Source organism: Pyxidicoccus trucidator (genome assembly GCF_010894435.1).
In the GTDB taxonomy this organism is placed as follows: Bacteria; Myxococcota; Myxococcia; order Myxococcales; family Myxococcaceae; genus Myxococcus; species Myxococcus trucidator.
Genome location: NZ_JAAIXZ010000012.1, coordinates 1 through 57,671 on the forward strand (window position 1 = coordinate 1; position 57,671 = coordinate 57,671).

The following is a 57,671-nucleotide window of genomic DNA, read 5'->3' on the forward strand; positions in this document are numbered from 1 at the left end:
GCGCAGCGCAACGAGTCAGCGCGCCGAGGCCACTGGCGCGCACACGGACGGCGCGCTCCTCCCCGCCACCGCGTCCGCAACCCCATGCGATGAGGCCGCATACCCGCATCTCGCGCAGTTCAACTAGAATGCGCCACATGCGACGCGTCCTGCTGCTCCTCCCCCTCCTCGCGCTTGCTGGCTGCAAGAAAGAGACTGCCCAGGGTGCCGTGAAGGTCACGGTGACCTACGAGGGATTCAAACCCGGCTGCGTGCGGGTGCAGGCCCGGGACGCGGATGGGAAGGGTGAGCCGCTCTCCGAGGACCTGGACGGCAAGGGCGGCCCCGAGGGCGGCTCGCTCATCGTGGCCGTGTTCCCCCAGGACGGCTGGGGCAGCACGATTCAGGTGGAGGCCCAGGCCTTCGAGCGAATCTGCGCAGGGAATCCCGTGGTGAGCAGCTCACAGCGCGTCACGGTGGTAGCGGGCGAGGCGACTCCCGCGGCGCTGCAGCTGCTCGCGACGGACCACGACCAGGATGGCTACGTGTCCATCCGCACCGGTGGCTCGGACTGCAATGACGACGTGCCCGCCATCAATCCGGGCGTGACGGAAGAGCGCTGCAACGGCGTGGATGACAACTGCAATGGCCAGTCGGACCGGGAGGAGCTCCGGCTGGAGCAGACGTGCACGGAGGGCACGGGCTGCGAGGGCGTGCGCCAGTGTGGCGACAACGGCCGGGTGGTCTGCTCCGTGCCGAACGCCATCCTCGCGTACCCGGACGTGGACCGGGATGGACACGGGGACAAGAACGCCGAGGCCCAGACCTTCTGCAGCGGGCTTCCGGTTGGCTACGTCACCGGCCCGAACGATGACTGCAACGACAACAGTGTCACCGTGTACGCTGGAGCGCCGGAGCTCTGCGACGGCCTGGACAACGACTGCGACGAGGCCGAGGACGAGACCTTTCCCCAGCTCGGAACGGCGTGTACCGACCCGGCCAGCCAGTGCGCCGGGCAGTTCCAGTGCAACGGAACCAACAGCGTCACGTGTGTGGCGACCCAGCCCATTCCCACCTTGTACCCGGATGACGATGGCGACGGGTATGGGCGGAACAGTGACGCGCAGCAGACGTGTGGGCAGCCAACGGGCACCTTCGTCAGTCAGGGTGGCGACTGCGATGACGGCAATCGCTTCAGGCACCCCAACCGAGCGGAGGTGTGTGACGGGCTCGACAATGACTGCGACAACCAGCCCGAGGCTGCCGCCGTGTGTCCGGCGGGCGCACCCGCCTGGCAGCAACGTACCGTGGGCCCGAGTTCCCGGTCGTGGCAGTCCGTCTTCACCTCGGCTTCAGGTGAAGTAGGGGTCGTGGGGCACTTCGACGCCCGCGCCAGGCTCTTGCCGGGGGGAACTACCTTTCAGGAAACGACGACCGGCTGCAACCCCACCAACAGCGGCTGGAACACCTTGTGGCTCGACGAGGCCAACAATGGCCGCGGCTATTTCGGCTCCGCCGGGGGACGGCTGGTCTATCAGGACACGACGAATCAGAACTGCGCCTCGCAGCTCGACATCGACCGTCCGGTCGAGAGTCTCGTCGGCATCAGGAATGGCGGCAGCCTCGAGCTTCACGGAGTCACCTCTCCAGCCGGCCTCGAAGTGAATGGCTCCACGTTCATCTGGAACGGTGGCACCGGCCTGACCTACGGCACCACGGGAGTGTCCCCGCTGTACGACGTCCACGGCGTCTCCCGCGCCGCGCTCTTCGCCGTGGGTGGTTACGACGCGGGCGTAGGGGCAGCTGAGCCGCGCATCTACCGCTTCAACGTGACAACCGGGCAGTGGCAGACGGAGAACGTGCAATCCATCCCCGGACTGGCCCGACTCAACGGCGTCTGGGTCGTCAACGAGAGGGTCGCATTCGCCGTGGGCAACTCCAACTCCGTCCTGAGGTGGAATGGAACGAGTTGGAGCAAGATGGACTTTCCCGATGACAACGTGGAGAGCCTGACCTCCGTCATCGCCTTCGGCGCCAACCTGGCCTACGCCACCGCGTATAACGGCCGCATCTACCGCTACAACGGCCAGCGCTGGGAGGAGGTCTTCGAGGACACGAGCCTCCGCATCAACGACATCGCGGGCACCAGCCCCGCGGACCTCTGGGTGGTGGGCGAAAATGGTGCCATCCTCCACTGGCCCCAGTGACGAGACTCAGCGCCCCCGCCGCGCCACCACGAAGCGGCGGGTGAAGAGGAACGGCGTGCCCCGCTCGTGCTTCGGGTAGGACTGGCGCAGCAGCGGCCTCAGCGTGTCGAGGAAGGCCCGCCCTTCCTCCTGCCCCAGCGCCGCCAGCACCGGCCGCAGCGTGGTGCCCAGCAGCCACTCCAGCACCGCGTCCTCGCCCGGCAGCACGTGCAGGTACGCCGTCTCCCACGCGTCCACCGTCAGCCCCAGGCCGGACAGCAGCGCCTCGTACGTGGCGAGCGACTCCGCGTGTCCCCGGCGCACCGCTTCCAGCTTCGCGGCGAAGCGCGGTAACGCCCGCACCTCGTCGATGTGCCGGTGCGAGGGCGCCTCGAAGTTGGCCGGCACCTGGAAGGCCAGCACTCCTCCCGGGGCCAGCTTCGCCACCAGTCGCGCCAGCAGCGCATCATGCGCTGGCACCCAGTGCAGCGCCGCGTTGGAGACGAGCACGTCCAGCGGCGCGGGCGGCTCCCAGCCCGCGAGGTCCGCCACCTCGAAGCGCAGGGACTCGGGGGGCGGACGGCGGCGTGCCTCTTCCACCATGGCGTCGGACGAGTCCACGCCGTACACCCGCGCGTCCTTCCACCGCCCGGCCAGCACGCGCGTCAGGTCTCCCGTGCCGCAGCCCAGGTCCGCCACGTGCGCGGGCGCGTCCACGTCCACCCGCATCAGCAATTCGAAGAAGGGACGCTTCCGCTCGTCCCGGAACTGCGAGTACTGCGTCGGGTCCCACATGGCGGCCACCTCCTGGCGGTGCGGCTGACATCGCGCCAGGAGGTGTAGCGCACCGGGCTGCTCAGCGCTTCACTCGCAGCACCTGGAAGCCCCGGCCGGACGTACCGAAGCCGCGCACATTGTCCATCCGCACCACCAGGTCGCCCGAGGGCAACACGCCCCACACGTCCGCCAGGGCGAAGGCGGTGCTGCTCAGCCGCTCGTAGCGCAGCGCTTCGCGCCACGTCACCCCGTCCCCGCTCGTGAAGAGGCGGGCGTACACGTCACCGGGCGCGTGGATGTCTCCCGCGCTCGCCCAGCCCGTCCCCATGGCCCAGCCGCCCCCAGGCACCGGCAGGAGGGAGTATGCGGGGCCCGGCAATTCCAGCAGCGCGTCCACGCGGCCACTCGGGAAGAGGCGCAGCAGCTTCGGGTGCTCGGGCTCGTACAGCGTGGACTGGCCCAGCAGCAGCGAGCCGTCCGCCTGCACCCCACCCGCCACGCCGTTGGCCGCGTACCCTCCGAATATCGACGTCCAGTTGCGCCCGCCATCCGTCGAGCGGAGCACCGCCGACTGGCTCTTGCTGCTCCCCAGCGTGGCCCACAGCGCGCCCGTCGTCGGCTCCGTGAACAGCGAGTAGCCATGCCGGTGCGCCGTGAGGGTGGAGCGCACCGTCCACGTGGCCCCGCCGTCCGTGCTGGCCCACAGGCGTGTCGGCGCGTTGGCGGAAGTGAAGGTCTGGTACTCGAGGAAGAAGAACGTGCTCCCCAGCTCCGCGAAGCTTCGCGGGCCGTAGGCGCGGTAGCTCCCCAGGCTCACCGCGTTGCCCCACGTGCGTCCCCCATCCGTGGAGCGCTGGAGTTGGTAGACGCCGCTGCGGCTCGCCACCGCCAGCAACGTGCCGTTCTTCATCGCGGCCACCACCCAGAGGTTGCCGCCATTCTGCCCGCGCGCCGTGAAGGTGCGCCCACCGTCCGTGCTCGCCACCAGGTTCGAGCGGCCGCCGTCGAGCGCCAGCGCGTACACCGTACCCGCGCCGTCCACCGCGAGCACCTCGTGCGTGGTGTTGGTGTGCACCGGCTCCAGCGTGAAGCTTCCCGACGTGCCTCCGTCCGGCGGAGGCGTTCCGCCGTCCGTGTCCGTGCCTCCGTCCGTGCCTGGGGTGCCTCCGTCGGTGCCCGTGCCCCCATCCGTGCCCGGCGTGCCACCGTCGGTGCCCGTGCCGCCATCCGTGCCCGGCGTGCCGCCATCACTCCCCGAGCCACCATCCGGCGTGCCGCCATCCGAGCCGCCATCCGGTGGAGGCTGTGGCGTCACGGAGAGCGCCACTCGGGACACGGTGCCCCACGAGGCGGCATCGGGCGCGTTGCCATAGAGGCACGGCACCTCGGTGCTCTCCGCGGGCAGCACGTCCACCGCGTTGAGGTAGCCCTTGAACGTCGTGTCTCCGTCCAGCGTCACCGCGCTTCCGAGGACTCCGTCGCGCAGCACGCGGACGCGCAGCTCGTAGTGCTCGTTCAGCACGCGCATGCGGTTGTAGAAGACATACAGCGTGTCGCCGATGCGCGTGGTCGCCGCCTGCATGGCCCAGTCCGACGCGCCCTCCACCAGGAGGCGTGGCCCGAAGGACGTACCGTCGAAGTGCCGGTAGTAGAGGCGCTCCGTCTCGTCCTTGTAGACGAGGTCGATGCCGCCCTTCCCGTCCTCCACCGCGCTCAGCGCCGCGCCGTGGTAGATGCCGTCGGAGAACGCGTCGCGCACCGGCGACCACGTGTCCAGCGGGTCCGAGTCGTTGCGCACGCGCAGCCGCGTGGGCTCGAAGCCGTCGTGCATGGCGTAGAAGAAGACGAGCTTCGTCCCCACGCTCAAGAGCCGCCCACCCCCGCGGCGCTTCACCTGGCCCAGGTTCGGCTGGCGTACGAAGGTGGCGCCCCCATCCGTGGACGCCGTCACCACCGCCGTGGAGCTGCCGTCCGGCTCCAGGCGGAAGGCCTGCACCCACAGCCGCCCGTGCGAGTCCCGCGCCAGCAGCGCCCGCGAGAAGCCCGTGCTGTCGTCCGGCGTGTCCAACACGCGCACCGCCGGCTGCGGCACCCACGTGTCCGAGCCCGACTGGTAGCGCCACCACTGGAAGTACACGTCGTGCCGGCGCGACGGCGCCAGGCTGGGGCCCTCGTACGAATAGACGAGCGCCACGTCCCGCCCCACCGCGAGCAGCTCCGCCCGGTCCGTGTGCGTCGGGTCCGACTGCACGTCCGCCACGCGTCGCACGCTGCGAAGCGCGTCCTCGGAGCGGTAGAGCACCAGGCCCTTGCCGTCCCTGCCTCCGTGCTGGATGGCCACCAGCCACGTCGGCGGACGCCCGGAACCTGTCTCGATGCGAACAATGTGACGCTGGGCCGGGAGCGTGAGGGCATTGCCCCCGCTCACCGGAACCAGCGATGTGCCGCCCGCCGCCAACACCGTGGCGAGCAGGGCACCAGCCAGCCCCGTCATTCCTGTCCCCCTCCGTGTCAACTCCCCGGAGGGAAGCTAGGACGGGGGTGCAGGAACGGAAACCGGGTCAGAACAACCACACGGCCCCATACGCCGGGCCCGCCAGCCTGCCTGCCGCCCGGTACACGCCCCCTTCGAGGGGAGCGCGCCCGGGAGGAAGTGACTACTTCGTGCGACGACGCTTGGTGCCGGCGTCCGGAGCCGCGGTGCCGGCGTCGGCGCCGCCCGTGTCCCCGCCCGTCAGGCCACCGTCAGCGGCGATGCCACCGTCGCCCACGCCGGCATCCGCGCCAGCCGCACCGGCGCGCTGCACCGGGGGCGGCGGGTTGACCAGCGCCAGCGAGCCGAGGAACTCGTCCGAGCCCGGCGCGCCGATGCTCGGGTTGTAGAGGACGAGCATGGTGTAGAGGCGCGGGCCCACCAGGTAGTTGCGCGCCTTCACCTCGCCGTTGGGCGAGGACACCGTGTAGGACTTGCCGGGGTAGCCGTCGAGCGTGATTTCCTGCTCGTTGCTGACGGTGCCCTTGAGCTGGTTGTTGAGGCCGTCGCGGCCCTCGTTGAGGAAGGCCTCCGGAGGACGGGCGGCGACGACCTTCTCCGGGTAGTCCGCGATGCTGACGGAGAAGATGACGCCTTCCGGAGTCTGGAGCGAGTACGCCGCCGTGGCCACGTCGCCCGCGGGAATCGTGACCTTCTGCCGCTGGACCTGGGGCTGGCCGGGCATCTTCACCGAGAAGCCCTCTTCCGCGTTCACCGGCGTGAGCTGGGAGGCCGGGTCGGGCGTCGGGCCCCCCGTGTCACCGCCCTCGTTGGGCAGCTCCTCAATCGTGGAGGTGGCTTGCTGATTGTCGGTCTTCTGCTGACCGGCGCACGCGGCGGCAATCAGCGCGAGGGTGGCAACGGCGGCGAGGAGACGGGACAACGAGGGCATGGGCACGCTTCCTAAGTGAGGTTGAACGCGGTGCGTCGATGGACGCTAGACGAACTGCTTGCCTGCTGACTACCCGAGATTGAGGGGCTTGCCAGTTTCATTGCGACTTCTGCCGTCGGGGAGCGTCAGCGGGAGGACGTACCAGGAAGTCCCCCCGCGCCCCTATTCGCCCAGGTACGCGCGGCGGACTTCGGGGCTCTCCAGCAGCGCCTTGCCGGGCCCGGCCATCGCCACCTCGCCGGTCTCCAGCACGTAGCCATAGTGGGCGCAGTTGAGTGCCAGGTGGGCGTTCTGCTCCACCAGCAGCACGCTCACCCCCGTGGCGTTCACCTCGCGCAGGGTGCGGAAGATGGTCTCCGTCACCTGCGGCGCCAGGCCCAGCGAGGGCTCGTCCAGGAGCAGCAGCTGGGGCCGGCTCAGCAGCGCGCGGGCAATGGCCAGCATCTGCTGCTCGCCGCCGGACAGCGTGCCCGCCATCTGCTTGCGGCGCTCCTTGAGCACCGGGAAGAGCGTGAAGCCCTTCTCCATGTCCTGCTGGATGGCGGCCGTGTCCTTGCGCAGGTACGCGCCCAGCTCCAGGTTCTCCTGCACGGAGAGGTTGGGGAACACGCCCCGTCCCTCCGGCGCGTGCGCCATGCCGCGCGGCACCAGCTGGTGCGCCTTGAGGGACGTGGTGTCCTTGCCCTCCAGCGTAATCCGGCCGGCGCTGGGCTTGAGCATGCCGCTCACCGCGCGCAGGGTGCTCGTCTTGCCCGCGCCGTTGGCGCCGATGAGGGCCACCACCTCGCCCTTGCCCACCGTCAGCGACACACCCCTGAGCGCCTGGATGGCGCCGTAGTGCACCTTGATGCCGTCCACCGTCAGCAGCGGCGGGAAGGACTGACGCTCCCCGAGCTTCTTCACCTGCGCCTCGCTCACGCCGCCCCTCCGTGACTCTCCAGGTAGCTGTCACCCAGGTACGCCTCGATGACCTTCCTGTCGCTGCGAACCTGCGCCGGAGCCCCCCGGGCAATCGTCTCGCCGTGGTCCAGCACCGTAATCTGCTCGCAGATGCCCATGACCAGCTTCATGTCGTGCTCAATCACCAGCACGCCCAGCTGGAAGTCGTCCCGCAGCTTGCGGATGAGCACCATGAGGTCCGCCTTCTCGCGGGTGTTCATGCCCGCCGCCGGCTCGTCCAGCAGCAGCACCCGGGGCTTCGTGCCCAGCGCGCGGGCAATCTCCAGCCGGCGCTGCTCGCCATAGGGCAGGTTGCGCGCCTCCTCGTCGCGGCGGTGGGACAGGCCCATGACCTCGAGGAGATGCTCCGCCTGGCGCGTCAGCTCGCGCTCCTCCGCCTGGAAGTGCGGGGTGAGCAGCAGCGCCCGCCACCAGTCGCGGTAGTTGGCGACCGCGCCCTTCAGCTTCCCGCCCACGCCCAGGTCGTGCGGGTGCAGCGCGCCCTGCGCCCGGCACGCCACCTTCACGTTGTCCAGCGCGGTGAGCGCGCGGAACAGACGGATGTTCTGGAAGGTGCGCGCCAGGCCCAGGTGGTTGATTTGATGCGGCTTGCGCCCGTTCACCCGCTGCCCCGCCACGCGCACCTCGCCCTTCGTGGGCTGGTACACGCCGGTGAGCACGTTGAACGCGGTGGACTTGCCCGCGCCATTGGGGCCGATGAGGCCCAGCAAGTCCCCCTGGCGCACGGTGAGGGAGAAGTCCGTCAGCGCCTTGAGGCCGCCGAACTGGATGCTCACCCCGTCCGCCTGGAGCAGCGGGGCCCCGGCCTCTTGATTCGCCTGCACCGCCGCGCTCACGACAGCCCCCTGCGCCGGCGCGGAATCCACCGCGGCAGCACGTCCCAGAGTTCCCGGGTGCCGAACAGGCCCTGCGGCCGCGACAGCATCAGCACCACCAGCAGCAGGCCGTAGATGGGCATGCGAATCTGGTCCACCTTCTGCGCCAGGGTGCTCTCCGTGCCCAGCAGGTTGAACGCCGAGCGCAGCCCCTCCGGCAGCAGCGTGAGGAAGATGGCGGCGACGATGGCGCCCGTGGTGGAGCCCAGGCCTCCCAGCACCACCATGACGACGATTTCCATCGACTTCACGAAGGTGAAGGAGCCGGGGTTGATGATGGGCACGAAGTGGGCGAACAGCCCGCCGGCGATGCCCGCGAAGAACGAGGAGATGACGAACGAGCGGACCTTGTAGCCGGTGGTGTCCACGCCCATGGCCTCGGCGGCCACCTCGTCCTCACGGATGGCCCACAGGCTGCGGCCATGGCTGGAGCCGGCGATGCGCCGCGCCACCAGCACCACCAGGAAGACCCAGAAGTACACCATGTAGGGGGTGGAGACCTGGGGGATGCCGGACAGGCCCAGCGCGCGGCCGAACGCGTCCGTGTTCTGCACCACCACGCGGATGATTTCGCCGAAGCCCAGCGTGACAATCGCCAGGTAGTCGCCGCGCAGCCGCAGCGAGGGCAGGCCCACCAGGAAGCCACACGCCGCCGCGGCCAGGCCGCCCGCCAGCAGCGCCACGGTGAAGAACACCTGGTCGCTGACCGCCACCGGGAGGAAGGACAGCGCCACCTCCTTGAGGCTCAGCGACAGCACACCGGAGATGTACGCCCCCACCGCCATGAAGCCCGCGTGGCCGATGGAGAACTGGCCCGTCATCCCGTTCACGATGTTGAGGCTCACCGCGAGGATGATGTTCACCCCCATCACCGACAGGAGGTACACGGCGAAGGGGGACTCGTTGAGCAGCCAGTGGAACGCGGCCAGCACGGGCAGCGCCACCAGCACGGGGAAGATGCCGCGAAGCCAGGGAGGCAGGACCGAGTCGGCCTCGGGAGCGCGAAGCGCCGGGGTCTCCATCAGACCTTCTCCGCGGCGACACGGCCGAACAGGCCGCCCGGCTTCACCAGCAGCACCAGGATGAGGAAGCCGAAGGCCACCGCGTCACGCCAGGTGCTGGCCGCGTAGCCCACCACGAACTCCTCCACCAGCCCCAGCACCAGCGCGCCCACCACCGCGCCCGGCACGTGGCCGATGCCGCCAATCACCGCCGCCACGAAGGCCTTGAGGCCCACGTACAGCCCCATCAGCGGGCTCACCGACGTGTCCTTGATTGCGTAGAGCAGGCCCGCGCCGGCCGCCAGCGCGCTGCTGAGCATGAACGTCAGGGCAATCACCCGGTCCGTGGGGATGCCCATCAGCGCCGCCACGCGGTGGTCCCAGGACACCGCGCGCATCGCCCGGCCGAAGCGCGTGCGGAACACGAGGTACTGGAGCCCCACCATCAGCGCCACCGCGATGGCGAGGCTGATGACCTGCCAGTTCCACACGACGACGTCGCGGTCGCCGATGACAATCCACTCCTTCGGCTCGATGACCTCCGGGAAGGCGCGCGGGGACGCGCCCGGCAGGAAGCCGATGTCGAGCTGGAAGCCGTAGGACAGCGCGAAGGAGATGCCGATGGCGGTGATGAGCGCCGTCAGGCGGGGCTTCTCGCGCAGCGGCCGGTAGGCGAAGCGCTCGATGAGGAAGCCGAGCAGCCCGCAGCCCAGCATGGCCACCGCGAAGATGATCGCCACGCCCAGGAGCGAGCCGCGGACCTCGCGACCGAGCGCGAAGGCGGTGGCGTAGCCCATGTAGACGCCGACCATCATGACGTCGCCATGGGCGAAGTTGATGAGCTTGAGGACGCCGTACACCATCGTGTAGCCGAGCGCGACGAGCGCGTAGATGGTGCCGGCGGCCAGGCCGTTGATGAGGTGCTGGAGGAGCTGCGCCATTAGGGGTTGATGGTGGTGACGTACTGCGTCTTGCCGTCCCCGACCTTCAGGACGACCGCGGACTTCACGGCGTTGCGCTTGTTGTCCAGGGTGATGGTGCCCGCCACGCCCGGGAAGTCCTTCGTCTGGGCGATGGCGTCTCGCACGGACGGGCCGGTGAGGTCCTTCGCCCGCTTGAGGGACTCAATCGCCACGCGGGCCGCGTCAAAGCCCAGCGCCGCCAGCGCGTCCGGCACGGCGCCGTAGGCGGCCTTGTAGTCGGCGATGAACTTCTGCACGCGGGGGTCCGGGTTGTCCGGCGAGTAGTGGTTGGAGAAGTAGCTGCCCTGGATGGCGGTGCCGCCCAGCTCGAAGAGCTTCTCGGAGTCCCAGCCGTCGCCGCCCATCAGCGGAACCTTGAGCCCCACCTCGCGCGCCTGGCGGGCGATGATGCCCACCTCGCTGTAGTAGCCCGGCACGTAGATGCCGTCCGGCTGCGTCTTGCGGATGGCGGTGAGCTGCGCGCGGTAGTCCGTGTCGCCCTGGCTGTAGCTCTCCGTGGTGGCGACCTTGCCACCCATCTCCGTGAACTTGCGGTTGAAGACGTCCGTGAGGCCGATGGAGTAGGCGCTCTTGTTGTCCTGGAGCACCGCCACCTTGCTCAGCTTCAAATCTTCCCGGGCGAACTTCGCCATCACGAAGCCCTGGAACGGGTCGATGAAGCAGATGCGGAAGATGAAGTCGCCCTTCTCCGTGACGGTGGGGTTGGTGGACGAGGGCGTAATCATCGGCACGCCCGCGGCCTGCGCCTTCTCCGCCATGGCCAGCGAGTTGGACGAGGCCACGTCGCCGAGGATGAGGACCACCTTGTCCTGCGTAATCAGGCGGGTGGCGGCCTGGGCGGCCTCCTCGGGCTTGCTCTGGTTGTCGTAGACGCGAATCGCCAGCTTCTTGCCATTCACGCCGCCCGCGGCGTTGGCCTCCTTGATGGCCATCTCGATGCCGTTGCGGGTGGAGATGCCGAAGGTGGCCTGGCCGCCGGTGAGCGCGCCCACCTGGCCGAGGAGGATGACGTCGGAGCCGGCGGGGGCGTCACCGCCCGGAGCCGGGGTGGCGGGCTGGCCCTGCTGCGCGGTCTGCGCGCCCTCCGTTGGGGCGGGCTGCGTCTTCTTCTCGCAGGCGGCCGCCAGGACGGCGAGCGCGGCGAGCAGCATCGGGGCAAGGCGTCGCATGCGGGGCTTCCCTCCAAGGGGGGATGACTGCAAAGCCCCGGTTTTCTAGGGGAGCCCCTTCCATGGGTCAAGCTTGCAACCGAGGCCCCCCGCGTGCACACACCCGCCGTGCGGTGCGTCAGTCAGGAGTGGAGCCCATCCACCGGGCCTTCATGGAGCACCTCGCCCCGCTCCTCCACCTCCGCTGTCTCCCGGCGAACGGTGGTGTGCACCTGCCGCAGCTCCTCCTGGGTCGTCTTGGCGAGGGTGACCTCCTGCCAGACGTGGGCCGTCTTGGTGAACTCCACCCGCTCCTCGTACAGGGGGATGATGAAGGTGCTCTCCTCGAAGGGCACCACCCCGCCCGGCACCGGCCGGCCCTCCGCCGCCCGGGGGCGCTCGCTGCCCGGCTCCGCGGCCGGCAACCGCTCCACCACCAGCTCCTCGCGGCGCACGGGGATGGAGAAGTGCTTCACCTCCGTGCGCACCACCTTGTGGACGCGCAGCTGTCCCACCTCGTGCGGCACCGTGCGGGGGACGGCCTCCTCATGGGCCAGGGGGATGACGATGTCCTGCGACTCCCCGAAGCCGTGGGTCCGCAGCGTCTCCGGGCGCCGGGCGTCCACCTCCGCGCGGGAGCCCGGCCCGGGCGCCACCTCGTCCCGGGTGAGGCCCAGGTGCACCTCGCCGTCGCGCACCGTCACCACGTCTCCATAGCGGGCCACATAGTCCCGCGCGCGCAGCACCCCGCGCTCGACGACGAAGGTGTCCGCGCCGCAGCCCACCACGGTGCCCAGCCGTGCGCCGTCCGCCGTGAAGACCCGCATCCCTTCCTGAACGTCCCAACGCATCAGGTGCTCCTCTCGAGTCGGCACGAGGCCCGGCGGACTTTGGATGAACCCGGGGATGAACCCGGGGATGAACCCGGGCTCACCCGGGGGTGGACGCCAGCGCCTCGTGCCAGGGTTGTTCCCTGCCGCTGGGCCCCCGCCGGGGCCTCCACTCCGCCGTCCGGGGCACCTCGTGTCCGGACGCCTCCGGCTGCGTCGGCGCGCGCGGCGCCAGCACCGCCAGCCGCCGTCGCCGCCGGGCCTCCCTGCGCCGGTCCGCCATCGGCTCGTCCGCGTCCTCCTCCGTGCCTTCCAGGGAGGAGGCGTCCGGAAGCTCGGGACGGGCCGGCGCCTCCAGGAGAGGCTCGGCCGGAGCCCCGGCCTTCTGCCCGGGGGCATCCTGGAGCCTGCGGCGCGCGAGCCCTCCGGCCACCAGCGCCCCCAGCAGTCCCGCCGTCCAGCCCACGCTGGCCGGGGAGCCTCCCTGCCGCAGGTGGAGGAACCGGCGCAGGCCTCCAAGCAGGAAGGGGGCTCCCACGCCCGCCGCCGCGCCGCCCAGCAACAGCTCGCTCCAGCTTCCCCGCCGCATGCGCTGCTCATGGGTGCTCATCAAGGTCTCCCGCGTGGGCACTCGCGACCTGTCGGGACGCGCGTACCGAAGGTGGGGTGGTCCGTCACGTGGTGGAAAGCCCCGGCCCCGGACACCCGCCTGACGGCGTGTTCCCTGCCCTGAGAGGGGGCGAGGAGGCATGCGTGCGTTCGGGCGGGCAGGCGCGTTGGCGAGCCCTCTCGCGGCGATGCCCGTCCACTGTCGTTCCGCCCACCCGCTCCCACCTTCCCGGTTGAAGCCCGGGGCGCATGCCACCCCCGGCCTCGTGCAGGGGCGCGAGGCAGGCAATCACCAGGGCTTGGGGGAGGCCGCCCCGGCACACCCCACCCTGGTTACAAGGAGCCAGCCATGTTCCAGCGTACCGATGTGAGAGAAGGAATGGTCGTCCGCAGCATCGACGGCGAGAAGCTCGGCAAGGTCTTCGCCGTGGGCGACGGCGAGTTCCACATCGAGAAGGGCCTCTTCTTCCCGAAGGACTATCTGGTCCGGTACACGGAGATCAGCGACATCCGCGCCGGCGAAATCATCCTCAACCACGGCAAGGAAGCGCTGAACAGCCTGTCGCGTGACGACAACCGCTACGGCACGACGGCGGGCATGGGCGTACCGGCCACGGGGAGCACCGCCACGGGCTACGACTCCACGGGGCTGGGCACGAGCGCGGACACCCTGGGGACGCGGGACACGTCGCTGTCCGGCAGCGGCCTGGGCACCGACACCCGCATGGGGCTCGGCGGCGAGCGCACCGTGACGGGCCGCACGGAGGACATCGCCATCCCCGTACACAAGGAGGAGCTGGACGTCCTCAAGCGCGAGACGCAGGCCGGCGAGGTCCGCGTCCGCAAGGACGTCGTCGAGGAGGAGAAGGTGGTGGACGTCCCGGTACGCCGCGAGCGCGTACGCGTGGAGCGCCGCGACGTGAGCCCGGACCGCCCGGCGATGAACGCCTCCTTCCAGGAAGAGACGGTCGTCGTCCCGCTGCGCGCCGAGGAGGTGGAGGTCCAGAAGCGCGCCGTGGTGGACGAGGAGGTCATCATCCACAAGGACGCCATCGAGGAGGAGCGCCGCGTCGCGGAGAGCGTCCGCCGCGAGGACGTCAGCGTCCGCACCGACGGGGACGTGGAAGGCTCGCGCACCCTGAACGCGCCCACGGATGACCCGCTCAAGCGCGGCTACTGAGCCGTCGTACGCGGCGGCACAACCCCCGGGGCCCCCGGACCCTGGGGCGTCACGCCGTGACGCGACATGAAGCCGTGAAGCCGTGAAGCCAGCCCCCGGCCTCCCCTGTGAGGAGCGGGGGCTTTCTTCGTCCGGAGCGTCAGCGCGCGGACTTCCGGGGGGGAGGGCGCACCTGCGTCTCCTCGCCCTCGATGCCCACCGGCACGCCCGGCCTGCCGGCCGCCTCGGTGCGGTCCAGCCGGTTGAACTCGCGCAGCCGGTCCGGGAAGTGCCGCGAGGTGAGCCGCGACAGCTCCACGTCCTTCGCCGGGCGGCACACGTCCGCCAGCCGCTCCGCCATCTCCAGGGCGCTGCCGAAGCGCGCCTGCGGCTGCTTGGCCAGCGCCACCTCCAGCACGTCCCACAGGGGCAGCGGCAGGGCGTCCGGCCGGGGCAGCCGCTCGTCGCAGATGGCCTGCATGGAGGCCAGCTCGTCCCCGCGGTCGAACGCGCGGCGCCCGGTGAGCGCCTCGTAGAGGATGAGGCCCATGGCGAACAAGTCACTGCGCGCGTCCAGCCGCTGGCCCCGCGCCTGCTCCGGCGACATGTACAGCGGCTTGCCCTTGACGATTCCCGGCAGCGTCACCGTGCGCTGCGCCCGCGCCTTGGCCACGCCGAAGTCCAGCACCTTCACCCGCCCGTCGAACCCCACCATGAGGTTGTGCGGGGACAAGTCCCGGTGCACCAGCTGCAGCGGAGCGCCGTCCTCGCCCTTGAGGCCGTGCGCCGCGTGCAGCCCCTGCAGGGCCTGCACCACCACCGCCACCGCCGCCGCCGGCTCCAGCGGCCCCTTGAGGAAGCGGATGAGCCGGTCCAGGTCCACGCCGCGCACCAGCTCCATGGCGATGTAGTACGCGCCCTGCGCCTCGCCGAAGTCGTAGACGTGGACGAGGTTGGGGTGCGACAGCCGCAGGCCGATGCGCGCCTCGTCCAGGAACTGCTGGACGATGGAGGGGTCCGCCGTCAGGTGCGGGAGGATGCGCTTGAGCGCCACCAGCCGGCCCAGCCCCTCCGGCCCGCGCGCCCGCGCCACCAGCACCTGCGCCATGCCGCCGGTGCCCAGCGGCGTCACCACCTCGTACTTGCCGATGCGGCCGCGGGGCACCGGCGTGTCGTCCAGCGACAGCTCGTCCAGCCGCTCCAGCGCGCTCCGCCCGTCGGTGAGGGCCAGGAAGCTCAGCACCGCCGTGTCGAGCTGCTCGCCGATGGCCTCCACCAGCTTCATCACCAGCCCGCCGCCGTCCTCGAAGCCGCCCTCCACCGCCAGCCCCAGGCCCCCCAGCTCCAGCTTCCCCAGCTTCAGCCGGGTGCAGAAGAGCATCCGCCCGTTCTTCAGCCGGCGCGGCCCCGTCCAGTGCGCCGCCTCGAAGACGTCCACGCCCAAATCCCCCAGCACGCGCGTCAGCACCGGGCCCCGCGTGCCTCGCAGGGACACGAAGCCCGCGGGCGCGTGCACCATCCGCGCGCACTGCGTGAGGAACACGTCGAGCCCGGCGTCCAAATCAAGCCCGCGCTCCAGGCAGTCCTCCAGGATGTCGTCCGACATCCGGTGGACGGCCACCAGGCCGCGCAGGAACGCGACCTCTGTCTGCAATGAAGGGAATTCCACGGGTGCATTCAACACCCGCGGGCGCCAGTCCGGGAAGACGGGGTACGGCGGGACTACACGCGCTCCCGGTCCTTCAGGGGAACACCGGAGGGCAGGTGCTCGGACGAGCCCTGGCGCAGCATGGGATGGCGCTCGTCCAGGAGGCCGTGGGCCTCCAGCACCCGTTCCAGATGCGCCACGCGCTCACGCAGCAGCGCCGTGTCGGTGACGCCAAGCTGCGCCTCACGCAGGCGGATGAAGGCCTCCACCAGCGGCTTGAGGGAGAAACGCAGCGTGAGCCCCGCGAAGGGGATGCCAATCGTCATGGCGACGATGAGCACGGTGACGATGGCTTCGGTGGGGTCCATGGCGGTGCCTCGGGCGGACGACGGGGTCACCGCAGTCTACGCCCGGGCGTGGAAACCATTGCAGGCCCCCGGAGAGGCGGGCCCGGCCGGGGCCCGGCTCAGCTCGCCTGGCCCGTGTAGATGGCGTCGGCGATGCGGTAGGCGCTGCCCTCCAGCCGCTGGAAGGCGTCCTTCAGCGCGACCGCGTCGGCGGTGTTGAGCAGGCCCTTGAGCCGCTCCAGGTCCGCCTTGATTTCCTCGCGGTCCTTCTCCGACAGGAGGCTGGCGTACTCCTCCAGGCTCTTCTCCGTGGTGTAGATGAGCCCGTCTGCGTTGTTGCGCAGCTCGGCCAGCTCCTTCTTCTTCTTGTCGTCCGCCGCGTGCGACTGGGCGTCGGTAATCATCCCCTGGATTTCCGCCTCGGAGAGGCCGGAGTTGCTCACCACGCGCACCTGCTGCACCTTGCCGGTGCCCAGGTCCTTGGCGCTGACGTGGACGATGCCGTTGGCGTCGATGTCGAAGGACACCTCAATCTGCGGCACGCCACGCGGCGCCGGGGGAATGCCCACCAGCTCGAAGCGCGCCAGCGTCTTGTTGTCCGCCGCCATCTCGCGCTCGCCCTGGAGCACGTGCACGCTCACCAGCGGCTGGTTGTCCACCGCGGTGGAGAACACCTGGCTCTTCTTGCAGGGGATGGTGGTGTTCTTGTCGATGATTTTCGTGAAGACGCCGCCCGCCGTCTCCACGCCCAGCGACAGGGGCGTCACGTCCAGCAGGAGGACGTCCTTCACCTCGCCCTTGAGCACACCGCCCTGGATGGCCGCGCCCACGGCGACGACCTCATCCGGGTTGATGCCCTTGTGGGGCTCCTTGCCGAAGAACTCCTTCACCTTCTGCTGCACGCGCGGCATGCGCGTCATGCCGCCCACCAGGAGGACCTGGTTGATCTGCTGCGCCGGCACGCCCGCGTCCTTGAGGGCGATGCGGCAGGGCTCAATCGTGCGGTCGATGAGGTCCGCCACCAGCGCCTCGAAGGTGGTGCGGTCCACCGTCTCGGTGAGGTGCTTGGGGCCGCTGGCGTCGGCGGTGATGAACGGGAGGTTGACCTCGGTCTCCGGCGCGCTGGACAGCTCGTGCTTGGCGCGCTCGGCGGCCTCCTTGAGGCGCTGGAGGGCCATGCGGTCCCTCCGGAGGTCCAGGCCGTTGTTCTGCTCGGCGAAGCGCTTGGCGAGGTAGTCGATGAGGCGCTGGTCGAAGTCCTCGCCGCCGAGGAAGGTGTCGCCGTTGGTGCTCTTCACCTCGAACACGCCGGCGTTGAGCTCCAGGATGGAGATATCGAACGTGCCGCCGCCAAGGTCGTAGACGGCGATGCGCTCGGTGCCGCCGTCCTTCACCTTGTCCAGGCCATAGGCCAGGGCCGCCGCGGTGGGCTCGTTGATGATGCGCAGGACGCTGAGGCCGGCGATGCGGCCCGCGTCCTTGGTGGCCTGGCGCTGGCTGTCGTTGAAGTAGGCCGGGACGGTAATCACCGCCTCGGTGACGGGCTCGCCGAGGTAGTCCTCCGCCGTCTGCTTCATCTTCATCAGGACGATGGCGGAGACTTCCGGCGGGCTGTAGCCCTTGCCGCGAATCTCCACCCACGCGTCGCCGTTGGGGCTGGGCGCCACGCGGAAGGAGCTGACGCTGATGGCCTTCTTCGCCTCGGGCGAGTCGAACTTGCGGCCGATGAGCCGCTTCGCCGCGAAGACGGTGTTCTCTGGGTTGGTGATGGCCTGCCGCTTGGCAATCTGCCCCACGAGGCGCTCGCCAGAGTCGGTGAAGCCCACCATGGAAGGCGTGGTGCGGCTGCCCTCGCTGTTGGGGATGACCACCGGCTCTCCGCCCTCCATGACGGAGACGCACGAGTTGGTCGTCCCGAGATCGATTCCAATCACCTTGCCCATGATGGTTACTGACTCCCCCCGGGAGAATCCTCGGGCTTCGGGGGCACGGTGGTCCCCTCTGCGACAGACGTGGAGGCCGACGCGGCCTCCGTGGACTCGCTGGCCGCGGGCGAGACAGGCTCGGCCACGGGCGCGACAGGCTCGGCCACGGGCTCGGGCGCGCGCGCGACGACGACCATGGCCGGACGCACCAGCCGCTCATTGAGGAAGAAGCCGCGGACGACCTCGAACACCACGTGGCCGGCGGGCACCTCCGCCGTCTCCACCTGCTGAATCGCCTCGTGCATGCGCGGGTCGAACGGCTGGCCCTTCGCGCTGAAGGCCTTCACGCCATGGCGGCCGAGCGCGTCCTCGAAGGACTTGCGCGTCATGGCCACGCCCTTCTGGAAGCTGTCGATGTCCGGGGACTTCGAGGCCGCGTCGAGCGCGCGGTCCAGGTTGTCCATGACGGGGAGCAGGTCCTTGAGCAGCTTCTCCGAACCGAAGCGCTGGACCTCCTCCTTCTCCTTCTGCGCGCGCTTGCGGTAGTTCTCCAGGTCGGCCGCGGCGCGGACGGTGCGCTCCTGCGCGTCCTTGGTGCGCTCGTGCGTCTCGCGCAGGCGCTCCATCGTCTCGCGACTCTTGGCCTGGCTGAACTCGAGCTGTGCCTTGAGCGACTCCACCTCCTGCCGCAGCGCCGCCACTTCCTCGGACGGTGCCACGGCGGGAGCCGCGCCATCCTCGGCAGGAGGCGCCTCCTCGGTGGATTCCGCGGAGGCCGGGTCCGAGGCTTGCACCTCGATGACCGTCACCTCTTCCTCATCGTCCATGTGACGCTCGACGCTGGCGACCGCCGCGTCGATGACGTCCTGCCCGATGTCCGTCTGGATGCTGCCCTTCTCGTTCGAGCCGGCCACGGCGCGCACTATGTCACGCGCTCGGGGCCGTTCCAACTGGCGGAAACGACTGGCAGAACCCAGCCCCGGGGTGCGAGCGGGCTGGCTTCACACCTGACGGAACTTCACGCTCCGGCGGTGGGCTTCTTCGCCCGGCCAATCGTCTTCTTGGAACTCGAAGCACCCTTCTTCGCGGCCTTGGCCGCTGGACGGGCGACGGGGCTCTTGGCGGCGGCCTTCTTGCGGCCAATCGACTTGGGAGCGGCCTTCTTCGCGGCGCGGGTGTCTGCCTTGGGCGTCCCGGCGGCGGGCGTGGAGGCGGGGGGCTTGGTGGCGGTGGAGGCCGTGCTGGCCTTCGGGCCCGCGCCCTCCTGTCCGGCGTCCTCGGGCTTGAAGGCGCGCTCGACGGCGCCCTCGACCTGACGCACGGCGGTCTCAATCTTCTCCGTCGCCACCTTGCTGGTGGTGGCGGCCCAGGTGCGCAGCTGCTCCAGGCCCTCCTTCACCTTGGCCTGCTTCTGCGGGTCCTTCACCTCCTGGAGAAGGCGCTGGGCCTCACCGCGCAGGTCATCGGTGGTGCGCTTGAGCTCGTCACCGGTGCGCTTGAGGAAGTCCATCAGCTGCTTGTCCCACTTCTCGGCCATTGCTGTGTCCTCCGTGGGGCGACGGGGCCCCCTTCGAATCATTCCACTTCACGCCCACGGGGAGCGCAAAACCTTCCTGGGCTTTCTGGAATCACGCATGAGGGGCGTGTCGATTGCCTTTCGCCAGGAAGGGGCGTGTGGCGCATGTGTCACGAGCCCGTGCACGCGCGGGCCGGGAAGCGGTAGAGTTCGCCCGTTTCGGGTTCCCCTCCCTGGAGCCCGCGCCGGAGCCCGTCGACATGCTGTCTGCCCGAATGGCCGGGACGCTCGCCGTCCTCGTCTTGCTGAGCGCCTGTTCCGGAGGTCGCGGAGAACCGACGGATGGCCCCCTGCTGTCCGCCGTGGAGCTGTCCCCCACCTCGGTGGGTGTCCCCTACGAGGCCCGGCTGCCGGCCACCGGGGGCGCGGCGCCGCTGAGCTACTCGCTCAGGGGCACGCCCCCGCCGGGCTTCTCCTTCGACACGTCCGAGGCGAGGCTGATGGGCCCGGCCAGCGAGTCCGGCGAGTTCAACATCACCGTGAGCGTCCGGGACTCGGTGGGCAGCGAGGACACCCGCACCTATGCGTTGAAGGTGTGGCCCGCGCCCGCGCTGTCCGACGGCAACGCGCCCGTCGCCACCGCGGGCGCCAGCTACGAGCACTCCTTCGTCGCGGTGGGTGGCCAGCCGCCGCTGCGCTGGTCCGTGGCGGGGGGGACGCTGCCCACCGGCCTGTCCCTCAGCTCCGAGGGTGTGCTGAGCGGCGTTCCCCAGGGCGAGGGCGCCTACTCCTTCACCTTGCGCGTGCAGGACGCCAGCGGGGCGGCGGCCCAGGCGCATCAGGGGCTGGCGGTCCTGGCCCCGGGCGGGAATCCGGACGGTGGCCCCAAGCCGGCCACCTTCCCGGTGGCGGTGGCCAACTGGAACATCGAGTGGTTCGGGGACCCGGTGCAGGACCCGGCCGACGATGCGCTGCAGCTCACCAATGCCCAGGCGGTCATCGCCGACGCGGGCGCGGACATCTGGGGTCTGGCCGAAATCGTCAGCACCGCGCAGTTCAACGAGCTGAAGGCGCGGCTGCCCGGCTACGACGGCTTCCTGGCGGACGACTCCAGCCAGGTGTCCTCCGGCTCGAGCTACTACAGCTCCGGCGAGCAGAAGCTGGGCGTGCTCTTCAAGTCGGACGTGGTGCGGGTGCTGCGGGCCGAGGTGGTCCTGACGGATTACAACTTCGACTTCGCCGGGAGGCCCCCGCTGCGGGTGGACCTGCGCGTCACCCGGAACGGCTCCAGCGTGGACATGAGCGTGATGGTGGTGCACCTGAAGGCCACCACGAGCAGCCCTGCCTCGGACGACCACGCCCGGCGACTGGCCGCGGCCGGGCGGCTGAAGAGCTACCTGGACGACCAGCTGCCCACGCAGCGGGTCATGGTGGTGGGCGACTGGAATGACGACGTGGACACGTCCACGGTGTCGGGGCTGGACACGCCCTTCCGCAACTTCGTCAACGACACGTCCCGCTATACGTTCACCACGCAGGCCCTGTCCCTGGCGAACGAGGGCAGCACGGCACGGCGCTCCACCTTCATCGACCACCAGCTCGCCACCAACGAGATGATGGCAAACTACGTCCCCAGCTCCACCCGGGTGATTCGGCCGACATTCACCGGCTACTCTTCCAACACGTCGGACCACTACCCCATCTTCAGCCGCTTCGACTTCGGCCAGGGCAAGGCCCTCCGGCTCACCGCACCCAATGGCGGCGAGACGCTCACCTCGGGCACGACGTACGACATCACCTGGACGTCGAACGGCATCGACACGGTGCGGCTGCGGTACTCGCTCGACAACGGCCAGACGTGGAATGACCTCGTCGCGTCCACGCCCGCCGCCTCCGGGAGCTACCGGTGGACGGTGCCCACGGCGCAGTCCGGCGGCGCGCGCGTGCAGGTGAGCGACACGGGTGACGCCAGCTTCTCCGATGCCAGCGACAGCACCTTCCTGCTGAACCGCACCGCGCCCCGGGTCTTCATCAACGAGTACCTGCCTCAGCCCAACTTCAAGCCGGGGACCAGCACCCTGGACTTCGACCAGACGTTCGTGGAGCTGCTCAACACGGGGACCACCGCCGTGGACATCAGCGGCTGGAAGCTTCACGACGACAAGTCCTACGTCGGTGCGACCCCCGCGACGGACCCCGCGCGACACATCTTCCCCGCCGGCACCGTGCTCCAACCGGGGCGGGTGTACACCGTCTACTCGGGGGCCACCGCCGTGCCCACGGGCGCCACCAATGCCACCTTCGCCAACGGCGTGAACAGCACCAATGGGCAATACACCGGACTGCGCTTCGACCGGGGCCGCAACGTGGGCGGCATCGGCGACTCCGTATACCTCGTCCTGCCGGACGGCACCGTGGAGGACAGCACCAGCTACGCGGACACCATCCAGGGCACGTCCTACAACCGGAGCCCGGACGCCAGCTCCACCGACTCCTGGGTACTGCACACCACCCTGTCCACCAGCCTCACCGCCTCGCCCGGTCGGCGCGCCAACGGCTCGGCGTTCTAGGCGGGAGGGCGCTCCCGAGGGAAGGTTCCACTCCCCGGGAGCACGGTGTTCCGGCGCGCGCAGCGGTCAGGCGCGGCGGTCCGCCCACGTCGGCCCGGACGGGCCCGTGCCCCGGCGGAGCAGGCGCTCCCTCCGGTGGTCGGGCCCTGCCTCTATATAAGGAGGGGCCCGCCATGGTGGAGACGCTCACGCTGTACCGCCCGGTGGGGTTGAAGGAGACGGAGCTCGTGCTGGCCAGGGGCTGCACGGGCTTCCCGCCCCGGCTGCCGGACCAACCCCTCTTCTACCCCGTCATGAACGCGGCCTACGCGCGGCAGATTGCGCGTGACTGGAACGCGCCGGACGCGGGCTCGGGGCACGTGGGCTTCGTCACCGCCTTCGACGTGGACGCGGCGTACCTCGCCCGCTTCCCCGTGCGGACGGTGGGCGCCCGGGGGCACCAGGAGCTGTGGGTGCCGGCGGAGGAGCTGGAGGACTTCAACGCCCACCTGGTTGGCCCGGTGCGCTTCACCGAAGTCTGGTACGGCCCGGCCTACCGGGGACCGGACTCGCCACTGGGGCCGCTGGAGTCGCAGCTGGGCGGCCTGGGTGAGCGGGCCGGGGTGTCCGACGCGCGGCTGGGGGAGGTGCTCCACGCCTGTCAGGCCGCTGTCCTCTGCAACGCGGGCTGGTGGGAGTCCACCCCGGCGCAGGCGCAGGGGATGGAGGAGCGCGTCCGGGCGGAGCTGCTCACCCGGATCCACGCGGCCTGGGCGACCGGGTTCCCGGCGTGGCCCCTGCCCGAGCGGGGTCCACGAGCCGAAAGGGCCTCACCTCTGCACGTGCAGAGGTAGAGGCCCCCTCCCGGCCTCAAGGGCTTCACCTCTGCACGTGCAGAGGTAGGGGCCCCCTCCCGGCCTCATGGGCTTCACCTCTGCACGTGCAGAGGTAGGGCCCCCTCCCGGCCTCAAGGGCTTCACCTCTGCACGTGCAGAGGTAGGGCCCCCCTCCTGGCCTCATGGGCTTCACCTCTGCACGTGCAGAGGTAAGGGCCCCCTCCCGGCCTCAAGGGCTTCACCTCTGCACGTGCAGAGGTGAGGGGTCCCCACCCCAGGTCGTTTGCGGCCGTATGACCGCCTCCGCGCAACGAATTCTGGCCTCCGTTTCAAGAAATCGACGGCTCTTCGTTCCAGCCGGCGACCCAGATGTGGAGCACAGTCCGTATCCCTTTTTGTGAGGGAGACGGACAGCCGGGCACGGGGCCCGAGCCGGCTCGGCTGGGACGGAGACTCCGTGCTGCCAGGAAACGACAGGTCCGTCTTGGAGGCGTTCCGCCGGGGGGACGCCGCCGTGCTCACCCAGGTCTATCGGGCCTACTCGCCGGAGGTGCTTCGGTACCTCTCGCGGCGGTTCGCGGTAGGGGGCGACGGAGGGACGCGGACGGTGGCCCTCTCCGCGTTGGACCTGGATGCCGCGCACCAGGAGACCTTCGTCCGGGCCTTCCGCCCCAACATGCGGCAGGCCTACGACGGGGTACGCCCCTACCTGGGCTTCCTGCTGACGGTGGCCCGCTCGACGGCCATCGACCTGATGCGGGCGTCGGGGCGCGTGGCGCGCGAGGCCGTCGCCATGGACGACGCTCCCGAGCTGACGCACCTGCCCACCGAGAGCCGGAGCCCGGAAGAGGAGGCGCTGGGCACGGAGGTGCGCACGCTGGTGCGCCGCTTCCTGGACGCCCTGCCGGAAGAGGGGCGCGCACTGGCGCAGCTGCGCTTCGTGGAGGGGCTGTCGCAGGAATCCGCCGCCGAGCAGCTCCAGCTCACCCGGGGAGAGGTCCGGGTGCGTGAGAAGCGGCTGCGGACGCAGTTCACGGAGCATCTGAAGGCCTCGGGCTGGCTGGAAGCCTCGGCCGAGCCCGGGCGGATGGAGCTGGGAGTCCTCCTGGCCTCGCTCGCCCTGTGCGCGATAGGGAGCATGCCATCATGAGGTGGTACGAGAGACACATCGACGCCAGCCTGCCGCGCTGGTCTCAGGGAGCGCTGTCCTCCCGCGAGTCCGCCCGCCTGCTGCGCCATGCTCATGCGTGCACGCGCTGCGGGTTCCGGTACGAGCGCTGGGCCCAGGCGCACCGCGGCCTCGAGGGCGGCGACCTGGACCAGCCCTCGTCCGCGGAGCGCATGGCGCTGACCGAGGGCGGCCTGGCGGCGGCCCTGGCCGCGGCGGCTCCCGAGGAGTCCTCGGCGCGCTGGCCCTCGCTGGCCCTGCTCGGCGGCGCGCTGGCCGCCGCCTTCCTGGCGGTGGTGCTGGTGCCCACCATCACCCCCAACGAGTTCGGCGTCCGCGGCGCGGGCACGCCCCCGCCCGCCGTGGCGCTGCGCATCTTCTGCGCCACCGCCGGCCAGCCCCTGCGCGAGCTGCACGCGGGGGACAGCTGCCAGGCAGGCGCCATGCTGGCCTTCGCCGCGGGTGGCAACTCGCCCTACACCCACGTCGCTGTCCAGGTCCGCGGCGCGAAGAAGGCGGAGGTCATGGCCGGCCCCTTCGTCCTGACCGGCCCTGTAGGCAAGGAAGGCCCCGTGGAGCTGACCGTCCCCATGCCCCAGGCGGCCGGGGTGGTGGAAGTCACCGCGGCCTTCGCGGACCGCCCGGCCGCGGCCCTGGCGGCCCTCCGCGGTGAGCAGCACGAAGGGTCTGTGGTGCTGAAGCAGGAGGTAAAGGTAGAGGACGGCCCATGAGAAAGTTGGGACTGCTCCTGGGAGCCGTCGCGCTGCTCTCCGCCGAGGGCGCCTCGGCGCAGGGAGCGGTGGTACGCCGCGCGCTCGTCATCGCCCACAACGGGAGCGATGACCCGTCGCTGCCGGACCTGCGCTTCGCGGATGACGACGGCGTGCTGTGGGCGGAGACGCTCCAGCGGCTGGGCGTGGAGACGACGCTGCTGGTGGACCCGGACGACGTGACGCGCGCCGGGGCCCGGCCCGTGCTGGCCGGCGCCCGCCCGCCCACGCCAGACGAGGTGAAGCGCGAGGTGGCGCGGCTGCGCGCGGCCAGCCTGGCCGATGACGAGCTGGGAAGGCAGACGGACGTGCTCGTCGTCTACGTGGGCCATGGCAACACGGACGAGGCCGGACGCGCCTACTTCACCCTCGCCGGAGGCCGCCTGGACAAGGCGAGCCTCTATGCCGACGTGGTGGACCCGCTCGCCGCGGACTACACGCACGTCATCGTCGACGCATGCCGCGCCTCGGGCGTGGTGGGCAGCCGCGGTGGCGGGACGGACGCGGCGGTGCTGGCGGAGCTGCGCGGCATGCTCGCGCGCGAGCAACTGGCCACCCGGCCCACCGTGGGCGCCGTCTTCGCCGAGAGCGACGACGGCGAGACGCACGAGTGGTCCCGCATCCGCGCCGGCGTCTTCAGCCACGTGGCGCGCTCGGGCCTCATGGGCGCCGCGGACATCAACGGCGACGGCCGCGTGGAGTACAGCGAGCTGGGCGCCTTCGTCTCCGCGTCGCTGCAGGGCGTGAAGGGCCTGCCCGCGCGGCTCACCATCCACGCCTTCGCGCCCACCGGCGAGCCCCGGCGCCCGCTGGTGGGCCCCGCGCCGAGGGGCCCCAGCCTCACCCTGCCCTCCGGCTTCGAGCACTCGCGCATCTCCGTGGAGGATTCGGACGGGCGGCGGCTCGCGGACGTGCGGCGCTCGGAGGACCAGTACGTGCTGCTGCGCCTGCCCGAACGCGAGGTGTACTGGATTCGCACCCCGGACTCCGAGGCGCGCATCACCCTGGCGGAGCTGTCCACCGGCGTGCCGGCCATGGCCGCGCGCGAGCTGCAGGAGCGCGGCCCCGCCGAGGAGGCGCTGCGCCGCGGCCTGTTCGCGGTGCCCCTGGACAAGCACTTCTACGAGCAATACGTCGCCGCCGCCGGGCTGGTGCCGGTGGACCTGGCCCGGGCCTTTCCCCCCGCCGAGGGCGGCACGCTGCCGCACGCGCTGCTCCGCCAGCCGGCGAGGGGGTGGGATTTGGGCCTGACGGCACTGCGGGCCCCGCTGGGGTTGAACACCCTGTCCACCGGGCCCAGCGTGGCGCTGCGCCTGGAGCTGGCGCCCTTCCTCTATTACGGCGTGCGGGGCACCTACGCGCTGACGCCGGTGGCCCGCGACGGCTTCCGCCTGCACCGCGCCACGGTGCAGGGCCTGGTGGGCACGGAGGGGCTGTACCGCACGCCGCTGTTCCTGGAGGCAGGCGCGGGCTGGGGCGTGCTGGGAGTGACGAAGGGCGCGCTGCGGATGGGCGACCCGCTGGTGCTCACCACGCACGCGGCGGCGGGGGTGATGGCGAAGGTGTCGGGGCTGAGGCTGCGGCTGGCGGCGACGCTGTCCGCGGACCGCGTCACCCTCAATGGCAAGGACTACTGGGACCCGTCCTACGGCGTGGAGCTGGCGCTGCGGCGCTAAACGGGGCGGGCCGGTTGCCCCTCGAAAGAGACTGAGTCATGGGACGTAGCTGGATGGCGGTGCTCCTGGTCGCCGTGGGGTGTGACGGCATCGACCTGGAGCAGCTCGTCAAGCAACACCCGCCCCTCACCCGGTTCGCCGAGGAGCCCGCGGGGGCGAACTGCCCCCACGGCGGGCACTCCGTGCGCACGGGCCTGGACGTGGACGAAGACGGCACGCTCGCGGACACCGAGGTGACGACCACCGAGTACGTCTGCGCCTCGGCCCTCCCGGGCGTACTGGTGCGGCGGCAGTCGATTCCTCCAGGAGCGCAGTGCCCGCACGGCGGCCAGCTCTTCCGCGCCGGGCATGACCTGAACGGCAACGACGAGCTGGAGGACTCTGAAGTCACCCGCGAGGTCATCGGCTGCACGGAGCCGGAGGCCGTCATCACCCGCGTGCGCGCCCTGCCTCCGGAGCAGGACTTCTGCGAGGTCGCCGGCCACGCGGTAGAGGCCGGACCGGACCTGGACCGGGATGGCGTGCTGGACGACAGCGAGCGCCGGGCCCAGGTCTTCTCCTGCGAGGACGCGTCCGCGATTCGCCTCCACCAAATCGAGGAGCCCACCACCACGGCGTGCCCTGCCGGGAGCACCCGCGTGGACGTGGGCACGGACCGCGACGGAGACGGCACCTTCGAGAGCGACGAGGTGGCCATGAGCATGTTCGTGTGCCGGCCGCTCCAGACGTTCGACGGGACGTACACCGTGCGGAACGCGGCGGACCTCGCGGCGCTCCAAGGCATCTCCCGCATCCGGGGCATGCTCGAGGTCATCGCCACGTCCCTCACCGAGGTGGACCTCCCCCACCTGATGGTGGTGGAGGCCACCATCGTCATCCGCGGCAACCCGGCCCTGAAGAGCGTCCAGCTGCGGGGGCTGCGCTTCGTGGACCGGGACCTGCTCGTCCATGGGAACCCGCTCCTGGAGACGCTCGTGGCGGGCTCGCACGAGGAGGCGCTGTGGCTGGGAAGCCACCTGACGGTGGAGGACAACGCCCGGCTCTCCACCCTTGCCGGCCTGAGCACCATCATCCCGGACCGCGGCGTCACTGTGGGTGACAACCCCCTGCTCGAGGTCGCGGGCTCCTTTGACCGCGTCTACGAGCTCCGGGGCAATGTCACCCTGCGGAACAACCCGCGGCTGCTGGCCCTGCCCTTCACGAGCCTGGAGCAGGTGGGCGGCACCCTGGAAATCCTCAACAACGACGCCCTGACCTCCATTGCAGGCATGCCCCTGAAGACTGTCGGTGGAGACCTCCGCATCGAGGGCAACGACGTGCTGGGCGACCTGTTCGGCCTGTCGGAGCTCACGTCCATCAACGGCAGGCTCGACGTCCGGGAGAACGCGGCGCTGCACTCCATGAACGGCCTGCAAGAGCTCACGCGCGCCGGGGCCATCTCCATCGTCGGGAACCCGAACCTGGGAGCCGCGGGCGACTTCCTCTCGCTCCAGACGCTGGAGCAGGAGCTCTACATCGGCGGCAACGACAAGCTGGCCTTCCTGGGCACGCTGGGCACGTTCCGACACACGGGCAGCCTCATCATCATGGCCAACCCCCTGCTCAAAAGCCTGAGCGGGCTCGAGCACGTCCGGAGCCTGGGCCTCCTGCACATCCACAACAGCAACGGGCTGACGAGCCTGGCCGCCCTGAGCGGGCTCCAGGACCTGGAGGAGCTGCGGGTGACCTTCAACGGATACCTGGCGAAGCTGGACCTGGACGGCCTCACGCGGGTGACTCGCGCCTTCAAGGTCGTGGAGAACCCGCGCCTGCCCACGTGCTGGGCCACGACACTCGCGGCGCGGACCTTCCCGGGCCAACCCGACATCACCCGGAACGACAGCACCGCGACCTGTGACTGAGCGCGGCTGGCCGGGCCACGTCCTCCGGGACGAAGAAGAGAGGCAGTGATGCGTTGGACCTGGATGGTGGTACTCGCGCTGGCCACGGGCTGCGAAGGCATCGACCTGGAGCAGTTGGTGAAGCAGCACGATTCGCTCACGCGCGTCACGCCGGAGCCGCCCGGCGTCCACTGCCCGCACGGGGGCACGGTGCTGCAAGGCGGCCCGGACCTGGATGACGATGGCGTGCTCGACGACGCCGAAGTCACCAGCACCACGTACTCCTGCACCACCGTGCTGACTCGCAGGCGCGAGGAGCAGGCCGGCGCCCACTGCGAGCACGGCGGCCAGGCGGTGCAGAGCGGCGTGGACCTGGACTCCAGTGGCGTGCTCGAGGACATCGAGGTGACGACCACCGAGTACGTCTGCGCCACGCCCATCCCCGGCCTGCTGGTGCGCTCCCGGCCTGTGCCTCCGGGTGAGCGATGTCCCCTTGGAGGCCAGGTCACCCATGCCGGGCACGACACCAACGGCGACGAAGTCCTGGACGACGGAGAGGTGACCCGTGAGGTGTACGGCTGCACCGAGACGGCCCCGGTGCTCGCGCGGCTGAGCGTGCGGCCCTTCCGTGCCTTCGACGGGTGCGGCATGGACGGCACCACCGTGATGGCGGGCGAGGACTTCAATGGGAACGACGCGCTGGAGGACAGCGAGGTGCGAGGTGAGCGCGGGGCCTGCATCAACCTCAACCAGGCGCGGCTGCTCCAGCGTCCGGAGCCGGCCGGCGCCGCGTGCGTGCGCGGTGGCACCCTGGTGGGCCTGGGCGAGGACCTCGACGGGAACGAGACGCTCGACGAGCGGGAGGTGGTGACCCGCCTGTATGTCTGCCATCCCACCCTGACGTACGAAGGCGACTACCGGGTGGACGACCCGGCGGACCTCGAGGCGCTGCGGGGCGTCTCCCACGTGCGCGGCCATCTCACCGTCGAGGGCGAGTCCGTCACGGAGCTGGTGCTCCCGGGACTCGTCGCGGTGGAGGGCTCGCTGCGCATCTGGATGACCCAGGCCCTGACGCGCGTGGAGCTGAGGGGCCTGCGCTTCGTGGGCGGGGAGCTGAGCATCAACGACAACGGCCAGCTCGAGACGCTGGTGGTGGGCTCGGACGCGGAGGACCCCCTGCTGTATCCGGTCTGGGTGGGCTTCCGCCTGAACATCTCCTCCAACCCGCGACTCCAGACGCTGGCGGGACTGGCCCCCGTGGCGCCCCGCTGGTCCTTCTCCCTGGGCTCCAACGACATGCTCCAGGACCCAGGGGAGCTGCCGAACATCATGAACCTCGAGGGCGTGTCCATCTTCAAGAACCCCGCCCTGCGGACGCTCCCGCTGCCGAACCTGCAAACGCTGAGCGGGTCGCTGTACATCCTCGACAACCCGTCGCTCACCTCGCTGGGCTCCATCTTCCGCCTGCAAAGTGTCGGAGGAGACGTCAACATCGAGAACAACGCCTCGCTGCGCAACCTCACGGGGCTCCGGGTCCAGAGCGTGGGCGGCAGCTTCTCCGTCCTGTCCAACCCGCTGTTGGCGGAGCTGGGCGACGTCCGGCTGAAGCAGGCGGGCTCCCTCCGCATCAGCACCAACCCCGTCCTCCTGCGAGTGGGCCCCATACCCTCGTTGGAGCTCGTGAGGGACGAGTTCCTCATCCAGAACAACCCGAAGCTGACCAGCGTGGAGGGCCTGCCCCTGCTCCGGCACGTGAAGCGGCTCTTCATCGGCGACAACCCGCTGCTGACGGGTCTGACGGGCTTCGCGCGGCTCTTGTCGCTGAAGGAGTTGGACCTGCGGCAGAACGATGCGCTGGTGAGTCTGGCCGACCTGAAGGTCCTGCGTGAGCTGGAGTCGCTGTTCATCCTGAGGAGTCCGGAGCTGACCCGCCTGGGCATGGACGAGCTGGCCCGGGTGACTTCGCTCTTCCATGTCATGGACAACCCGAAGCTGCCTACCTGCCTGGCCTCGACGCTCGCGAGCGCCGTGTATCACGGCCTCCCCGCTGGGCGGGTCATCACGGGCAATGACGATGGCGCGACCTGTGAGCGCTAGCCGTGCCACCGCGACGAAGGCCTCGGCCGTATGGCCCGCCTGGAGGGACGTAGCGATGCGTTGGACCTGGATGGCGGTGCTCGTGCTGGCGGCGGGGTGCGGCGGCATCGAGCTGGAGCAACTCCTGAAGCAGCATGCGGCGCGCACGCGGGTCATGCCGGAGCAGCCCGGCGTCCACTGCCCGCACGGGGGCCAGGCGGTGCAGAGCGGCCTGGACCTGGATGACGATGGCGTGCTCGACGACGCCGAAGTCACCAGCACCGAGTACGTCTGCGCCACCGTGCTGACCCTCGTGCACGAGGAGCAGGCCGGCGTCCACTGCGAGCACGGCGGCCAGGCGGTGCGGAGCGGCGTGGACCTGGACGCCAGTGGCGTACTCGACGACGTCGAGGTGACGAGCACCGAGTACGTCTGCGCCACGCCCGTCCCCGGCCTGCTGGTGCGCACCCGTCAGGTGCCTCCCGGGGAGCGGTGCCCCAACGGCGGCCAGGTCTCCCACGCGGGGAACGACACCAACGGCGACGGTGTCCTCGACGACGGCGAGATTACCCGCGAGGTGTACGGCTGCACCGAGACGGCCCCGGTGCTCGTGCGCCTCTCCACCCTTCCCCCGCTCGCCGGCTTCTGCAACTCGGAGGGCACCGAGGTGGAGGCGGGCCCGGACGTGGACCGGGACGGCGTGCTCGATGCCTCCGAGGTCCAGGCCTATACGCGGTTGTGCCTGAACACGCTCGCGGTCTGGGCGCGGCAGCGCCCGGAGCCGGCCGGCAGCCAGTGCACGGTGACGGGCACGTCGGTGCTGGTGGGCGTGGACAGCAACGGAGACGGGACGCTCGGCGAAGACGAGGCCCATGAGAAGCTCTACGTCTGCGAGCCGGCTCACACCTTCGATGGGACGTACGAGGTGGCGGGCGCCGAGGACCTCGCCGTGCTCCAGGGCATCACCCGCATCCGCGGGGGCCTCTTCATCCGGGGCACGGCGCTCCAGGAGGTGGTCCTCCCGGGCCTCGTGTCCGTGGAGGGCCGGCTCTCCATCACGTCCAACCCGGACCTGCTGCGCGCGTCCCTCACCTCGCTGCGCTACGTGGGTGAGCAGCTGGACGTCAGCGGCAACCCCGTCCTGGAGACGCTGGAGCTTGGCGGTGCCCGCGAGCGGCGACTGTCGGTGGAGACCGACCTGGAGGTGTCGTCCAACCCCCGGCTGCTCAACCTGAGCGGGCTGCGGTTCGTGGCCCCGGCGCGCAACCTCACCGTGAGCGGCAACACCTCCCTCGAGTCGCTCGAAGGGCTCGACCAGGTCACCGTGCTCACGGGCAGCTTCACCATCAGCGGGAATGTCTCGCTCCCGCGCATCGTCCTGCCGAAGCTGGAGGCCATCGGCGCGGTCCTGCACATCTCCGACAACGACTCGCTCACCGCCCTGGGCGACCTCAGCGGACTGAGGACCGTCGGAGAGGACGTGGTCATCACCAACAATGATGCGCTGGTGGACCTGTCGGGGATGCCCATCCTGCACGTCGTCGGTGAGAGCCTCCGCGTGCACGGCAACGACGGACTCCTGAGCACCGAAGGGCTCGGCCACCTGCGCCGGCTGCGCCACCTCGCCTTCTTCGACAACGCGCAGCTGGAGACGGCGGGACACCTGCCCATGCTGGAGTCCATCGACTACGGGCTCGCCATCCAGGGCAACCCGAAGCTGGTGAGCGTGAGCAACCTTCCCATGCTCACCCACGTGGGCAATCTCGTGTCCATCTCCGAGAACCCGCTGCTCACCCAGGTGCAGGGCCTGGAGCGGCTGCTGCGCCTGAAGCAGCTCACCGTGGCGAACAACGCCGCCCTCACGAGCCTGAGCGGGCTGGCCGGCCTGCGCGAACTGGAGGACCTGACGGTGCGGGACAACGCGGAGCTGCTCCGCCTGGACCTGGACGGACTGGCCACCGTGTCGACGCGCTTCACCGTCGCCTACAACCCGAAGCTGCCCCGGTGCCTGGCCGCGTCGCTGGCGGAGTCCGCCTACAAGGGCTCGCCGGACGACCAGGTCATCGAGGGCAACGACGACGTCGCCACCTGCGGCCCGTAGGCGCGGCGGCGGCTGGAAGTCCTGAGGACGGGCACCGCTTCCGCGCGGTGCTTGCCCGTGCCGGAAGCGCGGCCCTACAGTGCCACCCGTGCCCAGGTCGCCATGTCGAACCCGAGTCCGCCGGCGCTGATGGAGCCCACCCCTCCCGCGCTCGCGCCGCCTCCCTCCCCCGCTCCGGTGCCCTCTCGCGCGAGCCGGCTGGCCCCCTGGCTGGCCGCCCTTGGGGGGCTGGGCTGGTTCCTGTGGCTGGGCGGGGGCAACGTGCTGCCGCCCACGCGCATCGCCTGGATGATGCGCGAGGACTGGGCGGGCCACATCTTCGGCTGGCTCTTCTACCGCAACGCCCCCTGGGGCCTGCCGCTGTCGTCCTCGCCCAACCAGCTCTACCCCTACGGCACCTCCGTGGCGCTCACGGACGGCAACCCGCTGGTGGCGGTGCTGCTCAAGCCCTTCAGCCCGCTGCTGCCCGCGGACTTCCAGTACACGGGCCTGTGGCTGGGGCTGTGCTTCGCGCTGATGGGGTACTTCGGCGCGCGGCTGGTGGCGCTGGTGTCACCGCGCCCGGTGCCCCAGGTGCTGGGGGGCCTGCTGCTGGCCCTCGCGCCTCCCATGGCGGCGCGCTTCGGCCACCCGACGCTGTGCGCGCACTGGCTGCTGGTGGCCATGCTGTGGCTGCACCTGCGCGACGTGCCGGATGCCCGCGCCGCGAGGCGGACGCTGGCCCTGGCCGCCCTCTTCAACGCGGTGGGCGCGGGCACCCACCCGTACCTCGTGGCCATGCTCGCGCCGCTCGCGGTGGCGCTGGCCGTGCGGCTGGCGCTCGGCCGGGTGCTCGGGTGGGGCGCGGCGCTGGCGGCGGCGGTGGGCGTGCTGGTGCTGGACGTGCTCGTCTTCGCCCTCTTCGGCTACTTCGGCGGCAGCGGGCTGGGGGCAGAAGGCTTCGGCGACTTCTCCGCGGACCTGGCCGCGCTGTTCAACCCCATGGGCTGGTCTCGGCTGCTGCCCACGCTGCGGGCGGCGCCGAGGCAGGGCGAGGGCTATGGCTACCTCGGAGCCGGCGCGCTGCTGCTGCTGACCCTGTCCCTGGTCGCCACCGTGTTCCGCTTCCGCGAATTGCGCGCCGTGCCCTGGCGCAGGGGCGTGCCGCTGGCGGTGGTGGTGCTGCTGATGGCCGTCTACGCGCTGTCCTGGCGCGTGACGTGGACGGGACAGCAGGTGGCGGACCTGGGCGCGCTGTATGGGCCCCTCTCCCGGCTGACGTCGGCCTTCCGCTCGTCGGGGCGCTTCGTGTGGCCGCTGTGCTACCTGTTGGTGACGGGGGCCATGCTGCTGTGGCTGCGGCTGTGGCGCGAGCGTCCCTGGGTGGGCACCGTGGCGCTGGGGCTGGCCGTCGCGGTGCAGGCGTATGACTGGCGCGCGGAGCGGAGCCCGCTGCAGCGGACCGGAGACTTCCGCCGGCTCCAGGCGCCCGAGTGGCAGGAGCTGCGGGGCGCCTACCGCCACCTCGCCCTCTTCCCGCCGCACGTCCAGTGGGTGTGCCGCTATGACGAGCCGGTGGTGAACGCGCTGGGCTACACGGCCTACCGGCTGGGGCTCACCTTCAACAGCGGCTATGCCTCGCGCACCCCGCCGGAGCTGGCGCGGGAGTGCCAGGCGCCGCTCCGCCCCGGGGGCGTGGACGCGGACACAGCGTATGTGGTGGCGCCCGAGGCGCTCGCATCCTTCCTTCAGCAGGGCGCGCGCTGTGGCGTGATAGAGGGGTTATCGGTGTGCGTGGCCGGGCACCGGACGGACGCCTTCGCCCGGGCGCTGGAACGCCAGCCGCTGCGGTAGCGGGCGGGCAGCCGGTCGGTCCTCCTTCCGGGCGGACATGCCCGGCGAGGTCAGGAGATGGACACCCTCCTGGGGAAAGGCAGCATCGGAGACGTATGGGAAGCGAGGACGTCGTCACAGCGCTGCGCCGGGTACCGCTGTTCTCCCGGCTCACCGACGAGCAGCTCGGGTGGATTGCCGACCATGGCCGGCAGCTCCACTTCACGGCGGGCATGCGCATCGCCGCGCAGGGAGACCCGGCGGACGGCCTGTCCGTCATCCTGGAAGGCAGCACCGAGTGGACGCGCCGCGTGGGCGCGCAGGAGGTCCCCACCGCGATGCTGAAGGCGGGCGACCTCTTCGGCGAGCTCATCCTCTTCCTGAACTCGCCCCACCCCACCACCGGCCGCGCGGTGACGGACGTGCGGCTGTTCCGCCTGGAGCCGGCCACCTTCTGGGAGCTGCTGCGCGTGGCGCCGGTGCTCATGCGGGGGCTGATGGAGCTGGCCTCGCAGCGCTCGCAGCCCCACGAGACGAGCTCCCGGCAGCAGGCGGAGCTGCTGTCCGCCGGGCAGCTGGCGGCGGGCGTGGCGGGAGAGCTGGACAACCCCTCCTCGTCCGCCCGCCGGAGCGCGGCGCGGCTGCGCGAGACGCTGCACACGCTGTCGGCGCGGGCCATGGCGCTCGGCGAGCAGAACCTGTCCTCGGCGCAGCGCGGAGCCCTGCTCGCCCTGCCCCGCGAGGCCGCCGAGCGCGGCAGGACGTCCCCGCTGCTGGAGCCCGTGGCGAGGGCGGTGCGCGAGGAGTCGCTGGGAAGCTGGCTGGAGTCGCACGGGGTGGCGGAGGCGTGGGAGGCGGCGCCCGTGCTGGTGGCCTCGGGGCTGGACGTGGCGTGGCTGGAGTCGGTGTCCACGCGGGTGGGCGAGGCGCTGCTGGGCGACGTGCTCGCGTGGCTGGTGGCGGCGGTGACGGGCGACGTGCTGCTGGCCGAGGTGGAGCGCGGCACGGCGCGAGTCTCCACCCTGGTGGAGGCGATGAAGGCCTACAGCTTCCTGGACCCGATGCCGGCCCAGGAGGCGGACCTGCACGACGGCCTGGAGCGCGCGCTGGCGGTGCTGGACCACCGGCTGTCGGGCGGCACCATCACCGTGGAGCGCCAGTACGAGCGGAGCCTGCCGCGGCTGAAGGTGGAGGACGGCGCGCTGGAAGAGGTGTGGACGCAGCTGGTGCTCAACGCGGTGCAGGCGCTGGGTGAGGGCGGCGGGCGCGTGCGCCTGCGCACCTGGGCCGAGCCGACGCGCGTGGTGGTGGAAATCTCGGACGACGGGCCGGGCATTCCGAAGGACCTCATGCCGCGCGTCTTCGAGCCCTTCTTCAGCACGAAGCCCGAGGCCGCGGGCCTGGGGCTGGACGTCAGCCGCCGCATCATCGAGCGGCACGGCGGAGACCTGCGCGTGCTCTCCGAGCCCGGTGGCACGCGCGTCCAGGTGCGCCTTCCCGTGTAGTGGGGAAGTCGGGACAGGTGCCCGGATGTCCGGCGCCGCACGGGCGCGGCATCCACCGGGTGACGGAAGCGGCGTGTCGAGGGGCCGAGAGCGTCGCCCGCTGCACGTGTGGCCGGCGGGCGGATGGGCAGCGGCGGCCCGGAGGCGTGGACTGCCGGTCCCCCCGTGTCACGCCGACCCGCGTGTACACTGAAGCCCTCGCGGCGTCCGCTTCATCGCGGACAGGAGGCTCGCATGTCCGGTGAGATTCAGGGCGCCTGGTTCAAGGCCATTCTCGGCTCGATGACCGCGGCCTCCTCGCGATTCCCCGAGCACCAGGTCCGCATCAACAGCATGCGAGATGACACCTGGTACGCGTGGGAGGACTACGTCCGCATGGCGGGCGAGCTCCAGGCGGCGCTGGGAGACCGGGCGGTGGAGGCGATTGCCCAGCGCTCGGCGATGCGCATGCTGCCGCTGGCGCGCTCGGTGGGCTTCGACTCGGTGGAGAAGGTGTTCGGCGACTTCGACGCGCTCGTGCGCGGCATGGTGAGAGGCCTGCCGGCGACGGACTCCACGCGCACCGTGTCCTTCATGCCCCTGACGGCGGAGCTGGAGACCACGACGCGCCTGCCCAACTCGCTGCTGCTGGGCACCTTCCGGGGGCTGCTCATGGGCTTCGGGAAGATTGTCACCGAGGCGAAGGTGACGACGCGCGGAGGGCTGCGGCGGTTCTCGCTCCGGTGGATGTGACGCGCACGGGCCGGCGGGCTCTGGCAGGCTCGCGTCCATGGTGCGCATCGGCGTCATCGGGACGAAGTGGGGCCTCATGCACGTGGGGGCCTTCCGCGCGGCGGGCGCGGAGGTGGCGGCCCTCTGCGGACAGCGCCTGGACAACACGCGCGCGGTGGCGGCACGCGAGGGCATCCCCCTGGCCACCACGGACCTGGGCGAGCTGTGCGCCGCCGTGGACGCGGTGGTGGTGGCCTCGCCCGACGGCGTCCACCGGACCCACGTGGAGGCGGCGCTGAACGCGGGCCTTCCTGTCCTCTGTGAGAAGCCGCTGACGCGCACCGTCGAGGAGGCTCGCGCGCTGCTGGCCCGCGCCCGCTCCGCCACGAGCCCGAGCGCGGTGAACTTCCCCTACCGCATGCTGCCCCCGGTGCGCGCGCTGAAGGCGTGGCTCGCGGAGCGGCCGGTGCGCCACCTCGCCCTCACCCTGCGCAATGGCTTCGCGTCGGATGAGGGGGACACCGCCGGGCCCCTGCTCGGCGCCTCGGGCGACTGGGGCGGCATGTCCCACATCATCGACGCGGCGCTGTGGCTCGCGGGGGCCGCTCCCGTCTGGGTGCAGGCGTCACTGTCCGGCCGGCCCGTCCACACCGCCGCGCTGCACGTGGGGCTGTCCTCGGGCGCGGTGCTGGTGCTCACCCACGCGGCCTGCCCGGAGCCGGGCATCCACGGAGGCTGGACGTTGCTGGGGGGCGGGTGGGAGGCGGGCTTCTCCGGTGGCTACGTGCCGTCACGCGGAGGCTGGTGCGTGTCCCCGGTGCGCGGCTTCGAGCACGGCACGTGGACGGACATCGCCCCGGGCCTGGAGCCACACCCCGGCGAGCGCGAGCCCTGGGCGCAGGCCCACGTCGAGGGCGCGCGTCGGTTCCTCGACGTGCTGCGAGGCGGGCCGCGTGACGGGCTGGCCACGCTGGAGGAAGGCGCCACGGTGCAGGAGGTGCTGGCCGCGGCCATGCTGTCCGAGGAGCAGGGCCGGCGAATCCCCCTGGAATCGCGCCCGGGGGCATGAAGGCCGTCCGGCGCAGCGAAGTCCCCTGCACTCACGCCCCAGACAGGTCTCGCCCTACCTGAAAAGAGGGGTGGTAGCTTCCGCACGCCCGAAGTCACCCGGGCACCTCCCCCTTTTTCCGAGGAGCGCACGATGCCCGCGGTGGACAAGCACGCGGTGGGAACCCCCACCTGGATCGACCTGATGACGCCGGACCTGGAGAAGGCCCGCGCCTTCTACGGCGGTCTGTTCGGCTGGAAGTTCCTCGTCGGTCCGAAGGAGACGGGCCACTACACGATGTGCCAGCTCGACGGCCGCAACGTCGCCGGCATGGGACAGCGTCCGCCCGACGCGGAGTACCCTTCCATGTGGAGCCTCTACTTCCAGGTGGATGACATCGACGCGTTCGCCGCGCGCATCCGGCAGCACGGCGGCCACGTGGGAATGGGCCCCATGGACGTCATGGAGGAAGGGCGGATGGCCATCTGCTCGGACCCCACGGGCGCGCACTTCGGGATGTGGCAGTCGAAGAAGCACAAGGGCGCGCAGTGGGTGGACGAGCCCGGCGCCATGTCGTGGCACGAGGTGAACACGCGCGATGGAGCCCGCGCGCGCGACTTCTACGCCGCCGTCTTCGGGCTGGAGCCGAAGAAGGTGGAGGGCATGGAGTACTGGTCGATGCACAAGGGCCCGAAGGCCGTGGCCGGCGTCAGCCAGATGGGCAAGGCGTGGCCCGCCGACCTGCCCCCGCACTGGATGAACTACTTCGCGGTGGCGGACACGGACGCGGCGGTGAAGAAGGCGAAGGAGCTGGGCGGCACGGTCCATGTCGGGCCGATGGATACGCCCTACGGCCGCATGGCGGTGGTCACCGACCCGGCCGGAGCGGCCTTCACCGTGATGAAGCTGTCCCCGCTCGCCCAGGGCATGTAGCTCCCTCGGCGCCGTGACGGGCCACCTTGCCCGCCACGGCGCACCTGCATCAGAGTTGCCGCATGCCCACCGCATGCGCCCTGGTGCTCGCGTCCGTGCTCACGGCCGCCGCGCCGTCCGCCCCCGCTCTCGAAGCCGACCTGGACAAAGCGCCTCCCGCCGCGCCGTCAGCGGCGGCGCCCACCGCGACGAAGGTCCTGCCCGAGCTGTATGCCCTGGGCCTGAAGCCACGCGTGGCCACCTCCTTCCCACTACTGCGCACCCGCCGCGACGACGCGGAGACGGTGGCGAAGCTGCGCGCGGGGAGCACCATCACCCTGCTGGCCACGGACGGTGGGTGGTACCTCGTCCAGTCGGAGACGCGGCTGCTCGGCTGGGCACGCGCGGGCACGCTCGCAAAGAGCCTGGAGGTGATGAAGAAGGCCGGCGTTCCCGACAAGCGCGGCCAGCTCCTGGTCCTGCAGCTCCGTCTGCGAGCGGTGATGGGGGCGACTCCAGACGAGAGTCATGCGCCCTGGCTGCCGTCCGACTCCGGCCTCATCCTCCAGAACGAGTCCGCCGGCACCCACGAGACCTACCACCTGTGTCCGGACGGCCGTGGGGCGCTCGCCTTCCTCGTCGATGACCACACGAAGTACGGCACCTGGACGCTCGACGGGGACACGCTGAAGCTGGAGCTCACCCGGGAAACAAGACGGGAAGGCGTGGGCGAGCCCGTGCCCATGCCGGAGGGACAGGAAGGACTGCCGACGTACAGCGAGTACAAAGACTCCGAAGAAGCGATTGAGGAGTCCGCCTCGCTCTTGTGGGCCGAGGTCCTGGAGGACCTGAAGAACCCCTCTCCCAGCTTCTTCACCCCGATTCGCGGCACGCCCACGTGCCGTTGAGCGCCCGACAGCCCCCGGCCGCCGCCCCGCTCCCCCGCCTGCTCAGCACCCCTCCGCTTTCGCCCGGCCACCAACCCGCTTATCCCGAGAGCACCCACCTTGCGTCGCGCGCCCATTCGTTGCGTGATGGCCCCCTGACGTAGCGCCCCGCGAGCCGACATGTCGTCCATTCCCGCCGACCCCGCCCGAGCCTCCCGTCTCGCCGAGCCGTGGCTCGAGGAGCTCGACATCCTCGTCCGGGCCCGCTACCCGCTCCTCTACCTCGTGTCCTGGGAAGAGCACCGGGTGGACGCCATCCTCGCCGAGCTGGCCCGTGCGCACGGCAAGGCGCTCTTCCACTGGTCCATCACCAAGGGCCTGCGCAACGTGGGCTCATCCCGCGCCGCGCCGCTTCCCGAGGACACGCGCTCCCCCGTGGACGCGCTGGCCGCCATCGAGAAGCTGGGCGAGCCCGCGCTGGTGGTGCTCAAGGACTTCCATCCCTACCTGGAGGAGAAGGGCGTGGTGCGGGCGCTGCGGGAGCTGGCCCACTTCCTCAAGAGCACCTTCACCACCGTCATCCTCCTGTCCCCCTCGCTCAGCATCCCCATCGAGTTGGAGAAGGAGGTCTCCGTCATCGACGTACCCATGCCCGGGTACAACGACTTGATGCGGCTGCTGCGGGAAATCGTCTCGCTGGTGCGCAGGAACAACAAGGCCACCATCGAGCTGTCGCGCGAACACGCGGACCAGCTCATCAAGGCGGCGCTCGGGCTGACGCTGTCCGAGGCGGAGAACGCCTTCGCCAAGGCCATCGCCGCCGACGGCAAGCTGGGCCCCGAGGACATCAAGCGCATCCAGGACGAGAAGCGGCAGGTGATTCGCAAGAGCGGCCTGCTCGAGTACTACCCGCCCGAGGAGAGCCTGGGCAACGTGGGAGGGCTGACCAACCTGAAGGCGTGGCTGAGCCAGCGCACCGCCGCCTTCGGAGAGCGCGCCCGCCAGTTCGGCCTGCCCGAGCCCCGGGGCCTGCTGCTGCTGGGCGTGCAGGGCTGCGGCAAGAGCCTCACCGCGAAGGCTGTCTCCGCGCACTGGAACCTGCCGCTCTTGCGGCTGGACATGGGGCGCATCTTCAGCGGGCTGATTGGCTCGTCCGAGGAGAACCTGCGCAAGGCCATCCGCGTGGCGGAGGGCGTGGCGCCGGTGGTGCTGTGGGTGGACGAAATCGAGAAGGGCCTGTCGGGCGTGGCCTCCTCCAGCTCGGGGGACAGCGGCGTGTCGGCGCGCGTGTTCGGCACGCTGCTCACCTGGCTCCAGGAGAAGACGGCGCCCGTCTTCGTGGTGGCCACCGCCAACCGCATCGACGGCCTGCCGCCCGAGGTGCTCCGCAAGGGGCGCTTCGACGAAATCTTCTTCATCGACCTGCCCGAGCAGACCGAGCGTCAGGACATCTTCCGCATCCACCTGCAGCGCCGGAAGCGGGAGCCCTCCGCCTTCGGCCTGGAGGAACTGGCCACGCTCACCCAGGGCTTCAGCGGCGCGGAGATAGAGCAGGCGGTCATCGCCGGGCTGTACGAGGCCTTCGCCGAGGGAAAGGAACTGGGCCAGCAGCACCTGGTGCGCGTCGTCCAGGACACCTTCCCCCTGTCGGTGACGATGAGGGACGAGATTGGCCGGCAGCGCGAGTGGGCCCGGGGCCGTGCCCGCCCGGCCTCGACCGGCACTCTCGGGAGTCCGCGATGACGTCCAAGCTCTCGCGCTTCCTCCACCTGGAGCGCGCGCGCACCGGGCGCCCGGAGTCGGAGACGTCCTCCCCGGTGCAGAGCGGGGGCCGCTTCGAGGACCCGCAGGAGCGACGAGAGACGCAGGAAGCCGACGTTCCCGAGGCCCACCTGGAGCGCTTCAAGGGCCAGCCGCCCGTGGGGCTCGCGGACGTCCCCGAGGACGACGTGCGGCGCTTCCCCCGCTGCATGCTGTGCGAGTCGGAGAACGGCCGCTTCGCGCAGGCGTGCGGCGTCTGCGGCGCGGACCTGGGGACGCCCGAGCAGCTCGAGTTCAACGAGCGCCTCTGGCAGGAGCGGAAGAAGGGGCTGAGCCGGACGATTGAGGACGAAGCCGAGGCGCTGCGTCAGCTCGAAGCGCGGCGGCGAGAGGATGCGGAGCACTTCAATCGCCAGCTGGAGAAGCTGCGCGCGGAGGAAGGCTCGTATCGCTGGATGCGCGTCTTCGCCCGGCACTCGACGGTGGGCACGGCGCTGCTGGCGCTCCTCCCCCATCCGCTCCTGAAGGGGTTGATGCTGGCAACGCTCATCGCCCTGCCGGTGGGCCTCTGGCGCTATGGCCACGGCCTGACGAAGCTCGGGGGCCTCGTGCTGGGCCTCTTCTTCCTCTCTCTGTTCTTCCCCGGCAGGTCCTACGGGCGGCACTGAGCTCCGGACGAAGCGCCCGGAGCCCCTCCAACGCCTCAGCCCGCCCGGCCGAGCGCCGCCACCGCCGCAGCCATCACCTGCTTCACCGGGACACCGGCGGCCTCCGCCACCTGCCGGCAGTCCTCGAACTCCGGGTGCGCATTCAGCACGGCGCCCCCGCGCAGGCCGCGCTTGACGCGGACCTTCCCCCACGGCGTCTCCACCTCCACCCAGTCGCGCTCCAGCGCCTGCCGCTCCACGCGGTGGTAGCGCACGCCCAGCGTGGTGGACTCGCGCAGCACCGCGTCCACCACGGCCTCGCGCTTCCCACCCTCCACCAGCGCGCCCAGCAGGTGCCCGGGCCGGCTCTTCTTCATCACCACCGGCGCCACCCACGTGTCCAGCGCGCCCACCGCGAGCAGCCGCTCCACCAGGTGTCCCAGGAGCTGCGGCGTGGCGTCGTCCAGGTTGGCCTCCACCACCCACAGCCCCTCGGTGCGGGCCTCCTCCATGCGCCCCAGCGACGCGCGCAGCACGTTGGGCCTGTCCTTGAAGTCCTTCGTCCCCACGCCGTAGCCCACCTTCTCCACGATGAAGTCCGGAGGGTGGCCGATGTGCGCGAGCACCTTGAGCAGCGCCGCGCCGGTGGGCGTCGTCAGCTCGCCCACGCCCTCGAAGCGCACGGGGACGTCGCGGAGCAGCTCCAGCGTGGCGGGCACGGGAATGGGCATGTTGCCGTGGGCCACGCGGATGGTGCCGCTGCCCAGCGGAGGCGGGGCCGCGTACACCTCCGGGTTGCCCAGCAGCTCCAGCACCACCGCCGCGCCGCAGATGTCGACGATGGAGTCCACCGCCCCCACCTCGTGGAAGTGGATGTCGTCGATGGACACGCCGTGCACCTTCGCCTCGGCCTCGCCGATGGCGCGGAACACCGCCAGCGCGCGCTCCTTCGCGCGGGCCGGCAGCGTGGGCGCCGCTTCAATCAGCTTCCGGATGTCCGAGTAGGCCCGGTGCGGGTGCGCCTCGCGCGCGTCCAGCACCACGTCCAGGTGCGTGCCGCTGATGGCGTGGCGCACCGCGCGCTGCACCGCCAGCTTCCACCCCGGCACGCTCAGCCCGCTCAGCGCGTGCTCAAGCTCCGAGGGCAAGAGCCCCAGGTCCACGCCCGCCGCCAGGAACATGTCCCCGGCGATGCCGCCCACCGGCTCCAGGTAGAGGATGCGTCGCATGTCACCGCCGTCCCTTCGTGCGGGAGATGAGCGCCGCGTAGAAGCCGCCGCCGAAGCCGTTGTCGATATTCACCGTGGCCACGTTGGAGGCGCACGAGTTCACCATGGCCAGCAGCGCGGACACGCCCCCGAAGTTGGCGCCGTAGCCCACGGACGTCGGCACCGCCACCACGGGGATGCCCACCAGCCCGCCCAGCGCGCTCGCCAGCGCGCCCTCCATGCCCGCCACCACCACGGCGACGTGGCACGCCTGGATTTCCTCCCGGCGCCGCAGCAGCCGGTGGATGCCGGCCACGCCCACGTCATAGACGCGCACCACCTCCGCGCCCATGGCCTGGGCGGTGAGCGCCGCCTCCTCCGCCACGGGAATGTCGCTGGTGCCGGCCGTCACCACCGCCACCTTCCCCGCGCGCACCTTGCCCTGCTTCAAGTGGAAGATGCGGGCCACGGAGTGGTACTCGCCCTTGGGGAAGCGGGCCACCAGCGCCTCGGCCTTGTCCGGCTGCAGCCGCGTCACCAGCACCGTCTGCTTGCGCTCCACCAGCGCGCCGACGATGCCCAGCAACTGCTCCACCGTCTTCGGCTCGCCCAGCACCACCTCGGGGAAGCCGAAGCGCAGGTTGCGGTGGGTGTCGAGCGTCGCGTAGCCCAGCTCGGCGAAGGGCAAATCCTTCAGCTTCCCCACTGCGTCGTCCACCGACACGCGGCCCGACTTCACGCTCCCGAGGAGCTGCTTCAGCGCCTTCTCGTCCATGGGCGCCCGTCTACCGCGAAACGGGCTACACGCCCAGCCGCGCCAGCAGGGTCCGTGCGCTGTCCCGCTCCAGCAGCAGCAGCAACTGTCCACCCACGGGCGGCACCGTGGCCGCCTGGAAGCGGGCCTCCAGCACCACGCCGTGGGCCATGTCGGCCGTCGCCAGGGCCAGCGCGCCCCCGGTGCCACCGCGCCGCAGGGTGGGCACCGTGGGCATCAGCTTCCAGCCCGTCAGCCGTCCCAGCGCGGACAGGCAGGCGCTCGCCGCGATGTTGGCGACCTCCGCCACCACGCTGTCGCGCTCGGCCTGGTCCACCGACTGGCTTCCCAGCAGCAGCGACTCCAGCGCGCCGGCATCCGCCCGGGGCAGCACCAGCAGCAGGGTGCCGTGCAGCTCGCCGCGGATGCCCAGCGACGCCGACACCACCTGCGCGTCCGGGCCCAGCAGCGCGCCGACGTCCGCGCCACCGAGCTGCACCCGGGGGATGGAGAGGTCCACCTGCCGCCCGCCCATCAGCCGGGAGAGCGCATTGGCGGCGTGGCCGCAGCCGATGTTGGCCACCTCGCGCAGGGCATCCACTTGCGCGTCGTTGGGGAGGGGCAGGCTCACGCGGACAGTAACCTCGGCACGTCCAGGATGAACACCGGGCGGCCACTTCCGAGGATGGTGACGCCCGACAGTCCGGGCAGCAAGTCGAGCGGCCGGGACAGCGGCTTGAGCACCACCTCTTCCTGGCCCAGCAGCCGGTCCACCGCCAGGGCGACCCGCCCGGAGTCCGCGTCCATCACCACGAAGGGCCGCGCGCCCTGACGCACGGGGGCGGGCACGCCCACCAGCGTGTCCAGCGAATGCACGGGCAGCAGCGAGTTGCCATGGGGCAGCAGCGCCGTCTCACGGCTGCGGCTGAGCAGGTCGCCGTCCGCCTCCGTCGCGCCCACCACCTTGGCGATGGGCAGGCCGAACACCTCCTCGCCCACCTCCACCAGCAGCAGGTGCACCACGGCCACCGTCAGCGGCAGCCGCAACGTGAAGCGCGTGCCCCGGCCCTTCTCGCTGTCGATTTCGAGCGTGCCGCCGACGTTCTCCACCACCCGCTTCACCGCGTCCATGCCCACGCCGCGGCCGGAGATGTCGGTGATGTCCTTGGCGGTGGACACGCCCGGCAGGCACGACAGCAGGAAGGCCTCGCGGTCTGTCAGCCGCGCCGCGGTGTCCACGGAGAGCAGCCCCTTGGCCACCGCCGAGGTCTTCAGCTTCGCGGGGTCCATGCCCCGGCCGTCGTCCTCGATTTCGACGATGACGCGGTCCCTGGCGCGCTTCACCGCCACCAGCACGCGCCCGCGCGGGCCCTTCTTCGCGGCGACGCGCTCCTCGGGGGACTCCAGCCCGTGGTCGATGCAGTTGCGCAGCAGGTGCATCAGCGGGTCCGCGAGCTCGTCGAGGATGGCCCGGTCCAGCTCGATTTCCGCGCCGGTGATGACCAGGTCGACCTCGCGCTCCTTGCGGCGGGCGATGTCTCGCGCCGCGCGGGGCAGCCGGTCGGTGATGAGCGACAGCGGCGTCATGCGCGCCGTCATCACCTTGTCGTGCAGGTCCTTCACCAGCGTGTGCAGCCGGTAGACGCCCTCCTCCAGCGCGGGGCGGGTGTTCTCCGGCAGCACCTTGCCCACCTCGCGCAGGCGGGCCGTGGCGAGCATCAGCTCGCCCACCGTGTCCAGGAAGTAGTCGAGCAGCTCCGTGCGCACGCGCACCGTGCGCGCCGAGGCGTCCGGGTTGGCGCGAGCGCTCTCGGCCACCGGGGAGGGCGCGACCACCGGGGCGGGCGCGGCCACCGCGGGCTTCACCGAGACGACGTCCACCTCGGCCACGTTCTTCAGCGAGGCGTGGATGCCGGCGTCGCCCGCCGTCGTCTCCAGCTCCAACTGGATGTAGCCGTCGGGGATGCGGCCGGCCTTCAGCTCCTCCAGCGCGGGCCGCAGGTCCACCAGCGTGCCCAGGTTGGTGAGCCGCTTGTGCACCAGGAACGCGCGCACGCCGGGCACCTGGCAGGTGGGGGAGATGCGCAGCCGTACCGACCAGCGCTGCAGCGCGCCACGCGTGTCCGGCGCGGGGGTGGCCACCGCGGTCGGCGCGCTCGCGGACGCCTTCAGTCCATCGCCAAGGTCCGTCGACGCCGGAGCCACCAGCCCCAGCGCCACCGCGACGGCGGCCACCGCGCCTGGAGCGGCCCCCACCGAGAGCTCCCCGGACGAGGCCGGCGCCTCGGAGGAGACACTGGCCGGAGCGAGCAGGTCCGGCGGCAGGCCCAGGCCCGGCACATCCACCGGGGCCCCTGCCAGCCCGACGACGGCCGGCGGGCGCGATGCGGGCGAGGACGCGGAGGCGCCCTCATCCCCACCGGAAACCCGGACCCCACCCGACTGCGCGGTGGAACCCGTCGCACTGGAGGCCGCATCACCGCCCGTGCCGCCTGAGCCCGTGCCGCCAGCCGCCGCGGTGCCACCGGAGGAGCCCGTGCCCGCCGACGCGCCGGCCCCCTCCTCCCCGTCGGAGCCACCGGCCGGCTTCAGCGCGGTGACCTTGGCGACGCGGGTGGCGGCCAGGGCCTGGCCCGTCATGGCGGTGACGCGAGCGCCGAGCTGGGCGAGCAGCGCCGAGGCATCCTCGGGCGGCTTGTTCTCCGCCACGGCCCGCACCTGCGCGAGCATGGTGTCCGCGGCGGTGAGGAGCAGGTCCACCACGTCGCGGTCCAGCCGCCCGCGGTCCTGCCGGACGGCGTCGACCAGGTCCTCCACGCGGTGGGCGAGGATGGCAATGGACTCGAAGCCCATGGACGACGCCATGCCCTTGACCGAGTGGGCATGGCGGAACATGGAGTCCACCACGCTGGCGGTACCCTCGCGCTCCAGTTGCACGAGGTCCCTGCCGAGCGCCTCGAGGTGGTCGCTGGCCTCCGAGATGAAGAGGCCAAGGTAGCGGGACATGTCCATCGTCATGACCCGGCCTCGTCACCACCAGAGGAGCAGCCGCCGTGGGGCGACACCGCTCAAGTCTCTCCCAGGACCTTCTTCACCACCGCCAGCACGTCCTCGGCTCGGAACGGCTTGACGATGAAGTCCGAGGCGCCCGCCTCGATGGCCTCCATCACCAGGCTCTCCTGCCCGAGCGCCGAGCACATGATGACGACGGCGCTGCTGTCCGCCTTGATGATTTCCCGGGTCGCCTCGATGCCGCTCTTGAACGGCATGACGATGTCCATCGTCGTGAGGTCGGGCTTGAGTTCCTTGTACTTCTCGACAGCTTCCAGCCCGTTGGCGGCCTCGCCGACGACCTCGAAACCTCCAGACGCAAAGATGTCCTTGATCATGTTGCGCATGAAGATGGCGTCGTCGACGACCAGGACCCGCTTAGCCATGTGAAGAACTCCGCCTCCGAATCACCTAGAGGAGCGCGGACACTAGCATCCGCGCTTTCCAGGGGGCTACTCACTTGGAATGGGTGAACAAGGCAACCACCGCGGCGTCCAGCCCCTCGGGGTCCAGGACGGTTACTCCCAGACCACCCAACCGGGCGACTCCCCGGATGGCGGGTGTCAGCTTCCCGGGCGCCGCGCTGACCCTCTCCACCGCCTCGATACCGTCTACATCCGTCACCAGCAGCCCCAAGTCACGCCGGCCCCGGTCCAATAGCACCACCCGTGCCGACGGCGTGGGGCCCTCCGGGAGGCTCAGGAGCTGCCGCAATTCCACCACCGTCACGACCCGGCCGCGAAGATTCATCACCCCGGTAATCGCCGAGGGGGCGCGGGGCACCCGGGTGAAGCGCTCCGGAGGCACGACGACCTCCCGCACCGCCGATAGCGGCAGCCCGTAGCGCTCTTTCTCCACCCGGAAGATGACGTGCCGCACAGGAGTAACGTTCTATCAGCTTTGAAATGGCTGGAACGCGGAGCCCTCTCGCTATCGCTTGGACCGGGACGCAGCCGCCGTGCCACGCCGCGTCGCGGCAGCCGGGACCTTCTTCGCCGCCGCCTTCTTCGTGGCAGCCGACTTCGCCACCACGTTCTTCTTCGCCGGAGTCTTCTTCACCGCAGCCGACTTCGCCACCACGTTCTTCGCCGGAGTCTTCTTCACGGGGGCCGGCTTCGACAGGGCCTTCTTCGCGGCGGCCGGTTTCGACACCACGTTGGCCGCGCCGCCCATCGCCTTGAGCACCCGCTGGGGGGCCACGGCGCGGAAGCTCTCGTGCACCCACTGGCCGAGCAGCTCCACGGGGACGTCGTCGCCGACCTTGAAGGTGGACGTCACCCAGCCGCTCTTGCCCATGCCGTACCCGGTGGGCGCGGTGAAGGGGAGCGTCAGCGCCGCCTCGTTGGAGTCCGGCAGCTTGGTGGTGACGGTGAGCCCCGCGTCCTCCAGCACCAGGATGGCGAACATCTTCCCCTTCACCTTGGCGGCGCGGTGGCCCCAGGGGAAGTCCTCGGTGGCCTCGGGCAGCGCGAGCATCACCTCGCGCAGGCGGTCCTCGGCGGCCTTCAGCTTCGGGTCCGGATTCGTGAGGGGAATCGTGCTCATGGGCTCAGGCGGAAGCTGCGCACGACGCTCTGCAGCTCGACGGAGAGGTTGGTCAGCTCGCTGGCCAGCGACGTCATGCGCGACACGGCGGCCGTCTGCTCCTGGATGACTTCCTGGATGGCCTCGGTGGAGGACGCGTTGTTGCGCGCCACCAGCTTGATTTCCTCGATGGCCTTCACCATCTCCTCGCTGCCCTTGAGCTGCTCGCGGGTGCTGTCGGAGATGAGGTGCACCTTCTCCGCGCCCTTGCGGATGGTGTCGGTGATGGCGCCCATGGAGCGGACGATGTTGCCCAGGTCCTCGCGGCCCTCGGCCAGCTCGGCGATTCCTTCCTTCATGGCGCTGACCACGGAGGAGGACTGCCCGGAGATGTCGCGCGCCAGCTTGGAGATCTGCTCGGCGGACCGGCCGGCGCTCTCCGCCAGCTTGCGGACCTCATCGGCGACCACCGCGAAGCCGCGGCCGTACTCACCGGCGCGGGCCGCTTCGATGGTGGCGTTGAGCGCGAGCAGGTTGGTCTGCTGCGCCACCTGGGTAATCGCGTCGACAATCTTGGAGATTTCCTGCGTCTTCTCGCCGAAGGCGAACACCTGCTGGCTGGCGGACTCGATGCGGTTGAAGACCTTCTTCACCTTGTCGCCGGCCAGCCGCGCGGCCTTGGAGCCATCCTCGGCCGCGCCGCTCGTCTCGGCCGTCGTCTTCGCGGCGTCCTCGGCGCTGGCGGTGGTGCGCTGGATGCTGCCGGCCATCTCGGTGATGACCTTCGAGGCCTTGGACACGAGCTGCGACTGCGACTCGGCGCCGGAGGCAATCTTGTTCATCGACGAGCCCACCTCCTCGGTGGACCCGTTGACGTTCTCCGCCGAGCGCTGCAGGTCGATGGCGGTATCGGCCACGCTCTTGGCCGTCTCCTGAATCTTGCCCACCAGCTCGCGCAGGTTCTCCTGCATGCGGGTGATGGCGCCGGTCAGCTCGTCGATTTCGTCGCGGGTGCTGCCACCCTCGGCGGCCACCGGCTTGGACAGGTCGCCCTGGGAGATTTCGTAGGCGGAGCGGCTGAGGACCTTCACGCGGGTGACGCGCGCGAGCAGCGAGGGCAGCAGCGCCGCCGCGGCGCCGGTGATGAAGATGGCGACACCGCCACGGACGAGGTCCTTCCAGATGCCGGGCCCGGGGGCCAGCTCCCGGAAGAGGATGTCCGAGGTGAACATCCACACGGTGAGGAGCATCCCAAGGACGACGTAGCCGTTGAGAATCTTCCGGTGGAGGGAGACCTCACGCGTGGAACGGGGGCTGTCCACGGCCCGCAGCAGTCGCTGGACGGGCTCGCGGCGGGGAGTGAGTCCGGGGGAGGTGTCGTCACGAAGGGGACGGCGCACGGGTTGCTTTCAGGGGGAAAGAAGCGTCACGGGTTTAGCCTTGCTGTTCGGCAGGGTCAATCCGGCGACAGGCTGGCGGAAGTGGTCGAACCCCTGCGGTGGTGGGAGAACGCGGCCTGTCGCATCCTGGCAAACCCACCCTTTCCCCTCGGAGAAGTGGCCAATCCGGGTGACGGGCTGGTCCGCCCGGGCGCACGCGCGCTCGAATGCCCGGCTGCGTCCCGAGGGAACGGCCAGCAGCAGCTCATAGTCCTCGCCTCCGGCCAGTGCGCCCTGGGGCCCGAGCGCCTTGCGCACCGCGGCCGTCATGGGCAGCCGCTCCAGCTCCACCGTGGCTCGCACCCGTGACGCCGCGCACAGGTGGCCCAGGTCCTGCGCCAGGCCATCGGACACGTCGAGCGCCGCGGAGGCGAAGCGGGAGGCCAGCCGTCCCAGCGCCACGCGAGGCTCGGGACGGCGCTGGCGGCGCACGGCGGGGCCGCGCTTCAGGCCCGCGCGCAGGTGCACCAGACCCAGGCGCGCGTCGCCGAGGGTGCCGGACACATAGAGGAGGTCTCCAGGCCGGGCCCCCGCGCGGGTGAGGGGTGGGCGGGACAGCTCGCCCGCGGCGGTGAGGGTGATGGACAGCTCGCGCGCGGAGGTGAAGTTGCCGCCAACCAGGAAGATTCTGTGCGCGCGGGCCAGCGCCGCCATGCCGCGCGCGAGGCCCGCCAGGTCGCGGAGGGGGAAGTCCTTCGGCAGCGCGAGCGCGCAGACGAACCAGCGCGGGGTGGCGCCCATGGACGCGAGGTCGGAGAGGTTCACCGCCAGGGCCTTGTGGCCGATGTCCCCGGGCGAGAAGGCCGCGCGGGTGAAGTGGACGTCCTCCACCACGGCGTCGGTGGTGACGCACAGCGCGCCGCGCGAAGGGGCGAGCACGGCGCAGTCGTCCCCGGGCCCCACGGGCACGCGGGCCCGTGGAAAGTGGCTCAGGAAGCGGCGGATGAAGTCGAACTCACCGGGCATCCGAATCCCCTACTTGCTGTCGAGCACGAAGACGCCATCCCAGTCCTCGGGCGGCGGCGAGAGGAGCATGGACTCGCAGCGCGCGGCGAAGCGGGCCGAGGCCTTGTCCTCCGGAGACGCGAGGAAGGCGAGGCGCGCGGCGGCGAAGTCGCGCTCCCGGTAGAGGGCGAGCCCCTCGGCGAAGCGCGCGAGGTGGGGCGGGGGCGGAGTGTCCGCCCGGCCGACGAGCTCGAACACGCGGACCGGCTGCTGCTTGCCCTTGACGCGCACAAGGTCCAGCTCGCGTGCCCGCACCACGCCGCGCGCGGCGGTGAGGGTGTCCTCGGCCACCAGGGTGCGGGTGCCGTAGAACTTGGCGGCGCCCTCCAGCCGCGAGGCGAGGTTCACCGCGTCGCCGATGACGGTGTAGTCCTGGGCCACGCTGGAGCCGATGTTGCCGGCGATGGCCTGCCCGGTGTTGATGCCGATGCGGCAGTCGAGCCGGGGCAGCCCCCGCGCCTCGAACATGGGCGCGAGCCGCTCCACCACCGCCACCAGGTCCAGCGCGGTGAGGCACGCGCGCGCCGCGTGGTCTTCTTGCGGAAGCGGCGCGTTCCAGAAGCACATGATGGCGTCGCCGATGAACTTGTCGAGCGTCGCACCGTGCTGGGTCAGCACCCCCGTCGCCTGCTCGAAGTAGGTGTTGAGGAGGGCGACGAGCTCTTCCGGGCTCATCTGCTCGCTCATGGAGGTGAAGCCCACCAGGTCGCTGAAGAGCACGGTGAGCATCTTCCGCTCGCCGCCGGGAGCGGCCTTCTCAGGGTGCTTGAGGAGCTCGTCCACCACCTGGGGTGAGAGGTAGCGCTTGAAGAGGCCCTTGATCTGGTCCCTCTGCCGCAGGCCGCCGACCATCTCATTGAAGGACTGCGCCACCCGGCCCACCTCGTCCGTGCCCCGCACGGGCACCTCGACGGAGAGGTCCCCCAGGCGCACCCGGTCCACCGCCGCCTCCAATTGCACGAGCGGCGCCGCCATGCTCCGCGCCATGAACACCGCCGCCGCCAGCGCGAAGAGCGCCATGCCCACGGCGGTGGGGATGAACCAGCGATGAAAGCGCTGGAGGATGGGGTTGATCTCCGCGTCGAAGTCGCGCAGCACGAACACCTGGCCGATGCTGGCGCCGTCCACGCCGCGCAGCACGTCCTCTCGCACGAGGTAGTGCGTGTCCCCGAGGTACAAGTCGCGGGCCTGACCCGGCTGCCAGCCGTCGCTCTCGAACCGGGTGCCGACAGGGACCTGTGAGGCCAGCGCTCCGTCCGTGGCGCGCACGGCGAAGCGGGCGCGGGTGTCCGCCACCTGGGGGCTGGAGGCGCGCGGTTCCGTCAGGTCCTCCAGCAGCACGTCCCCCACCCACTGGCCGGACAGCACCACGCCCACCACGACCACCTTGTCCTTGTCCCGCCGCGCACCAGTGGCCGGCTGGGCGTGGACGAGCATCAGGTCGCCCTCGCGGAGCTGCTCCGGGGGGACGAAGGTGAAGGGCAGCGCGCGGAGCTGGGCGGGAGACCAGAGCGCGGAGGCCGGGCCGCCGCGCAGCGCCGTGTCGAGCAGGGGGATGGACAGCGGCCCGTCGCCCAGCTGCTCCGAGTCCGCGCGGGTGTAGACGAGGCGGCCGCTGGCATTGAAGAAGGCCCAGGGCAGCAGGGCGCCGCGGCTCCAGCCGAAGGCCTCGGTGTCCGCGGAGTCGATGACCTCGCGGGCGCTGACGATGCCCTCCGTCTCCGAGCTCGCGTCGCCGAGCCCGGCCTCGGCGTCCAAGGAGTTCACCGACAGGGACATCTCCTTGAAGGAGCGGTCCCGCGTCCGCGTCTCGGCCACGTCGCGGGTGCGCTTCTGGCTGGCCCGGGCGCGCTGCTGAAAGTCCTCCAGCGTGCGCTCCAGGTAGCTGGCGATCTTCTCCTCCGCCGCCGCCCGCACCACGAAGGTGGTGAGCAGCAGCGCCGAGGCGAGCGCCGTCCCCGCGAGCGCCATGAAGGCGAGGCTGAGCTTCCGGGAGAGCGTCACGGCGCTTAGGGAGCCTTGCCCGAGTAGTCCGGCCGGGGGCCGTACTTCTTGCCGCGCTTGTCCAGGTGGCTGTCGTCGACGCGCGTCTCCACGAGCCGCAGCGTGGCCGTGCTGGCGCGGCCCGCCTCCACGACGACCTCCGCGCGGGAGATGTCGCTCTTCTCGTCCCGCCGATGCACGGCGAAGATGGGATGGCGCCCGGGAGGCACGCCGCGCAGCACGAAGCGCCCGTCCTTGTCCGTCACCGCGAAGGCGCGGTTGGGCACCACCACCAGCGTCGCCACCATCTGCTCGTGGATGTCGCAGTAGACGTCGATGATGCCCGTCTTCTTGAACGTCTCCACGTACTTCTCGCCCGGCCGGTTCTTGCCCGCGTCGAACTTGCGAGCCACCGAGCGCGAGAAGACGTTGTGCAGCACCACGTCCTTGTTCTCGAACTCCACCTTCTGCCCCGCGACGATGGGCAGCACGCTGGGGAAGAACGTCTTGTCGCGCTGGCTCATCCGCGCCACCTCGGCCGGAGGCTCTTCCGTGTAGCCGGTGAGGTAGACCACCACGCCGGAGCGGTCCGCCTTCGGCTGCGGCTTCCCATCCGGTCCAATGACCGAGATTTCCACCACGCCCTCGACGCGGCCCGGCTCGGCGGCCCCGGCGAGCGGCGCGGCCAGCAGGAGCACCAGGAGGAGGGGTTTCAGAGCGCGACTGCCCATATGAGCCTCGGCATGAAGCGGGGGGTTTCGGAGGACACGGCCGTCAGGCCGAACATTGTGCCAGCGGTCAGCCAGGTCCGGCCGAAGGACCACGCCACGCTCGGGCCGACGAAGAGGTGCGGGTCCTGGTCCAGCTCCCGCAGGCCGAACTCGCCGAAGGACTCGAGCGACAGCCGCAGCTCGTCCGGGATGAGGGGATAGGACACCCCGGCGGAGTACGTCCCGAGGACGCGGGCCGGCCCCCCGTCGCCGCGCAGCGCGGGGATGCCCACCTGCAAGCCGAGGTCGAGCACCAGCCGCAGCCCGCTCTCCAGTTGGTACGAGCCGACGACGTCCACGTCCACGCGCGACGGGCCCGCCGTGTCGATGGCCTGGTGCCACACCGCGCGCACCAGCGGCTGGAAGGCGCGGTCATCGCCCCGGGGGAAGAGCCGGTAGCGGAAGTCGGCCTCGAAGGACTCGAGCTCGGTGACGTCGCGGTTGGCGCGCACCTGGAAGGGGATGGCCAGCTCCAGGTGCTGGCTCAGCCCGAGGACGGGGCCCCACCATATCCAGTACGCCGAGGGCCGCTCGGGAAACGCGGGAGCGCGGCTCCGGGCCCACAGCCACTGCTCCAGCTCGACATCGCCCTTGGGCGTGATTTCGGTGTCGAACGTCCAGATGAAGGGGCGACGGCCGGCCTCCGCGGGTGCGGCCCACGCCAGCCCCACGAGACATGCCATCACTGCCGCCAGGCGGGCTGCGCGCATTGAATCTCCCCGCCCCCGGACCTCGGGGACGCCTGCGCGAGTGACTATCACAGGCCGTCCGCCGTCGAACCTACTCGCTGCGCCGGTCTTCCTCTCCGAAGAGCTGGCTGAGGCTCACGTCGAGCTGGCTGTCCAGCACGGACAGGAAGCTCTGGAAGCCTCCGGCGGAGAGGTTCAGCCGGGCCTGCAGGTGGCGCCGGGTCTCCTCGTAGATGTGCTGCCGCGCGCTCTTCACCCAGCGCGACACGGTGGACTGGTTCACCCGCAGCAGCGCGCCCAACTCCGTGGTGGACAGCCGGTCGACGAAGTAGAGGCGGAGCAGGTGCCGCTCGTCGGAGGACAGCGTGGCGAAGGCCTCGCGCAGGGCCTGGCGGAACTCCACCTGGTGGCGCTGCTTGATGAGGTCCAGCTCCGCGTCGATGCCCGGCGAGGGGAGCGCCTCGAGCACCTCGGCCACGTGCTCGTCGGAGGCGGGCCTGTCGGCGGCGCGGAGCTTGAGGGCAATGCGCACGGCGGTGACCCGCACCCAGCTCATCAGCGCGCCCCGGCCGCTGTAGTCCAGGATTCGCGGCGCGTTGTCGGGCGTGCGGAGCAGGAGCTTCACGCGCGTCAATTGACAGACGTCATCGAGCTCCGCCGAGGACTGTTTCAGATAGGCGAGCAGTCCCGGCAGCTTCGCCAGGTAATGCTGCTCGAAGACCTCCGTCGCGGTGGGAAGGCCCTGCACGCACGCGCACGCGAGATAGAGCTCCTCCAGCGAGAGCAGCTCGAGGAGCGCGGTGATGGAAGTGTCGGGGCCCGCCTCGGGCAGCCGCTCGGCGAGGTGCTTCACGAACAGCGCGGGAGGAAGCGACACGGTATTCCACCGCGCGCGTGAGGAATTCCACGCACGGTTGAGAAGACTTTCGAGCGCGGGGATGTCCCCTGGAGCCACCTGCCGTCCCCTGGCATGTGCCAGAAGTGTTGCCACCAGCTCCGGCGCGTCTCCCATGGTGTGCCCCATCCCCTCGCACCCCGTCGGCGGGCGAGGGGGGTGTTGAAAAGCTGTCAGTCTGTTTGCGAGACTCTCGCACCACTCACCATGACTTCGTCAAACCCGGCCCACGCGGGGGCGGCCGGCCCCCCTTGTCTGTCCGATGAGCTCCTGGTGGCATTGATTGAAGGCCGGCTGTCTTCCACCACGCTGGCCGACGTCCACCTCCACGCCGCCGGGTGTGAGGCCTGCCGGACCCTGATGGCCACCGTCGCCCGGGGTGGCCTGGCCGGAGTGGCGGAAGTGCAGGCAGTCCGTCCGGAGGACCATACCCAGACACTGCCCGGAGCCGTTCCGGCGGCGTTGCCCCCGGCCGAAGCGAAGCCGCCTCCCGCCGAAGCGGTGCCACCTCCCGGGGCGCCATGGACACCTCCCGCCGAGTTCGACGAGTTCCAGCTCGGGCCGCAGCTGGGCCGGGGCGGCATGGGCGTCGTGTACCTGGCGCGTGACAAGTCCCTGGGCCGGCGCGTCGCGGTGAAGTTCATTGCCTCCTCCCACCAGCCCCGAGCCTCGGTCCGCGCGCGCTTCGAGACGGAGGCGAGGGCCATCGCCCGCCTGCAGCACCCCAACGTCGTCACGGTGTTCCGCATCGGCACGGCGGGGGGCCAGCCGTACATCGTCTCCGAGTACATCCTCGGGCGAAGCCTCTCGCAGCTGCCGTTGCCCCTGCCCTGGCGACGGGTGCTCACGTTGGGGTTGGGCCTTGCTCGCGGGCTCGCGGCGGCGCACCGCCAGGGCGTGCTGCACCGGGACCTCAAGCCGTCGAACGCACTCGTCACCGATGACGGCGTGGTGAAGCTGCTCGACTTCGGGCTGGCCGAGTACTTCGACCTGAACGCCTCCGCGCTGCCCGCCCGAGCGCGCGCCCACGCGGGTACGCCGCGCTACATGGCGCCCGAGCTGCTCCGCGGCGAGCCCTCGTCCCCCCAGAGCGACCTCTACGCGCTCGGCGTCACCCTCTACGAGCTGTGCACGGGCAGCGTGCCGCCGGGTGCTCCGGCCAGGATGCTGTCCAGCGGCGCCGGGGGCACGGTGGTGACAGGCCCGGAGAGCGAACCGCCGCCGCTCCCGCCGGACGTCGATGCGGAGCTTGCCACGCTCATCCGCCACTGCCTCGCGCCCGACCCGGCCGAGCGCCCCGCGTCGGCCGACCTCCTCCGCGAGGCCCTGGAGCGCCTGGAGCAGATGTACTCGGCGGCGCCGCTCGCGGCCGGCAATCCCTACCGGGGGCTCGCGCCCTTCGAGGCGGAGCACCGTTCGCTGTTCTTCGGCCGCGACGCCGACATCCGCGCGGTCATCGAGCGGCTGCGCCTGCAGCCCATGGTGCTCGTTGCGGGCGACTCAGGCGTGGGCAAGTCCTCGCTGTGCCGGGCCGGCGTGCTGCCCCGGGTGGCCGCAGGCGAGCTGGATGCGAACCGGGACATGGCCACGGTGACGCTCTGGCCGGGGCCCCGGCCGCTCCAGGCGCTCGCAGCGGCACTGGCGCCCAGGCTGGACATGAAGGAGGCGGACATCGTCCTCGCGTTGACGGGGATGGATGGCTGGCTGGGGCCGGCGTTGCGCACGGCGCACCAGGGAAGGCGCGGACTGCTCATCTTCATCGACCAGATGGAGGAGCTGCTCACGCAGTCCGAGCCCCTGCAGGCCGCGCGCTTCGCGCACGTGCTGGGCGAGCTGGCCCTGCCCTGCCCCGGGGTGCGGGTGCTCCTGTCGGTGCGCGGCGACTTCCTGACGAGCATCTGCTCACTGCCCGGCCTGGGAGAGGACGCCGAGCGCGGGCTCTACGTCCTCCGCCCGCTGGCACCCGCGGGCGTGCGCGAGGCCATCGTCGGTCCGGCGCGAAGTCGGGGTGTGGCCTTCGAATCCGAGGAGCTCATCCAGACGCTGGTCAAATCCATGGCGCACGGAGAGGGCAGCCTGCCCCTCCTCCAGTTCGCACTTGCGGAGCTGTGGGAACGGCGCAACCCGGCGCACAGCCGCATCACCCGGGTGGCGCTGGAGGAGATGGGCGGCGTGGCCGGAGCGCTGTCCCGGCACGCGGACGGGGTGCTCGCGAGGCTGACGTTGGTGGAGAAGCAGGCGGCGCGAAGTCTGCTGCTGCACCTGGTGACGGAGGACGGCACTCGGGTGGAGGTGGGTGAGGAGGAGCTGATGCCGACGCGGGACGCAGCGCCCCGCACGGCGCTGCGCGCGCTCACCGAGGGGCGGCTGCTCCACGCGCACACGGTGAATGGCGAAGCCCGGTACGTGATTGCGCACGACTCGCTCATCGGAAGCTGGGGCACGCTGCGCAACTGGAGGGACCGCGACATCGGCCAGCGCGCGGTGCGCGAGCGCGTGGAGACGGCCAGCGCCGAGTGGGAGCGCCTGTCACGAGCCCGCGAGACGCTGTGGGGACAGCGGCACATCGACGAGGCCCGCGCGCTGGACCCCGTCACGCTGGGCCCCCGGGAGCGAGCGTTCCTCACAGCGTCGAGGCGAGCACTG

At 71.0% G+C, this 57,671-nt stretch carries 47 protein-coding genes (1 of these 47 running past the window's edge); 19 read left to right on the forward strand and 28 right to left on the reverse strand.

Features of this window, described 5'->3' with window-relative positions; genetic code table 11:
* Positions 1-137: 137 nt before the first annotated feature.
* Entirely contained in the window at positions 138-2,186 is a 2,049-nt protein-coding gene (locus tag G4D85_RS29690; protein WP_164017410.1) for a putative metal-binding motif-containing protein, read from the forward strand.
* A gap of 6 nt (positions 2,187-2,192) precedes the next feature.
* On the opposite strand, the gene G4D85_RS29695 is transcribed toward G4D85_RS29690, so the two are convergent.
* The 10 genes from G4D85_RS29695 to G4D85_RS29740 form a co-directional block, all read right to left on the reverse strand.
* A complete protein-coding gene (locus G4D85_RS29695; protein ID WP_164017411.1) occupies positions 2,193-2,960 on the reverse strand; it encodes a methyltransferase domain-containing protein in 768 nt (255 codons plus the stop codon).
* 61 nt (positions 2,961-3,021) lie between these two features.
* Positions 3,022-5,436, reverse strand: coding sequence for a sialidase family protein (locus G4D85_RS29700; protein WP_164017412.1), 2,415 nt, complete (start codon positions 5,434-5,436; stop codon positions 3,022-3,024).
* 163 nt (positions 5,437-5,599) lie between these two features.
* The gene (locus G4D85_RS29705) at positions 5,600-6,367 is read right to left on the reverse strand and encodes a hypothetical protein (protein WP_240359570.1); all 768 of its coding nucleotides are present in this window, start codon (positions 6,365-6,367) and stop codon (positions 5,600-5,602) included.
* Between the two features lie 162 nt (positions 6,368-6,529).
* On the reverse strand, positions 6,530-7,285 hold the full coding sequence (locus G4D85_RS29710; protein WP_164017414.1) for an ABC transporter ATP-binding protein: 756 nt from the start codon (positions 7,283-7,285) through the stop codon (positions 6,530-6,532).
* Positions 7,282-8,163: an ABC transporter ATP-binding protein gene (locus G4D85_RS29715; protein WP_164017415.1), complete on the reverse strand. Its 882-nt coding sequence runs from the start codon at positions 8,161-8,163 to the stop codon at positions 7,282-7,284. The genes G4D85_RS29710 and G4D85_RS29715 overlap by 4 nt, the downstream gene beginning before the upstream one ends.
* On the reverse strand, positions 8,160-9,224 hold the full coding sequence (locus G4D85_RS29720; protein ID WP_164017416.1) for a branched-chain amino acid ABC transporter permease: 1,065 nt from the start codon (positions 9,222-9,224) through the stop codon (positions 8,160-8,162). Before G4D85_RS29720 ends, G4D85_RS29715 begins: the two co-directional genes overlap by 4 nt.
* Positions 9,224-10,144, reverse strand: a complete 921-nt coding sequence (locus G4D85_RS29725) for a branched-chain amino acid ABC transporter permease (protein ID WP_164017417.1) — start codon at positions 10,142-10,144, stop codon at positions 9,224-9,226. The genes G4D85_RS29720 and G4D85_RS29725 overlap by 1 nt, the downstream gene beginning before the upstream one ends.
* Positions 10,144-11,355, reverse strand: a complete 1,212-nt coding sequence (locus G4D85_RS29730) for an ABC transporter substrate-binding protein (protein ID WP_164017418.1) — start codon at positions 11,353-11,355, stop codon at positions 10,144-10,146. Before G4D85_RS29730 ends, G4D85_RS29725 begins: the two co-directional genes overlap by 1 nt.
* A 122-nt stretch (positions 11,356-11,477) precedes the next feature.
* Positions 11,478-12,185, reverse strand: coding sequence for a YsnF/AvaK domain-containing protein (locus G4D85_RS29735; protein ID WP_164017419.1), 708 nt, complete (start codon positions 12,183-12,185; stop codon positions 11,478-11,480).
* A 79-nt stretch (positions 12,186-12,264) separates the two neighbouring features.
* On the reverse strand, positions 12,265-12,774 hold the full coding sequence (locus G4D85_RS29740; protein ID WP_164017420.1) for a hypothetical protein: 510 nt from the start codon (positions 12,772-12,774) through the stop codon (positions 12,265-12,267).
* Between the two features lie 348 nt (positions 12,775-13,122).
* Between G4D85_RS29740 and G4D85_RS29745 the strand changes: the two genes are divergently transcribed.
* On the forward strand, positions 13,123-13,953 hold the full coding sequence (locus G4D85_RS29745; RefSeq protein WP_164017421.1) for a YsnF/AvaK domain-containing protein: 831 nt from the start codon (positions 13,123-13,125) through the stop codon (positions 13,951-13,953).
* A 139-nt stretch (positions 13,954-14,092) separates the two neighbouring features.
* On the opposite strand, the gene G4D85_RS29750 is transcribed toward G4D85_RS29745, so the two are convergent.
* The 5 genes from G4D85_RS29750 to G4D85_RS29770 all read right to left on the reverse strand — a co-directional run bounded on the left by G4D85_RS29750 (position 14,093) and on the right by G4D85_RS29770 (position 19,389).
* Positions 14,093-15,538, reverse strand: a complete 1,446-nt coding sequence (locus G4D85_RS29750) for a serine/threonine-protein kinase (protein ID WP_164017685.1) — start codon at positions 15,536-15,538, stop codon at positions 14,093-14,095.
* Between the two features lie 116 nt (positions 15,539-15,654).
* Complete coding sequence (locus G4D85_RS29755; RefSeq protein ID WP_164017422.1) at positions 15,655-15,948, reverse strand: hypothetical protein; 294 nt, start codon at positions 15,946-15,948, stop codon at positions 15,655-15,657.
* 98 nt (positions 15,949-16,046) lie between these two features.
* Positions 16,047-17,870 carry a molecular chaperone DnaK gene (dnaK, locus tag G4D85_RS29760; protein ID WP_164017423.1) on the reverse strand — a complete coding sequence of 608 codons (1,824 nt, stop codon included), beginning with the start codon at positions 17,868-17,870 and terminating at the stop codon, positions 16,047-16,049.
* A 5-nt stretch (positions 17,871-17,875) separates the two neighbouring features.
* Positions 17,876-18,775, reverse strand: a complete 900-nt coding sequence (grpE, locus tag G4D85_RS29765; protein WP_164017424.1) for a nucleotide exchange factor GrpE — start codon at positions 18,773-18,775, stop codon at positions 17,876-17,878.
* A 95-nt stretch (positions 18,776-18,870) separates the two neighbouring features.
* The gene (locus tag G4D85_RS29770; RefSeq protein ID WP_164017425.1) at positions 18,871-19,389 is read right to left on the reverse strand and encodes a transcriptional regulator; all 519 of its coding nucleotides are present in this window, start codon (positions 19,387-19,389) and stop codon (positions 18,871-18,873) included.
* Positions 19,390-19,628: 239 nt separating this feature from the next.
* Here G4D85_RS29770 and G4D85_RS49750 point away from each other — a divergent pair, with 239 nt between their 5' ends.
* The 16 genes from G4D85_RS49750 (at position 19,629) to G4D85_RS29850 (ending at position 41,728) form a co-directional block, all read left to right on the forward strand.
* Positions 19,629-21,938, forward strand: coding sequence for a lamin tail domain-containing protein (locus G4D85_RS49750; protein ID WP_240359571.1), 2,310 nt, complete (start codon positions 19,629-19,631; stop codon positions 21,936-21,938).
* A 173-nt stretch (positions 21,939-22,111) separates the two neighbouring features.
* Positions 22,112-22,771: a hypothetical protein gene (locus tag G4D85_RS50385; protein WP_205525775.1), complete on the forward strand. Its 660-nt coding sequence runs from the start codon at positions 22,112-22,114 to the stop codon at positions 22,769-22,771.
* Between the two features lie 439 nt (positions 22,772-23,210).
* The gene (locus G4D85_RS29785; RefSeq protein ID WP_205525776.1) at positions 23,211-23,903 is read left to right on the forward strand and encodes an RNA polymerase sigma factor; all 693 of its coding nucleotides are present in this window, start codon (positions 23,211-23,213) and stop codon (positions 23,901-23,903) included.
* Positions 23,900-24,652: a hypothetical protein gene (locus tag G4D85_RS29790; protein WP_205525777.1), complete on the forward strand. Its 753-nt coding sequence runs from the start codon at positions 23,900-23,902 to the stop codon at positions 24,650-24,652. Before G4D85_RS29785 ends, G4D85_RS29790 begins: the two co-directional genes overlap by 4 nt.
* On the forward strand, positions 24,649-26,367 hold the full coding sequence (locus G4D85_RS29795; RefSeq protein WP_164017428.1) for a caspase family protein: 1,719 nt from the start codon (positions 24,649-24,651) through the stop codon (positions 26,365-26,367). Before G4D85_RS29790 ends, G4D85_RS29795 begins: the two co-directional genes overlap by 4 nt.
* Before the next feature lie 38 nt (positions 26,368-26,405).
* Positions 26,406-28,268 (forward strand): DUF7151 family protein, encoded by a 1,863-nt coding sequence (locus tag G4D85_RS29800; RefSeq protein ID WP_164017429.1) that lies wholly within the window; start codon positions 26,406-26,408, stop codon positions 28,266-28,268.
* 48 nt (positions 28,269-28,316) lie between these two features.
* Positions 28,317-30,344, forward strand: coding sequence for a DUF7151 family protein (locus tag G4D85_RS29805; protein ID WP_164017430.1), 2,028 nt, complete (start codon positions 28,317-28,319; stop codon positions 30,342-30,344).
* Between the two features lie 55 nt (positions 30,345-30,399).
* On the forward strand, positions 30,400-32,424 hold the full coding sequence (locus tag G4D85_RS29810) for a DUF7151 family protein (protein WP_164017431.1): 2,025 nt from the start codon (positions 30,400-30,402) through the stop codon (positions 32,422-32,424).
* A gap of 102 nt (positions 32,425-32,526) precedes the next feature.
* Positions 32,527-34,257: a DUF6311 domain-containing protein gene (locus tag G4D85_RS29815; protein WP_205525778.1), complete on the forward strand. Its 1,731-nt coding sequence runs from the start codon at positions 32,527-32,529 to the stop codon at positions 34,255-34,257.
* A gap of 95 nt (positions 34,258-34,352) precedes the next feature.
* Entirely contained in the window at positions 34,353-35,741 is a 1,389-nt protein-coding gene (locus G4D85_RS29820) for an ATP-binding protein (RefSeq protein WP_164017432.1), read from the forward strand.
* Between the two features lie 234 nt (positions 35,742-35,975).
* Complete coding sequence (locus G4D85_RS29825) at positions 35,976-36,473, forward strand: hypothetical protein (RefSeq protein WP_164017433.1); 498 nt, start codon at positions 35,976-35,978, stop codon at positions 36,471-36,473.
* Between the two features lie 37 nt (positions 36,474-36,510).
* Positions 36,511-37,521 carry a Gfo/Idh/MocA family protein gene (locus tag G4D85_RS29830; protein WP_240359572.1) on the forward strand — a complete coding sequence of 337 codons (1,011 nt, stop codon included), beginning with the start codon at positions 36,511-36,513 and terminating at the stop codon, positions 37,519-37,521.
* 132 nt (positions 37,522-37,653) lie between these two features.
* Positions 37,654-38,433: a VOC family protein gene (locus G4D85_RS29835; protein WP_240359573.1), complete on the forward strand. Its 780-nt coding sequence runs from the start codon at positions 37,654-37,656 to the stop codon at positions 38,431-38,433.
* Between the two features lie 62 nt (positions 38,434-38,495).
* On the forward strand, positions 38,496-39,320 hold the full coding sequence (locus tag G4D85_RS29840; protein ID WP_164017434.1) for an SH3 domain-containing protein: 825 nt from the start codon (positions 38,496-38,498) through the stop codon (positions 39,318-39,320).
* Positions 39,321-39,479: 159 nt separating this feature from the next.
* Positions 39,480-41,042: an AAA family ATPase gene (locus tag G4D85_RS29845; protein WP_164017435.1), complete on the forward strand. Its 1,563-nt coding sequence runs from the start codon at positions 39,480-39,482 to the stop codon at positions 41,040-41,042.
* Positions 41,039-41,728, forward strand: coding sequence for a hypothetical protein (locus G4D85_RS29850; RefSeq protein WP_164017436.1), 690 nt, complete (start codon positions 41,039-41,041; stop codon positions 41,726-41,728). The genes G4D85_RS29845 and G4D85_RS29850 overlap by 4 nt, the downstream gene beginning before the upstream one ends.
* Before the next feature lie 35 nt (positions 41,729-41,763).
* Here the strand turns inward: G4D85_RS29850 and larC are convergent, their stop codons facing one another.
* From larC to G4D85_RS29915, 13 genes are all read right to left on the reverse strand, one after another.
* Positions 41,764-42,936 (reverse strand): nickel pincer cofactor biosynthesis protein LarC, encoded by a 1,173-nt coding sequence (gene larC, locus G4D85_RS29855; protein ID WP_164017437.1) that lies wholly within the window; start codon positions 42,934-42,936, stop codon positions 41,764-41,766.
* Between the two features lies 1 nt (position 42,937).
* Complete coding sequence (gene larB, locus G4D85_RS29860) at positions 42,938-43,690, reverse strand: nickel pincer cofactor biosynthesis protein LarB (protein WP_164017438.1); 753 nt, start codon at positions 43,688-43,690, stop codon at positions 42,938-42,940.
* A gap of 25 nt (positions 43,691-43,715) precedes the next feature.
* Positions 43,716-44,300 carry a chemotaxis protein CheC gene (locus G4D85_RS29865; RefSeq protein WP_164017439.1) on the reverse strand — a complete coding sequence of 195 codons (585 nt, stop codon included), beginning with the start codon at positions 44,298-44,300 and terminating at the stop codon, positions 43,716-43,718.
* Positions 44,297-46,687 carry a chemotaxis protein CheA gene (locus G4D85_RS29870; RefSeq protein ID WP_164017440.1) on the reverse strand — a complete coding sequence of 797 codons (2,391 nt, stop codon included), beginning with the start codon at positions 46,685-46,687 and terminating at the stop codon, positions 44,297-44,299. Before G4D85_RS29870 ends, G4D85_RS29865 begins: the two co-directional genes overlap by 4 nt.
* A gap of 50 nt (positions 46,688-46,737) precedes the next feature.
* Entirely contained in the window at positions 46,738-47,106 is a 369-nt protein-coding gene (locus tag G4D85_RS29875) for a response regulator (protein ID WP_011556618.1), read from the reverse strand.
* A 70-nt stretch (positions 47,107-47,176) separates the two neighbouring features.
* Positions 47,177-47,599, reverse strand: coding sequence for a chemotaxis protein CheW (locus tag G4D85_RS29880; RefSeq protein WP_164017441.1), 423 nt, complete (start codon positions 47,597-47,599; stop codon positions 47,177-47,179).
* Between the two features lie 51 nt (positions 47,600-47,650).
* Positions 47,651-48,265: an MmcQ/YjbR family DNA-binding protein gene (locus G4D85_RS29885; protein WP_164017442.1), complete on the reverse strand. Its 615-nt coding sequence runs from the start codon at positions 48,263-48,265 to the stop codon at positions 47,651-47,653.
* Positions 48,262-49,644, reverse strand: a complete 1,383-nt coding sequence (locus G4D85_RS29890; RefSeq protein WP_205525779.1) for a methyl-accepting chemotaxis protein — start codon at positions 49,642-49,644, stop codon at positions 48,262-48,264. Before G4D85_RS29890 ends, G4D85_RS29885 begins: the two co-directional genes overlap by 4 nt.
* Positions 49,645-49,653: 9 nt before the next feature.
* Positions 49,654-50,649 (reverse strand): thiamine-phosphate kinase, encoded by a 996-nt coding sequence (thiL, locus tag G4D85_RS29895; RefSeq protein ID WP_164017443.1) that lies wholly within the window; start codon positions 50,647-50,649, stop codon positions 49,654-49,656.
* Between the two features lie 9 nt (positions 50,650-50,658).
* Positions 50,659-52,692 (reverse strand): adenylate/guanylate cyclase domain-containing protein, encoded by a 2,034-nt coding sequence (locus tag G4D85_RS29900; RefSeq protein ID WP_164017444.1) that lies wholly within the window; start codon positions 52,690-52,692, stop codon positions 50,659-50,661.
* A gap of 5 nt (positions 52,693-52,697) precedes the next feature.
* On the reverse strand, positions 52,698-53,402 hold the full coding sequence (locus G4D85_RS29905) for a carboxypeptidase regulatory-like domain-containing protein (protein WP_164017445.1): 705 nt from the start codon (positions 53,400-53,402) through the stop codon (positions 52,698-52,700).
* Positions 53,384-54,151: a hypothetical protein gene (locus G4D85_RS29910; protein ID WP_164017446.1), complete on the reverse strand. Its 768-nt coding sequence runs from the start codon at positions 54,149-54,151 to the stop codon at positions 53,384-53,386. The genes G4D85_RS29905 and G4D85_RS29910 overlap by 19 nt, the downstream gene beginning before the upstream one ends.
* 70 nt (positions 54,152-54,221) lie before the next feature.
* Complete coding sequence (locus G4D85_RS29915) at positions 54,222-55,007, reverse strand: sigma-70 family RNA polymerase sigma factor (RefSeq protein WP_240359574.1); 786 nt, start codon at positions 55,005-55,007, stop codon at positions 54,222-54,224.
* A gap of 291 nt (positions 55,008-55,298) precedes the next feature.
* Between G4D85_RS29915 and G4D85_RS29920 the strand changes: the two genes are divergently transcribed.
* Positions 55,299-57,671, forward strand: partial view of a bifunctional serine/threonine-protein kinase/formylglycine-generating enzyme family protein gene (locus tag G4D85_RS29920; RefSeq protein ID WP_240359575.1) — the 5' portion only. Its footprint extends 1,611 nt past the window's final position; the window shows 2,373 of its 3,984 coding nt (coding positions 1-2,373); it begins with the start codon at positions 55,299-55,301; its stop codon lies off the right edge, out of view.

What these genes read in the sequence shown, in the direction of transcription:
- G4D85_RS29690 (WP_164017410.1), top strand. Translation starts at nt 138, where the DNA reads ATGCGACGCGTCCTGCTGCTCCTCCCCCTCCTCGCGCTTGCTGGCTGC.
- G4D85_RS29695 (WP_164017411.1), bottom strand. Translation starts at nt 2,960, where the DNA reads ATGTGGGACCCGACGCAGTACTCGCAGTTCCGGGACGAGCGGAAGCGT.
- G4D85_RS29700 (WP_164017412.1), bottom strand. Translation starts at nt 5,436, where the DNA reads ATGACGGGGCTGGCTGGTGCCCTGCTCGCCACGGTGTTGGCGGCGGGC.
- G4D85_RS29705 (WP_240359570.1), bottom strand. Translation starts at nt 6,367, where the DNA reads ATGCCCTCGTTGTCCCGTCTCCTCGCCGCCGTTGCCACCCTCGCGCTG.
- G4D85_RS29720 (WP_164017416.1), bottom strand. Translation starts at nt 9,224, where the DNA reads ATGGAGACCCCGGCGCTTCGCGCTCCCGAGGCCGACTCGGTCCTGCCT.
- G4D85_RS29725 (WP_164017417.1), bottom strand. Translation starts at nt 10,144, where the DNA reads ATGGCGCAGCTCCTCCAGCACCTCATCAACGGCCTGGCCGCCGGCACC.
- G4D85_RS29730 (WP_164017418.1), bottom strand. Translation starts at nt 11,355, where the DNA reads ATGCGACGCCTTGCCCCGATGCTGCTCGCCGCGCTCGCCGTCCTGGCG.
- G4D85_RS29735 (WP_164017419.1), bottom strand. Translation starts at nt 12,185, where the DNA reads ATGCGTTGGGACGTTCAGGAAGGGATGCGGGTCTTCACGGCGGACGGC.
- G4D85_RS29740 (WP_164017420.1), bottom strand. Translation starts at nt 12,774, where the DNA reads ATGAGCACCCATGAGCAGCGCATGCGGCGGGGAAGCTGGAGCGAGCTG.
- G4D85_RS29745 (WP_164017421.1), top strand. Translation starts at nt 13,123, where the DNA reads ATGTTCCAGCGTACCGATGTGAGAGAAGGAATGGTCGTCCGCAGCATC.
- G4D85_RS29750 (WP_164017685.1), bottom strand. Translation starts at nt 15,538, where the DNA reads ATGTCGGACGACATCCTGGAGGACTGCCTGGAGCGCGGGCTTGATTTG.
- G4D85_RS29755 (WP_164017422.1), bottom strand. Translation starts at nt 15,948, where the DNA reads ATGGACCCCACCGAAGCCATCGTCACCGTGCTCATCGTCGCCATGACG.
- dnaK (WP_164017423.1), bottom strand. Translation starts at nt 17,870, where the DNA reads ATGGGCAAGGTGATTGGAATCGATCTCGGGACGACCAACTCGTGCGTC.
- G4D85_RS29770 (WP_164017425.1), bottom strand. Translation starts at nt 19,389, where the DNA reads ATGGCCGAGAAGTGGGACAAGCAGCTGATGGACTTCCTCAAGCGCACC.
- G4D85_RS49750 (WP_240359571.1), top strand. Translation starts at nt 19,629, where the DNA reads ATGCTGTCTGCCCGAATGGCCGGGACGCTCGCCGTCCTCGTCTTGCTG.
- G4D85_RS50385 (WP_205525775.1), top strand. Translation starts at nt 22,112, where the DNA reads ATGGTGGAGACGCTCACGCTGTACCGCCCGGTGGGGTTGAAGGAGACG.
- G4D85_RS29790 (WP_205525777.1), top strand. Translation starts at nt 23,900, where the DNA reads ATGAGGTGGTACGAGAGACACATCGACGCCAGCCTGCCGCGCTGGTCT.
- G4D85_RS29795 (WP_164017428.1), top strand. Translation starts at nt 24,649, where the DNA reads ATGAGAAAGTTGGGACTGCTCCTGGGAGCCGTCGCGCTGCTCTCCGCC.
- G4D85_RS29800 (WP_164017429.1), top strand. Translation starts at nt 26,406, where the DNA reads ATGGGACGTAGCTGGATGGCGGTGCTCCTGGTCGCCGTGGGGTGTGAC.
- G4D85_RS29805 (WP_164017430.1), top strand. Translation starts at nt 28,317, where the DNA reads ATGCGTTGGACCTGGATGGTGGTACTCGCGCTGGCCACGGGCTGCGAA.
- G4D85_RS29810 (WP_164017431.1), top strand. Translation starts at nt 30,400, where the DNA reads ATGCGTTGGACCTGGATGGCGGTGCTCGTGCTGGCGGCGGGGTGCGGC.
- G4D85_RS29815 (WP_205525778.1), top strand. Translation starts at nt 32,527, where the DNA reads ATGTCGAACCCGAGTCCGCCGGCGCTGATGGAGCCCACCCCTCCCGCG.
- G4D85_RS29820 (WP_164017432.1), top strand. Translation starts at nt 34,353, where the DNA reads ATGGGAAGCGAGGACGTCGTCACAGCGCTGCGCCGGGTACCGCTGTTC.
- G4D85_RS29825 (WP_164017433.1), top strand. Translation starts at nt 35,976, where the DNA reads ATGTCCGGTGAGATTCAGGGCGCCTGGTTCAAGGCCATTCTCGGCTCG.
- G4D85_RS29830 (WP_240359572.1), top strand. Translation starts at nt 36,511, where the DNA reads ATGGTGCGCATCGGCGTCATCGGGACGAAGTGGGGCCTCATGCACGTG.
- G4D85_RS29835 (WP_240359573.1), top strand. Translation starts at nt 37,654, where the DNA reads ATGCCCGCGGTGGACAAGCACGCGGTGGGAACCCCCACCTGGATCGAC.
- G4D85_RS29840 (WP_164017434.1), top strand. Translation starts at nt 38,496, where the DNA reads ATGCCCACCGCATGCGCCCTGGTGCTCGCGTCCGTGCTCACGGCCGCC.
- G4D85_RS29845 (WP_164017435.1), top strand. Translation starts at nt 39,480, where the DNA reads ATGTCGTCCATTCCCGCCGACCCCGCCCGAGCCTCCCGTCTCGCCGAG.
- G4D85_RS29850 (WP_164017436.1), top strand. Translation starts at nt 41,039, where the DNA reads ATGACGTCCAAGCTCTCGCGCTTCCTCCACCTGGAGCGCGCGCGCACC.
- larC (WP_164017437.1), bottom strand. Translation starts at nt 42,936, where the DNA reads ATGCGACGCATCCTCTACCTGGAGCCGGTGGGCGGCATCGCCGGGGAC.
- larB (WP_164017438.1), bottom strand. Translation starts at nt 43,690, where the DNA reads ATGGACGAGAAGGCGCTGAAGCAGCTCCTCGGGAGCGTGAAGTCGGGC.
- G4D85_RS29870 (WP_164017440.1), bottom strand. Translation starts at nt 46,687, where the DNA reads ATGACGATGGACATGTCCCGCTACCTTGGCCTCTTCATCTCGGAGGCC.
- G4D85_RS29875 (WP_011556618.1), bottom strand. Translation starts at nt 47,106, where the DNA reads ATGGCTAAGCGGGTCCTGGTCGTCGACGACGCCATCTTCATGCGCAAC.
- G4D85_RS29885 (WP_164017442.1), bottom strand. Translation starts at nt 48,265, where the DNA reads ATGAGCACGATTCCCCTCACGAATCCGGACCCGAAGCTGAAGGCCGCC.
- thiL (WP_164017443.1), bottom strand. Translation starts at nt 50,649, where the DNA reads ATGCCCGGTGAGTTCGACTTCATCCGCCGCTTCCTGAGCCACTTTCCA.
- G4D85_RS29905 (WP_164017445.1), bottom strand. Translation starts at nt 53,402, where the DNA reads ATGGGCAGTCGCGCTCTGAAACCCCTCCTCCTGGTGCTCCTGCTGGCC.
- G4D85_RS29910 (WP_164017446.1), bottom strand. Translation starts at nt 54,151, where the DNA reads ATGCGCGCAGCCCGCCTGGCGGCAGTGATGGCATGTCTCGTGGGGCTG.